Annotated in this window: 57 protein-coding genes, 2 tRNA genes and 1 pseudogene (3 of these 60 running past the window's edge); 17 read left to right on the top strand and 43 right to left on the bottom strand. The window is 63.2% G+C overall.

Annotated features, from left to right (window positions below; translation table 11 throughout):
* The 4 genes in view from ccoP to ccoN are tightly spaced (at most 11 nt apart) and all read right to left on the bottom strand, a layout consistent with a single transcriptional unit that may run on beyond the window.
* Positions 1 to 263: the 5' portion of a cytochrome-c oxidase, cbb3-type subunit III gene (ccoP, locus tag E5222_RS06020; RefSeq protein ID WP_136692771.1), read on the bottom strand. 667 nt of this gene lie to the left of the window's left edge; 263 of the gene's 930 nt are visible here — the first part of the coding sequence; it begins with the start codon at positions 261 to 263; its stop codon lies beyond the left edge, outside the window.
* Complete coding sequence (locus E5222_RS06015; protein WP_136692770.1) at positions 253 to 426, bottom strand: cbb3-type cytochrome c oxidase subunit 3; 174 nt, start codon at positions 424 to 426, stop codon at positions 253 to 255. Before E5222_RS06015 ends, ccoP begins: the two co-directional genes overlap by 11 nt.
* Positions 423 to 1,187 carry a cytochrome-c oxidase, cbb3-type subunit II gene (gene ccoO / locus E5222_RS06010; protein ID WP_136692769.1) on the bottom strand — a complete coding sequence of 255 codons (765 nt, stop codon included), beginning with the start codon at positions 1,185 to 1,187 and terminating at the stop codon, positions 423 to 425. Before ccoO ends, E5222_RS06015 begins: the two co-directional genes overlap by 4 nt.
* 11 nt (positions 1,188 to 1,198) lie before the next feature.
* Positions 1,199 to 2,851, bottom strand: coding sequence for a cytochrome-c oxidase, cbb3-type subunit I (gene ccoN, locus E5222_RS06005; protein WP_136692768.1), 1,653 nt, complete (start codon positions 2,849 to 2,851; stop codon positions 1,199 to 1,201).
* A 218-nt stretch (positions 2,852 to 3,069) separates the two neighbouring features.
* Between ccoN and E5222_RS06000 the strand changes: the two genes are divergently transcribed.
* Positions 3,070 to 3,756 (top strand): OmpW/AlkL family protein, encoded by a 687-nt coding sequence (locus E5222_RS06000; RefSeq protein ID WP_136692767.1) that lies wholly within the window; start codon positions 3,070 to 3,072, stop codon positions 3,754 to 3,756.
* 106 nt (positions 3,757 to 3,862) lie between these two features.
* Here the strand turns inward: E5222_RS06000 and E5222_RS05995 are convergent, their stop codons facing one another.
* From E5222_RS05995 to aspS, 9 genes are all read right to left on the bottom strand, one after another.
* Positions 3,863 to 4,561, bottom strand: coding sequence for a Crp/Fnr family transcriptional regulator (locus E5222_RS05995; RefSeq protein WP_136692766.1), 699 nt, complete (start codon positions 4,559 to 4,561; stop codon positions 3,863 to 3,865).
* A gap of 70 nt (positions 4,562 to 4,631) precedes the next feature.
* Positions 4,632 to 4,708 (bottom strand) — tRNA-Met (locus tag E5222_RS05990).
* A gap of 84 nt (positions 4,709 to 4,792) precedes the next feature.
* Entirely contained in the window at positions 4,793 to 5,467 is a 675-nt protein-coding gene (locus tag E5222_RS05985; protein ID WP_136692765.1) for a cyclic nucleotide-binding domain-containing protein, read from the bottom strand.
* A gap of 27 nt (positions 5,468 to 5,494) precedes the next feature.
* Entirely contained in the window at positions 5,495 to 6,010 is a 516-nt protein-coding gene (locus E5222_RS05980; protein WP_342773169.1) for a 2'-5' RNA ligase family protein, read from the bottom strand.
* Positions 6,007 to 6,978, bottom strand: coding sequence for an endolytic transglycosylase MltG (gene mltG / locus E5222_RS05975; protein WP_136692764.1), 972 nt, complete (start codon positions 6,976 to 6,978; stop codon positions 6,007 to 6,009). The genes E5222_RS05980 and mltG overlap by 4 nt, the downstream gene beginning before the upstream one ends.
* A gap of 14 nt (positions 6,979 to 6,992) precedes the next feature.
* Complete coding sequence (gene fabF / locus E5222_RS05970) at positions 6,993 to 8,252, bottom strand: beta-ketoacyl-ACP synthase II (protein WP_136692763.1); 1,260 nt, start codon at positions 8,250 to 8,252, stop codon at positions 6,993 to 6,995.
* Between the two features lie 102 nt (positions 8,253 to 8,354).
* Positions 8,355 to 8,591, bottom strand: a complete 237-nt coding sequence (locus E5222_RS05965; protein WP_136692762.1) for an acyl carrier protein — start codon at positions 8,589 to 8,591, stop codon at positions 8,355 to 8,357.
* Between the two features lie 107 nt (positions 8,592 to 8,698).
* On the bottom strand, positions 8,699 to 9,631 hold the full coding sequence (locus E5222_RS05960; RefSeq protein WP_136692761.1) for a tetratricopeptide repeat protein: 933 nt from the start codon (positions 9,629 to 9,631) through the stop codon (positions 8,699 to 8,701).
* 79 nt (positions 9,632 to 9,710) lie between these two features.
* Positions 9,711 to 11,501 (bottom strand): aspartate--tRNA ligase, encoded by a 1,791-nt coding sequence (gene aspS / locus E5222_RS05955; RefSeq protein ID WP_136692760.1) that lies wholly within the window; start codon positions 11,499 to 11,501, stop codon positions 9,711 to 9,713.
* Positions 11,502 to 11,644: 143 nt separating this feature from the next.
* Between aspS and E5222_RS05950 the strand changes: the two genes are divergently transcribed.
* The 3 genes from E5222_RS05950 to E5222_RS05940 all read left to right on the top strand — a co-directional run bounded on the left by E5222_RS05950 (position 11,645) and on the right by E5222_RS05940 (position 14,919).
* Complete coding sequence (locus E5222_RS05950; RefSeq protein ID WP_136692759.1) at positions 11,645 to 12,604, top strand: hypothetical protein; 960 nt, start codon at positions 11,645 to 11,647, stop codon at positions 12,602 to 12,604.
* Between the two features lie 204 nt (positions 12,605 to 12,808).
* Positions 12,809 to 14,026, top strand: a complete 1,218-nt coding sequence (gene rnd, locus E5222_RS05945) for a ribonuclease D (RefSeq protein ID WP_136692953.1) — start codon at positions 12,809 to 12,811, stop codon at positions 14,024 to 14,026.
* A complete protein-coding gene (locus tag E5222_RS05940) occupies positions 14,023 to 14,919 on the top strand; it encodes a hydrogen peroxide-inducible genes activator (protein WP_136692758.1) in 897 nt (298 codons plus the stop codon). The genes rnd and E5222_RS05940 overlap by 4 nt, the downstream gene beginning before the upstream one ends.
* Before the next feature lie 26 nt (positions 14,920 to 14,945).
* Here the strand turns inward: E5222_RS05940 and E5222_RS05935 are convergent, their stop codons facing one another.
* From E5222_RS05935 to E5222_RS05920, 4 genes are all read right to left on the bottom strand, one after another.
* Positions 14,946 to 15,860, bottom strand: coding sequence for a DUF8021 domain-containing protein (locus tag E5222_RS05935; RefSeq protein WP_136692757.1), 915 nt, complete (start codon positions 15,858 to 15,860; stop codon positions 14,946 to 14,948).
* A 265-nt stretch (positions 15,861 to 16,125) separates the two neighbouring features.
* Positions 16,126 to 19,374, bottom strand: a complete 3,249-nt coding sequence (locus tag E5222_RS05930; RefSeq protein WP_169053501.1) for a TonB-dependent receptor domain-containing protein — start codon at positions 19,372 to 19,374, stop codon at positions 16,126 to 16,128.
* Positions 19,375 to 19,414: 40 nt separating this feature from the next.
* Positions 19,415 to 19,924, bottom strand: a complete 510-nt coding sequence (locus E5222_RS05925; protein ID WP_136692755.1) for a hypothetical protein — start codon at positions 19,922 to 19,924, stop codon at positions 19,415 to 19,417.
* Entirely contained in the window at positions 19,921 to 20,868 is a 948-nt protein-coding gene (locus E5222_RS05920) for a DUF8021 domain-containing protein (protein WP_136692754.1), read from the bottom strand. Before E5222_RS05920 ends, E5222_RS05925 begins: the two co-directional genes overlap by 4 nt.
* Before the next feature lie 353 nt (positions 20,869 to 21,221).
* Between E5222_RS05920 and E5222_RS05915 the strand changes: the two genes are divergently transcribed.
* Positions 21,222 to 22,703, top strand: a complete 1,482-nt coding sequence (locus E5222_RS05915; RefSeq protein ID WP_169053500.1) for a sensor histidine kinase — start codon at positions 21,222 to 21,224, stop codon at positions 22,701 to 22,703.
* On the top strand, positions 22,700 to 23,392 hold the full coding sequence (locus tag E5222_RS05910; RefSeq protein WP_211196095.1) for a response regulator transcription factor: 693 nt from the start codon (positions 22,700 to 22,702) through the stop codon (positions 23,390 to 23,392). Before E5222_RS05915 ends, E5222_RS05910 begins: the two co-directional genes overlap by 4 nt.
* A gap of 13 nt (positions 23,393 to 23,405) precedes the next feature.
* On the opposite strand, the gene pgsA is transcribed toward E5222_RS05910, so the two are convergent.
* A complete protein-coding gene (pgsA, locus tag E5222_RS05905) occupies positions 23,406 to 23,999 on the bottom strand; it encodes a CDP-diacylglycerol--glycerol-3-phosphate 3-phosphatidyltransferase (protein WP_136692752.1) in 594 nt (197 codons plus the stop codon).
* A gap of 119 nt (positions 24,000 to 24,118) precedes the next feature.
* Between pgsA and E5222_RS05900 the strand changes: the two genes are divergently transcribed.
* Positions 24,119 to 25,438: an MFS transporter gene (locus E5222_RS05900; protein ID WP_136692751.1), complete on the top strand. Its 1,320-nt coding sequence runs from the start codon at positions 24,119 to 24,121 to the stop codon at positions 25,436 to 25,438.
* On the opposite strand, the gene E5222_RS05895 is transcribed toward E5222_RS05900, so the two are convergent.
* The gene (locus E5222_RS05895; RefSeq protein ID WP_136692750.1) at positions 25,439 to 25,639 is read right to left on the bottom strand and encodes a hypothetical protein; all 201 of its coding nucleotides are present in this window, start codon (positions 25,637 to 25,639) and stop codon (positions 25,439 to 25,441) included.
* 126 nt (positions 25,640 to 25,765) lie between these two features.
* Between E5222_RS05895 and E5222_RS05890 the strand changes: the two genes are divergently transcribed.
* Positions 25,766 to 27,418, top strand: a complete 1,653-nt coding sequence (locus E5222_RS05890; RefSeq protein WP_136692749.1) for a thiamine pyrophosphate-binding protein — start codon at positions 25,766 to 25,768, stop codon at positions 27,416 to 27,418.
* Here E5222_RS05890 and E5222_RS05885 read toward each other — a convergent pair.
* Positions 27,415 to 27,813, bottom strand: coding sequence for an EVE domain-containing protein (locus E5222_RS05885; RefSeq protein WP_246021552.1), 399 nt, complete (start codon positions 27,811 to 27,813; stop codon positions 27,415 to 27,417). The genes E5222_RS05890 and E5222_RS05885 overlap by 4 nt on opposite strands.
* Positions 27,814 to 27,943: 130 nt before the next feature.
* Between E5222_RS05885 and E5222_RS05880 the strand changes: the two genes are divergently transcribed.
* The 6 genes from E5222_RS05880 to E5222_RS05855 all read left to right on the top strand — a co-directional run bounded on the left by E5222_RS05880 (position 27,944) and on the right by E5222_RS05855 (position 33,792).
* Complete coding sequence (locus tag E5222_RS05880; RefSeq protein ID WP_246021551.1) at positions 27,944 to 29,623, top strand: putative bifunctional diguanylate cyclase/phosphodiesterase; 1,680 nt, start codon at positions 27,944 to 27,946, stop codon at positions 29,621 to 29,623.
* A gap of 59 nt (positions 29,624 to 29,682) precedes the next feature.
* Entirely contained in the window at positions 29,683 to 30,495 is an 813-nt protein-coding gene (dapF, locus tag E5222_RS05875) for a diaminopimelate epimerase (protein ID WP_136692747.1), read from the top strand.
* On the top strand, positions 30,492 to 31,664 hold the full coding sequence (locus tag E5222_RS05870; RefSeq protein ID WP_136692746.1) for a MiaB/RimO family radical SAM methylthiotransferase: 1,173 nt from the start codon (positions 30,492 to 30,494) through the stop codon (positions 31,662 to 31,664). Before dapF ends, E5222_RS05870 begins: the two co-directional genes overlap by 4 nt.
* Positions 31,661 to 32,587 carry a signal recognition particle-docking protein FtsY gene (gene ftsY, locus E5222_RS05865; protein WP_136692745.1) on the top strand — a complete coding sequence of 309 codons (927 nt, stop codon included), beginning with the start codon at positions 31,661 to 31,663 and terminating at the stop codon, positions 32,585 to 32,587. Before E5222_RS05870 ends, ftsY begins: the two co-directional genes overlap by 4 nt.
* A gap of 130 nt (positions 32,588 to 32,717) precedes the next feature.
* A complete protein-coding gene (locus E5222_RS05860; RefSeq protein ID WP_136692744.1) occupies positions 32,718 to 33,368 on the top strand; it encodes an inner membrane-spanning protein YciB in 651 nt (216 codons plus the stop codon).
* On the top strand, positions 33,361 to 33,792 hold the full coding sequence (locus E5222_RS05855; protein ID WP_136692743.1) for a hypothetical protein: 432 nt from the start codon (positions 33,361 to 33,363) through the stop codon (positions 33,790 to 33,792). Before E5222_RS05860 ends, E5222_RS05855 begins: the two co-directional genes overlap by 8 nt.
* Positions 33,793 to 33,801: 9 nt before the next feature.
* Here the strand turns inward: E5222_RS05855 and E5222_RS05850 are convergent.
* The 10 genes and pseudogenes from E5222_RS05850 to E5222_RS05805 form a co-directional block, all read right to left on the bottom strand.
* Positions 33,802 to 35,699, bottom strand: a pseudogene (locus E5222_RS05850) (potassium transporter Kup).
* A gap of 92 nt (positions 35,700 to 35,791) precedes the next feature.
* Positions 35,792 to 36,475 carry a cytochrome C biosynthesis protein gene (locus tag E5222_RS05845; RefSeq protein WP_136692742.1) on the bottom strand — a complete coding sequence of 228 codons (684 nt, stop codon included), beginning with the start codon at positions 36,473 to 36,475 and terminating at the stop codon, positions 35,792 to 35,794.
* Positions 36,472 to 36,891 (bottom strand): cytochrome c-type biogenesis protein, encoded by a 420-nt coding sequence (locus E5222_RS05840; protein WP_136692741.1) that lies wholly within the window; start codon positions 36,889 to 36,891, stop codon positions 36,472 to 36,474. The genes E5222_RS05845 and E5222_RS05840 overlap by 4 nt, the downstream gene beginning before the upstream one ends.
* On the bottom strand, positions 36,888 to 37,424 hold the full coding sequence (locus tag E5222_RS05835; RefSeq protein WP_136692740.1) for a DsbE family thiol:disulfide interchange protein: 537 nt from the start codon (positions 37,422 to 37,424) through the stop codon (positions 36,888 to 36,890). The genes E5222_RS05840 and E5222_RS05835 overlap by 4 nt, the downstream gene beginning before the upstream one ends.
* Positions 37,421 to 39,388 (bottom strand): heme lyase CcmF/NrfE family subunit, encoded by a 1,968-nt coding sequence (locus E5222_RS05830; protein ID WP_136692739.1) that lies wholly within the window; start codon positions 39,386 to 39,388, stop codon positions 37,421 to 37,423. Before E5222_RS05830 ends, E5222_RS05835 begins: the two co-directional genes overlap by 4 nt.
* A gap of 130 nt (positions 39,389 to 39,518) precedes the next feature.
* Positions 39,519 to 39,992 (bottom strand): cytochrome c maturation protein CcmE, encoded by a 474-nt coding sequence (gene ccmE / locus E5222_RS05825; RefSeq protein ID WP_136692738.1) that lies wholly within the window; start codon positions 39,990 to 39,992, stop codon positions 39,519 to 39,521.
* Complete coding sequence (gene ccmD, locus E5222_RS05820; protein WP_136692737.1) at positions 39,989 to 40,129, bottom strand: heme exporter protein CcmD; 141 nt, start codon at positions 40,127 to 40,129, stop codon at positions 39,989 to 39,991. Before ccmD ends, ccmE begins: the two co-directional genes overlap by 4 nt.
* On the bottom strand, positions 40,129 to 40,860 hold the full coding sequence (ccmC, locus tag E5222_RS05815; RefSeq protein ID WP_136692736.1) for a heme ABC transporter permease CcmC: 732 nt from the start codon (positions 40,858 to 40,860) through the stop codon (positions 40,129 to 40,131). The genes ccmD and ccmC overlap by 1 nt, the downstream gene beginning before the upstream one ends.
* A gap of 79 nt (positions 40,861 to 40,939) precedes the next feature.
* Positions 40,940 to 42,022 carry a Glu/Leu/Phe/Val family dehydrogenase gene (locus E5222_RS05810; protein WP_246021550.1) on the bottom strand — a complete coding sequence of 361 codons (1,083 nt, stop codon included), beginning with the start codon at positions 42,020 to 42,022 and terminating at the stop codon, positions 40,940 to 40,942.
* A gap of 44 nt (positions 42,023 to 42,066) precedes the next feature.
* Positions 42,067 to 42,143: transfer RNA gene (locus E5222_RS05805), tRNA-His, on the bottom strand.
* 203 nt (positions 42,144 to 42,346) lie between these two features.
* On the opposite strand from E5222_RS05805, the gene E5222_RS05800 reads away from it, so the two are divergent.
* Together E5222_RS05800 and E5222_RS05795 are read left to right on the top strand one after the other, a co-directional pair.
* The gene (locus E5222_RS05800; RefSeq protein WP_136692735.1) at positions 42,347 to 42,979 is read left to right on the top strand and encodes a prolyl hydroxylase family protein; all 633 of its coding nucleotides are present in this window, start codon (positions 42,347 to 42,349) and stop codon (positions 42,977 to 42,979) included.
* The gene (locus E5222_RS05795) at positions 42,970 to 43,428 is read left to right on the top strand and encodes a GFA family protein (protein ID WP_136692734.1); all 459 of its coding nucleotides are present in this window, start codon (positions 42,970 to 42,972) and stop codon (positions 43,426 to 43,428) included. The genes E5222_RS05800 and E5222_RS05795 overlap by 10 nt, the downstream gene beginning before the upstream one ends.
* A 63-nt stretch (positions 43,429 to 43,491) precedes the next feature.
* Here the strand turns inward: E5222_RS05795 and rpmE are convergent, their stop codons facing one another.
* The 12 genes from rpmE to rpsB form a co-directional block, all read right to left on the bottom strand.
* The gene (gene rpmE / locus E5222_RS05790) at positions 43,492 to 43,719 is read right to left on the bottom strand and encodes a 50S ribosomal protein L31 (RefSeq protein ID WP_136692733.1); all 228 of its coding nucleotides are present in this window, start codon (positions 43,717 to 43,719) and stop codon (positions 43,492 to 43,494) included.
* Positions 43,720 to 43,908: 189 nt separating this feature from the next.
* Positions 43,909 to 44,367 (bottom strand): 3-hydroxyacyl-ACP dehydratase FabZ, encoded by a 459-nt coding sequence (fabZ, locus tag E5222_RS05785; RefSeq protein WP_136692732.1) that lies wholly within the window; start codon positions 44,365 to 44,367, stop codon positions 43,909 to 43,911.
* Between the two features lie 24 nt (positions 44,368 to 44,391).
* The gene (locus E5222_RS05780; RefSeq protein WP_136692731.1) at positions 44,392 to 45,081 is read right to left on the bottom strand and encodes an OmpH family outer membrane protein; all 690 of its coding nucleotides are present in this window, start codon (positions 45,079 to 45,081) and stop codon (positions 44,392 to 44,394) included.
* Positions 45,081 to 47,786 carry an outer membrane protein assembly factor BamA gene (gene bamA, locus E5222_RS05775; protein ID WP_136692730.1) on the bottom strand — a complete coding sequence of 902 codons (2,706 nt, stop codon included), beginning with the start codon at positions 47,784 to 47,786 and terminating at the stop codon, positions 45,081 to 45,083. The genes E5222_RS05780 and bamA overlap by 1 nt, the downstream gene beginning before the upstream one ends.
* 169 nt (positions 47,787 to 47,955) lie before the next feature.
* A complete protein-coding gene (gene rseP, locus E5222_RS05770; protein WP_246021549.1) occupies positions 47,956 to 49,080 on the bottom strand; it encodes an RIP metalloprotease RseP in 1,125 nt (374 codons plus the stop codon).
* Positions 49,081 to 49,084: 4 nt separating this feature from the next.
* Positions 49,085 to 50,239, bottom strand: a complete 1,155-nt coding sequence (locus E5222_RS05765) for a 1-deoxy-D-xylulose-5-phosphate reductoisomerase (RefSeq protein WP_136692729.1) — start codon at positions 50,237 to 50,239, stop codon at positions 49,085 to 49,087.
* The gene (locus E5222_RS05760; RefSeq protein WP_136692728.1) at positions 50,236 to 51,003 is read right to left on the bottom strand and encodes a phosphatidate cytidylyltransferase; all 768 of its coding nucleotides are present in this window, start codon (positions 51,001 to 51,003) and stop codon (positions 50,236 to 50,238) included. The genes E5222_RS05765 and E5222_RS05760 overlap by 4 nt, the downstream gene beginning before the upstream one ends.
* Positions 50,990 to 51,670 (bottom strand): polyprenyl diphosphate synthase, encoded by a 681-nt coding sequence (gene uppS, locus E5222_RS05755; RefSeq protein WP_136692727.1) that lies wholly within the window; start codon positions 51,668 to 51,670, stop codon positions 50,990 to 50,992. The genes E5222_RS05760 and uppS overlap by 14 nt, the downstream gene beginning before the upstream one ends.
* Positions 51,671 to 51,701: 31 nt before the next feature.
* Positions 51,702 to 52,259, bottom strand: coding sequence for a ribosome recycling factor (frr, locus tag E5222_RS05750; protein ID WP_136692726.1), 558 nt, complete (start codon positions 52,257 to 52,259; stop codon positions 51,702 to 51,704).
* Position 52,260: 1 nt separating this feature from the next.
* Positions 52,261 to 52,983: a UMP kinase gene (gene pyrH / locus E5222_RS05745; RefSeq protein WP_136692725.1), complete on the bottom strand. Its 723-nt coding sequence runs from the start codon at positions 52,981 to 52,983 to the stop codon at positions 52,261 to 52,263.
* Between the two features lie 190 nt (positions 52,984 to 53,173).
* Complete coding sequence (gene tsf / locus E5222_RS05740; protein ID WP_136692724.1) at positions 53,174 to 54,100, bottom strand: translation elongation factor Ts; 927 nt, start codon at positions 54,098 to 54,100, stop codon at positions 53,174 to 53,176.
* 81 nt (positions 54,101 to 54,181) lie between these two features.
* A complete protein-coding gene (gene rpsB, locus E5222_RS05735; RefSeq protein WP_136692723.1) occupies positions 54,182 to 54,970 on the bottom strand; it encodes a 30S ribosomal protein S2 in 789 nt (262 codons plus the stop codon).
* A 342-nt stretch (positions 54,971 to 55,312) separates the two neighbouring features.
* On the opposite strand from rpsB, the gene E5222_RS05730 reads away from it, so the two are divergent.
* Positions 55,313 to 55,492, top strand: partial view of a hypothetical protein gene (locus E5222_RS05730; RefSeq protein ID WP_136692722.1) — the 5' portion only. 33 nt of this gene lie beyond the right edge of the window; the window shows 180 of its 213 coding nt (coding positions 1-180); it begins with the start codon at positions 55,313 to 55,315; the stop codon falls past the right edge of the window.
* On the bottom strand, positions 55,461 to 55,492 hold the end of the coding sequence (locus E5222_RS05725; RefSeq protein WP_136692948.1) for a CDP-alcohol phosphatidyltransferase family protein. The gene runs 730 nt beyond the window's last position; only the last 32 of its 762 coding nucleotides appear in the window; the start codon falls outside the window, past its right edge; it ends in the stop codon at positions 55,461 to 55,463. The two genes, E5222_RS05730 and E5222_RS05725, sit on opposite strands and share 65 nt — an antisense overlap.

Below are 55,492 nucleotides of genomic sequence, written 5' to 3'. Positions count from 1 at the left end.
GCGGCTTCGGCTGCCAGTTCCTCGGTCAGCTGGCCGCGACTGGTCCATCCGAGCGCGCCTTCCGTGCCCTTGTCGAGCAGCGGGATCGCGGGATAGAGGATCACGTAACCCAACGCCCAGACGCAGGTGGCATAGAAGGTCCACAGCCACCAGCGCGGCAGCGGGGTGTTCAGCTCCTCGATCCCGTCCCATTCATGGCCGACGGTCTCGGTTCCGGTGGCATCGTCGACACGTTTGCCGACCTGGGGGATTTCATTCGCCATCGTTCTGGTCCTCGAAAATCATGGTGGCTGCGCGCGTGTTGTGCTCGCGCGCTCCGGGGCGGAAGGGCCATGCGGCAAGGCCGATCCAGACCAGTGTCATCGCCAACAGGCCCCAGCTATCCGCGAAATGGCGGAGGAATTCGTAGGTTGAATGCCAGCTCATCGTCCGCTCTCCCCGGCCAGAACTTCCTGCGCGGCGGCGGCATTCACATCCACCATCGTGCCCAGCACCTGGAGATAGGCGACCAGCGCGTCCATTTCGGTGATGCGGTCGGGATCGCCGTCATAGTCACGCGACTGCGCGCCCGGATAGCGTTCGGCGAGATCGCCCGGCGCGACATCGGGATCGGCCTGGCCGATCACGTCCTGCCGCGCCTGCTCGATATCCGCCTCGGTATAGGGAACGCCTACGCGGCTGAGCGCCACGAGGTTGTCGGCGATATATTCGAACTCCAGCGGCTCGTCCGAGAGGAAGCCATATTGCGGCATCACGCTTTCGGGCACCACGCTCTGCGGGTTTGCCAGGTGCTGGACGTGCCATTCGTCAGAATAACGCCCGCCCACACGCGCCAGGTCCGGCCCGGTACGCTTGGAGCCCCACTGGAAGGGATGGTCGTACATGCTCTCCGCCGCCAGGCTGTAATGGCCATAGCGTTCCACCTCGTCCTTGAACGGGCGGATCATCTGGCTGTGGCAGGTATAGCAACCCTCGCGCACATAGATGTCGCGCCCGGCCTGCTCCAGCGGGGTGTAGGGACGCATGCCCTCCACCTGTTCGATCGTATTGTCGATCCAGAACAGCGGGGCAATTTCCACGATGCCGCCGATCGCCACCGTTACCAGCGCGGCTGCGCCCAGCAGGGTGACGTTTCGCTCCAGCTTCTTGTGGCCGCTCAGGGCTTCTTTCGTTGCGTTGTCGCTCATCGTTAGTCCCCTTACTCGGCGGGTTGGGCGACCAGCGGACGGTCGGCTTCAGCATTGTAGGATGCGGTGGTGAGGGGCTTTTCCTCGCGGAGCTTGCCCGCGATGGTCTGCCAGATGTTGTAGACCATGATCACGGCACCGGCGATGTAGAGCAGGCCGCCAAAGGCGCGAGCCACATACATCGGCCACATGGCGCTGACCGTTTCGGCAAAGCTGTTCACCAGATAACCGTCGGCCCCGTATTCACGCCACATGAAGCCCTGCAGGATACCTGCGACCCACATGCTGGCGGCATAGAAGACGATGCCCAGCGTGGCGCACCAGAAGTGCCAGTTCACCATGCGCAGGGAGTAGAGACGCTCACGACCCCACAGGCGCGGCACCAGGAAATAGACCGCGGCGAAGGTGATCATGCCGTTCCAGCCCAGCGCACCCGAATGCACGTGGCCGATGGTCCAGTCCGTATAGTGCGACATGCCGTTCACCGCCTTGATCGACAGCAGCGGGCCTTCGAACGTGCTCATGCCGTAGAAAGCGAGCGCCCAGACCATCATGCGGATGATCGGATCGGTGCGGATCTTGTCCCACGCGCCGTTCAGCGTCAGCAGGCCGTTGATCATGCCCCCCCAGCTGGGCATCCACAGCATGATCGAGAAGACCATGCCCAGCGTCTGCGCCCAGTCGGGCAGCGCGGTGTAATGGAGGTGGTGCGGACCCGCCCAGATATAGAGGAAGATCAGCGACCAGAAGTGCACGATCGACAGGCGATAGCTGTAGATCGGCCGCTCGGCCTGCTTGGGCACGAAGTAGTACATCATGGCGAGGAAGCCGGCGGTGAGGAAGAAGCCCACCGCATTGTGGCCGTACCACCATTGCACCAGCGCACCCTGAACTCCGCCGAAGACCGGGTAGGACCGGCTGCCCAGCAGGCTCACCGGCATGTCGAGGTTGTTGACGATGTGCAGCATCGCCACGGTCAGGATGAAGGCGAGGTAGAACCAGTTCGCCACATAGATATGCGGCTCCTTGCGCTTGATGATCGTGGCGACGAAGACCACCAGGTAGGCGACCCAGACGGCGGTCAGCCACCAGTCGACATACCATTCGGGCTCTGCATATTCCTTCGACTGGGTGACGCCGAGCAGATAGCCCGTCGCCGCCAGCACGATGAACAGCTGGTACCCCCAGAAGACGAAGCGCGCGAGGCCGGGAAAGGCGAGGCGCGCGCGGCAGGTACGCTGCACCACGTAGAAGCTCGTCGCGATCAGCGCATTGCCGCCAAAGGCGAAGATCACCGCACTGGTATGCAGCGGGCGAACGCGGCCGAAATTGAGGTAAGGCTCGAAATTCAGTACCGGAAAGGCCAGCTGCAACGCGATAAACAGCCCGGCAGCAAAGCCGGCAATGCCCCAGAACATTGTGGCGATTACGCCCCAGCGGATGGGATCGTCATCATATTTGCCCTCGTCATGGGCAGGTCGCAGCCAGTTGCCGAACCTGTCCACTTGCGAGCCCATCAGCGTCCACCACAGGGCGACGCCGATGGCGATGGCGACGATCACCATCTGCGCGGCAAAGGCGGCGTCATGCGCCAGCGCTGCCGCCATGAGTGCGAGAACCAGCATGGCGAACCACATGCCGGCGCGAGTTGTTAGAGCTTCCATTGACCATTTCCCCTGCGAGAATGGTCCGCCAATGGCCCCGGCAAGGGGCTCACTCATTGACCCTCATCAAATTGAAAATTTCAGCGATGCGAACGATTTGGTCGTGCTTTTTTGAGGCCGGTCAATTCTTTCTCAACCAGACGTGAGTAGCTGCCCTTACCGCCGCGTAAAGCATGACTCGCAGGGGGCAGTCATGGCGGCCTAACGGAGAACAAAAAATGCGAAAGCTCATCACCCCGATTTCCAGTGCGGTCGCGCTGGCTCTCGCCGCAGGGGTCGCAACGCCCGCAATGGCGCAAGACAGCGACACCCGCATCCAGGTCAAGATCATGGCAACCGCCGTCCTCCCCGACGGTGAGATCGACACGATCAATGCCGACAACCTCGGTGTACCCGCAGGCACGCAGACGGAGGCGAACAACAATGTCGTGCCGACCGTCGCCATCGAATATTTCTTCTCGCCCAACATCTCGCTGGAGACGATCTGCTGCGTCACCCAGCACGATGTGGACGTTTCCACCGGTCCGCTGGCCGGTGCCGAAGCCGTGTCGGATGCCCGGGTGATTCCCGCCACCTTCACGCTGAAGTACCACTTCAACCCCGGTGGCGTGTCGCCCTATATCGGCGCTGGCCCGACCTACTACATGTGGTTCAGCGAAGAACCCGGTGCCGGTCTCGCCGCGCTTGGTGCGACAGACCTCGACATGAGCGACGAACTCGGCGTTGCCCTGCAGGCCGGTATCGACGTGCCGGTCGGCGATTCGATGCTCGTCAGCCTCGACGCCAAGAAGTACTGGGTCGGCACCACTGCCGAATGGTACGACAGCACGGGCGCGCTGCTGCTTTCCACCGATCACAATGTCGATCCGTGGGTCCTGAGCGCGGGCGTCGGCCTTCGCTTCTGATCGGTCACACCGATTTGAAAAGACAAAGGGCGGTCCTGCGGGGCCGCCCTTTTTCATGTGAGCCTAGGAGCCCCCAAACCGGAGCCTAGTTGACCTCTAGCCGAACCTAGCCCGCCATATATTCGAGCGCAGGCCGGTCGAGGATCTTCACCGTTCGCCGCGTGGGCAGGTCAAGGATGCCCTCTCGCTTCAGCCGCGTCATCTGCCGGCTCACCGTCTCGATCGTCACGCCCAGGATATCGCCGATCTGCTGGCGCGAGAAAGGCAGGTCAAACTCCTCCAGCGTGCCATCACTCGGCGTTTCACAATTGGCATCGATAAGCCGCTCCGACATGTCGAGCAGGAAGGTCGCAACCTTCTCCTCCGCGCTTTTGCGCGCCAGCAGCAGCATCCAGCTGCGCGTGCGGTCCAGCTCGTCCAGCGTGCGCTTCAAAAGCTTGTGCTCCAGCGCCGGATGTTCGCCCGCAAAGCGATCGAAGTCCGACCGCGCGAAAACGCAGACGCGCGCATCGGTCAGCGCCGTCACCGAATGGCCGCTGGTGGCGCCGAACGGCCGGCCGATGAAGTCCGAAGGATAGACAACGCCAACGATCTGCTCGCGGCCGTCCTCGGTCGAATTGGTGAGTTTGAGAATGCCTTCGATCACATTGGCGACCAGGAGCGAATCATCGCCTTCCCAGATCAGCGGATCGCCCGCAGACAGCGTCTTTCGCCGCCCGATAGTGCTAAGCACCTCGATCTCGTCGCCATCCAGGGCCGCACAAATCGCCCTGTTGCGAACAACGCATGTGTCACATGATCCCATTGACGCTTTGCGTAACAGCCCGATAGCCGTGACGCAATCGCGCAAAATACGCGGTAACTTGTTGGGAAAATGGTAGCGGAGGAGGGACTCGAACCCCCGACACGCGGATTATGATTCCGCTGCTCTAACCACCTGAGCTACTCCGCCATCCGGCGTGCACGGGGGCGCCATGGCCTCCGGCAAGGCGCGCCATTTAGGGCGGGCATCCGCAGTGGTCAACCGCGAAATCGATCAGCTTGAAGATGCCGCGCGGTTCATCCGCAGCACTTTGGCCGCAAGGCCGCGATTGAGTGCGTGATCGAAGGCGCGCGAGAGCTCCGGCATGGCGGTGGAAAGCCGCATCAGGGTGTCGCGATCGAAGCTGGCGATGCGCATGCTATTGGTCACGGTGACGGTGGCCGAAGCCCCCTGCCCCGTGAGCAATCCCATCTCGCCCAGGAAGTCACCGGCGCCGCATACGCCCACCTGGCGCCCGTCATGCGTGATCGCGGCGGCTCCGCTGGCGATGTAGATTAGCGGTGGCTGCTTCTGCCCCTGCTCCATCAACACATCGCCCATCACCACGTCGCGCCATTTAAGCAGGTCGAGCAGGCGGCGCTGCTGCGCGGGTTCCTCAACCTTCAGGACATTCTCGATCAGCTCGCGCTCATGCGCGTCCATCAGCCCGCGGCGGGAGCGATAAAGCATCGCGCCGTAACGCAGGCCATTGGCAATGAGGAAGACGATCACCCAGCCAAGTCCGGACGAATCGGCGGCGAAGAACACGAAGTGTCCCAGCGCGGCAATCCCGCTCAGCAGGGCGAAGAGCCTCACGCTGCGCTCTCCCGGCACGATCATGGCGATGATGAGCAGAACCGCTGCGACTTGCAGCAGCATGGCGTCGGGACCGAAGAATGCCTGCATCATGCCCTCCACCTATCCCGTGGGACCAAGTCAGCCGCGAAACCTCCAGCGCTGGAGGAATTCCCACGGCCCACCCTTGTAAGCATGCAGCTCCAGCCCGCGAAAGGCAAAATCGCGCGGTTCGACACGCAGGGAGAGGTCCGCCTGCAACGCCTTCGCCTCCTCGATAGAGACCTTGTTCTGCACGGTGATATGCAGGCGCGGGCGATGTTCGTCCTGCGGGGTAAGCATGCCATGGAAGCGATCGGCCATCTCCTCCCACAAAGCGATCATTCCCGGGCTGGAAATCTGGAGGCCCGTGCCCTTCCCCAGCTTCATGACCCCTTCGAGCCGCGCAGGCACGGGCGGGTTTTCCGCCGCCAATCGCGCCAGGCAATCGCGTACCTCGCCCTCCGCGCTGGGCGGCAGGGCGTGGAACAGGGTGACATGGGCTTTGAGGACATTGCGCTCGGGCGGGAAATGCTCGGTCCTGAGCTGGTTCGCCCAGCTATAGAGGTCCTGCGGCAGTTCCGCGGTCACGATCAGCGGATCGTTACCGATGCTCACATCTCCCCGCGCTCGCGGCGGATAGCATACCACTTTTCGACATTGGCCTGATGCTCCGCCAGCGTGCGGCCAAAGGCGTGCCCTCCGCTGCCGTCGGCAACCATGAACAGCGCGTCGGTCTCGTCCGGATTGAGCACCGCGGCGAGGCTTTCGCGCCCCGGATTGGTGATCGGTCCGCGCGGCAGTCCCGCCATCGAATAGGTATTGTAGTCGTTCACCGCGTCGATCTCCGAACGGCGGATACGGCGGCCGAGCGGGCGGCCTTGCGTGATCGGATAGATGATCGTCGGGTCGGCCTGCAGGCGGATGCCTTCGCGCAACCGATTGGAATAGAGGCCGGCGACCATGCCGCGTTCGGACGGCACGCCGGTTTCCTTCTCGACGATCGAGGCGAGAACTACCGCCTCTTCCGGCGAATTCACCACGCTACGCGGTCCGCGTGTCGGCCACAGCTCGGCAATCGCCTGGTCCATCGCCGCCTGCATCCGCGCGAGCACTGCAGCGCGGCTCTCGCCCCGCTCGAAATCATAGGTGTTGGGGAGGACAGAGCCTTCCTCCGGCACGGAAATCTCACCCGTCAGCAGCGGTTCGGCCATCAGCGATTCGTGCACCAGCACGCTGGGCATGCCTTCGGGAATGGTCACGAAACGGCGGATCACCTCGCCATGCTGGAACGTGTCAAGAATGGTCGCCGGAGAAGCCCCTGCGGGCAGCAGGAATTCGCCTGCCTTGATCGGGTCCGAACTGCCGAAGAACTTCGCGCGCAGCAGGAAGCCGTCGGCGGAATGGATATGCCCCTCCTCCTCCAGCTTGCGCGCCGCCGAAGTCAGCGTGGAGCCGGAAGGGACGATGAAGGCAGTATCCTCCTTCACCGGGCCCGAGCCATACCAGCCCAGCCCCAGCCACGCCGCGCCGACCAGCGCGACGGCAACGACGATGGCTGCAAGCGCGAGGATGGCGCGCTTCATGGCAGATTTTCCCTTCAGTCGACCTTCTTCACGACCAGCGAGGCATTGGTGCCGCCGAAGCCGAAGCTGTTGTTGAGCGCCGCCTTCACTTCACGCTTCTTCGCGGTCAGCGGGACGAGGTCGACGCCATTGGTCCCGTCATCGGGCGTGTGCAGGTTGAGCGTGGGCGGCACGATCTGGTCGCGGATGGCGAGGATGCAGAAGATCGATTCGACCGCGCCCGCACCGCCCAGAAGGTGACCGATGGCGCTCTTGGTGGAGCTCATCGAGGCACCGCCAAGATCGTCACCCAGCACGCGCTTCACCGCAGCGAGCTCGATCGTATCGGCCATGGTCGAGGTGCCGTGGGCATTGACGTAATCGATATCCGTGGCTTCCAGCCCGGCCTTCTTCAGCGCCATGCGCATGGAAGCTTCTGCGCCCTTGCCTTCCGGATGCGGCGCGGTGACGTGATAGGCATCGCCCGACAGACCATAGCCGACCACTTCGGCATAAATTTTCGCGCCGCGCGCCTTGGCATGCTCATATTCCTCGAGCACGACGACGCCAGCGCCCTCACCCATTACGAAGCCGTCGCGGTCCTTGTCATAGGGGCGGCTCGCCTCGGTCGGGCGGTCGTTCATACTGCAATTGAGCGCGCGCGCCTGGGCGAAACCGGCAATGCCGATCGGGCAGATGGTCGCTTCCGCGCCGCCCGCCAGCATGATGTCGGCATCGTCGTCACGGATCATACGCGCGGCATCGCCGATCGAATGGGCACCAGTGGAACACGCGGTCACAACCGCGTGGTTCGGCCCCATCAGCCCGTATTTGATCGAGACCTGGCCGGAGATGAGGTTGATCAGGCGGCCATGGACGAAGTGCGGCGAGACGCGGCCGGGGCCACGTTCATGCAGGTTCACCGATTCCAGCTCGATACCCGGCAGGCCGCCGATACCCGAACCGATCGAGCAGCCGGCGCGCTCCTTCGTCGCGTCGTCCATTTCGGTGAGGCCGGCATCTTCCAGCGCCTGTCCGGCTGCATCGATACCATAGACGATGAAGGGATCGACCTGGCGCTGCACCTTGGTGTCCACGCGCTTGTTCGGATCGAAGCCCCATTCATGGTCGGCGGGCTTTACCTCGCCGGCGATCTGGCACTTCTGGTCCGATGCATCGAACCTGGTGATCGGGCCGATGCCGCTTTTCCCGGCGAGAAGGTTCGCCCAGGTGGTTTCCACATCCGCACCCAAGGGGGTGACAAGGCCAATTCCGGTTACGACCACTCGCCGCATGTCATTCTCTCTCCAAAATCACGAAAGGCCCAGCCGCGATGGCTGAGCCTTCCCTCCCCGTCCGCGTCCGGCGGGCCGTTTCGCGACCGGGGTGACGGGTACTTAGCCCGCGTTATCGTCGATGAACTTGATCGCGTCACCGACAGTGTTGATCTTCTCGGCTGCATCGTCGGGAATTTCGACGCCGAATTCCTCTTCGAAAGCCATCACCAGCTCGACGATGTCGAGGCTGTCTGCACCCAGATCGTCGATAAAGCTGGCATCGGGCGTGACCTTATCCTCTTCCACGCCGAGATGCTCGACAACGATCTTCTTAACGCGGTCGGCGGTATCGCTCATTTGGTTCCCTCTCGAAACACAGGTTGAATTTGATTTCGCCCTAGAGACTGGCGGGCGGGCTGGCAAGGGCCGTAAGGCCCAGATTTGCAGCCTTTACGACGTGGCGGTCAGTGACCGTGATGATTGGCCAGTTGCATGTCCGCCCGCATTCGCTCGTCCAGGCGGATAAGTCCGGCCTCGGCCTCATCGTCCGAATCCTCGAATTGCAACGCATGGCGATAAGCCGCTTGCGCTGCGTCGATGTCGTAGCGCTGCTCGGCACAAAGGCCGACATTGAAGCTGAGTGCCGGGTGATCAGGATTGGTCGCATGCAGTCTGGCGAATTCGTCGCAGGCCGCCGCTTCGTTACTGCCGGTCAGGCGAATGGCATCGCGAAAGGCGTTGCGATCATTGCCAGACAGGCCGCGACGGCGCTCCATGATGCGGATATCGTCGTCGCGATAGACCGGCGCCAGCGCATGGCGCGCCTCCAGCGCGAATTCCCCGATCATGGCACTGATATGCGGGTCGGCATCGGGCGCGTCGTCGAATTCGGGGCAGAACGACATCTGCCGCTGCTTCTCACTGTCCGACCGCCACAGCTCGTTGCCATTGGCCGCGATCAGCTGCATTTGCGGGCGCAGGTGGATGGTCACTCGCAGGCAATCGAGCTCGACCTCGCGCCGCTCGGTGCAGCGGCCGCGATCGTCCTCCGTCCAGCAGATTTCGCGTTCGGAGGTGTACTCGGTCTCAGAATAGCGCGGCTCGGCATGCCCTTTGAGCACGGCTTCCGCGTCCTCGGCAAAGGGCGGGACGAGGATGGCGAAATAGGATTCCCCATCGATCTGCGCCTCACGCAGGCGGGTGGCGACGGTGGAGGACAGCGCCGGACCGTCAATGCCGGTGAACTTGTCGACCATGATCGCGTTGAGTGCCGCCGCGCCATCGCTGTCTGCCGGGTAGACGCCTGTAATGCGCAACGTCTCCGCCGAGGCCGGTGTCGCCCACAGTGCCAGCGATGCCATGGCGTAAAAGGCCACGCCTCTTGCTTGCCCCAGCACGTGCAGTCTCCCCAGGATTGATCCTGAAGAAACCGTAGGAAAGGCGGCGCGGCACTGCAAGCCGCGCGCTGCCCGTTCCCTAGCCCTGCGCCTTCGGCGGTTCCACCGTGCGGATATGCACGTCGCGCAGCTGGCGCGCACTGACGGCGGAGGGAGCGCCCATCATCAGGTCCTGCGCCTTCTGGTTAAGCGGGAAGGCGATCACCTCGCGGATATTCGGCTCATCCGCCAGCAGCATCACAATGCGGTCGATGCCAGGGGCCGAGCCGCCGTGCGGCGGTGCGCCCAGCTTGAACGCCTCGATCATGCCGGAGAAGTCGCGGTCGACATCTTCCTTGGTGTAACCGGCGAGCTCGAAGGCCTTGTACATGATGTCCGGACGGTGGTTCCGGATCGCGCCCGAGCTCAACTCATAGCCGTTGCAGACGATGTCGTACTGCCACGCCTTGATCTCCAGCGGGTCCTGGCTTTCCAGCGCTTCCATCTCACCCTGCGGCATGGAGAAGGGGTTGTGGCTGAAATCGACCTTCTTGAGGTCCTCATCATACTCGAACATCGGGAAATCGACGATCCAGCAGAACTTGAAACAGCCCTGCTCGATCAGTTCGAGGATTTCGCCGGTACGGGTGCGCGCGGCGCCCGCCAGCTTGGCGGCTTCCTTTTCCTTGCCCGCGGCGAAGAACAGGCCGTCATTCTCGCCCAGCCCCAGCTCCTCATAGAGCTTGGCCATGTTCTCAGGCCCGTGGTTCTTGGCGATCGGGCCGCCGAATTCGCCGCCCTTGCGGGTGACATAGCCGAGGCCGGCAAAGCCTTCACGCTTCGACCAGTCATTCATCTCGTCGAAGAACTTGCGACTCTTCTCATGCGTGTTCGGCGCCGGGATCGCACGGACGACGCCGCCCGAACCAACGATCTTCTCGAAAATGCCGAAGCCCGACTTCTCGAAGTGATGCGAAACGTCGCTGATCACGATCGGGTTGCGCAGGTCGGGCTTGTCGGTGCCGTATTTCAGCATCGTCTCGGCATAGGGAATGCGCGGGAAGGTGCCCGCCGGGGTGACCGTCTTGCCGTTCGCGAATTCCTCAAACACGCCGGCCAGCACCGGCTCGATGGCGTTGAACACGTCTTCCTGCGTGACGAAGCTCATCTCGAAGTCGAGCTGGTAGAATTCGGGCGACCGGTCGGCGCGCAGGTCTTCGTCGCGGAAACAGGGTGCGATCTGGAAATAACGGTCGAAACCGGCGACCATCAGCAGCTGCTTGAACATCTGCGGTGCCTGCGGAAGCGCGTAGAATGTGCCCGGATGCAGGCGGCTCGGCACGATATAGTCGCGCGCGCCTTCGGGGCTGGAGGCGGCCAGGATCGGGGTCTGGAATTCGGTGAAGCCCTGGTCCTGCATGCGGCGGCGCAGTGACGAGATCACCTGCGAACGCAGCATGATATTGGCGTGCATCGTCTCGCGGCGCAGGTCCACGAAGCGGTACTTGAGGCGGATATCCTCCGGATAATCCTGCTCACCAGCGACGGGGAGCGGCAGTTCCTCTGCCTTGCTCTGCACGGTCACGTCGCGGGCGAAGACCTCGATCGCGCCGGTCGGCAGGTTCGGGTTCACCGCCTCGGCAGCGCGCGCCTTCACGTCGCCATCGATGGTGACCACACTTTCCAGCTTCAGCGCATCGAGCACCGGCAGAGCGGGCGAATCCTCGTCCGCCACGATCTGCGTGATGCCGTAGTGATCGCGAAGATCGACGAACAGAACGCCGCCATGATCGCGCTTGCGGTGGATCCAGCCAGACAGGCGAACGCTATCGCCGACATTGTCCTGGTTGAGGGCGGCGCATGTGTGGGTGCGGAAAGCGTGGGTGGTCATCGTGTCTTCAAATACCGTGAATTGGGAAAGGCGCGCCCTTAGAAGACCCGCGTCAGGAAATCCAGAGCGGGTGCCTTGTAGGCCAACCTCTTTTTAAGGCACTATGCATAACGGGTCCAAGACTTTGGCAAGGTAGGGGTGTGATGAACGCGGTGTTCGACGGTGCAGACGCGCGGGCGGATTTTCGCAAATCCGTGGAGCAGATGCTGCGCAATGGACGGCCCGATCCGGCACTGGTGCTGGTCCGGCGCAAACTGTCGCAGCTCTCCGGCGAAAGCGATCCCATGGTGGCGGCGGCACTGGAAACGCAGGCCGGCGATATCACGCTGGTGGGCTGGGACGATCTGGCCGAGCGGTTTGCATGGCTCGACAAGGCGGGAAAGCCGATCACCGCGTTGGGGATCGATTTCAGCTGGCCCGGTCATGTGGGCGCCGAACCTGACGCCGAGGGCCATCTCGCCCCCTATATCGAGACGAATTACTATGCCGACATTCCCGAAATGGCCTTTTCCTCGGCCGACAGGGAGACGCTGCTGAGGGGATATCTGGCCGGTGGATCGGAATGGCAGGGCTGTTTCGAGGACATCGACAACCTGATCGAAGTGGAAGGCATGTCGCCGCTCTATGGAGCGGTCACCGCCAATGCCAGCAACCGCAACAGGGACGGCGCGGAAGGCGACGCTTACCTGCTCTCCTCCTGCGCCTCGGCCGTCCTTCTGCACCTCGCAGTGCGCGATGCGATCAGGGCGAAAGGCCTGCCGCGCGCCATGGCGGTGCTGGTTGGCAGTAATGAAGACTTTCCCTTTTTCGATGCCCCCGTCGTCTCGGTTGACGAAAGCGCCGGCCATGTGGTCGAACCGCCGCCAATGGCAGAAGTAGAGGCACCGGCTCCCACTCCTGCCCCGCCCTCCGAGCCCGAAGCGGAGCCCGCCACTCCTGCCCAGAAACAGGCTCCGCAGGACGCCGGGGACAGCAAGGCCGCCGAGCCCGTGCCTACCGGGGCCGACTTGCGCCGCCGGATTGCCCAGCCTGAGCCCTCGCCCACACCATCGAAGGAAGAGAAACCGCGTCGCGGGGGCCTGCTCGGCTTCCTGTTTCGCTAGCTCCCTCAAGCGAGGCTTGGCAGCAACAGTCCCTCTGGATTGGGGAATTTTCGCCACCGGGTGATTGGCTCACGCCTCCTGGCGCGTTAAGGGCCTTGGCTAACCCCGGAAGGAGGCGGTGCCTGTGCAATGGCGCCGGAAGGGGAAAAACCCGGGCCTTTGAGCCGACGGGCGGTGCACCGCCCACCAGACATGACGAAGATGATGAACATACATCCCCTTATTACCAAGACCGAAGAACTGGCCGAGCTTTGCGAGCGGCTGGCGAAAAGCGAATTCGTGTGCGTCGACACCGAATTCATGCGCGAGAACACCTATTATCCCCTGCTCTGCCTGATCCAGATCGGCAATGAGGAGGAAGCCGCTGCGGTGGATCCGCTGGCAAACGGAATCGACCTTGCACCTCTGCTCGACCTTTTGTGCGAGAATGAGGAGGTCCTGAAAGTCTTCCATGCGGGCGGACAGGACGTGGAGATCGTCTACAACCTCACCGGCAAGACGCCCCACCCGATCTTCGACACGCAGATCGCGATGATGGCAATCAGCCAGAGCGAACAGATCGGCTATGCCAATCTCGTCGAAAGCTGGCTCAACAAGACGATCGACAAGGGCGCACGCTTTACCGACTGGAGCCGCCGCCCGCTGACCGACCGGCAGATCGAATATGCCATCGGCGACGTGACTTACCTCGCGAAGATATTCCCCAAGATCCTGAACAAGCTGATCAAGACCGATCGCGGCATGTGGCTGAATGCGGAGATGGAAAAGCTCGCCGATCCGTCCAATTACGCCAATGATATCAACCAGGCATGGCACCGCATCCGGGCACCGGGGCGCAATCCGCAAGTACTCGGGCGCATGAAGGCGCTGGCCGCCTGGCGCGAGACCGAGGCGCAGGACAAGGATATTCCGCGCGGCCGCATCATCCGCGACGAAACTCTGGCCGATATCGCCAGCCATCCGCCCAAGAAGCAGGCCGACCTCGCCAAGGTACGCGGCCTGTCACAGGCGTGGCGGGAAAACGATATCGGCAAGCGGTTGATGCGCGTGCTCAAGAATGCCGAACCGCTCGACCCGTCCGAAATGCCCGAAAAGCCCAAGCGCGGCGCGCCGCTGGGCAAGGAAGGCGCATTGGTGGCAGACCTGCTCAAGCTGCTGCTCAAGATCCGTAGCCGCGAGATCGACGTGGCATCGCGCCTGCTGACCAAGTCGGACGAGCTGGAAGCCCTCGCCGCCGGTGTGCGCGAGCTGCAGATCCTCGAAGGCTGGCGCTATGAGGTCTTCGGCAAGGACGCGCTCGAACTGGTAGAAGGCAAGCTCGCCTTCGCGGTCGAGAAGGGCCGGCTGAAGATGACCCATATCGACGATGTGGCGAATGGCGATGCGATGGTCCATGCCGAAGAGGCGGACGCGGCGGAGTGAGCACCTACCTCCCCACGATCAAGCAGCTGCAATATCTCGTCGCGCTGCATGAGCATGGGCATTTCGGGCGCGCGGCGGAAAGCTGCTTCGTTTCGCAATCAACATTGTCCGCCGGCATTCGCGAGCTCGAATCGCTGCTGGGCGTGACGCTGGTGGAGCGCAGCCGCCGCGTGGTGCGCTTCACGCCGCTGGGCAACCAGGTGGTGGACAAGGCGCATCGCCTGCTGCGCGAGGCGGAGGAATTGTCCGACCTCGTCCAGGCGGCGGGAAAACCGCTCTCGGGCGAATTGCGCATGAGCGTCATCCCGACCATCGCGCCCTTCCTTCTGCCCCGGATCCTGCCGCGCCTGAGGCAGGAACGGCCTCAGCTCAAACTCTTCCTGCGCGAGGAAACATCCGACCATGCGGTGGAATCGCTCCACCATGGCCGCGCCGATTGCGTGCTGCTCGCCCTGCCCTTCGCGACGGGAGAGGTGGAGAGCGAGACGATCGGAGAAGACAAACTATATGTCGCCTTCCCCAAGGACGACCCGCGCGATCCCCCGGCCGAGATCCCACCAGGCATGATCGACGAAGGGCGGCTGATGCTGCTGGAGGACGGGCATTGCCTGAAGGAACACGCGCTCGCTGCCTGCAACCGCCCGGAAATGCGCGCTTCGGCGACGATGATCGGCACCAGCCTGCACACGCTTGTACAGATGGTCGATAACGGCCTTGGCCTCACCATGCTGCCCGAAATGGCAATCGAGGCAGGGATCCTGCACGACACCAATGTCGTTGCGCGCCCGTTGAAGGGCAAGCACACCAGCCGCGAGATCGCGCTGATCTGGCGCACCAATTCACCGCGCGCTGAGGAATTCCGGCTGCTGGCGCAAGAGCTGCGCGCGGGCTGATCCGCACCCTGCCATGCCCGCAGGCGTCAGCGCACGCTCTGGATTTCCTCGCTCATGCCCTGCTCATGCGTGCTCCAGCCCGAATTCATCCCGAAGGGCGCGCGATGGAACACCGCTTCGATCCGGCGGATATCGCCATCTTCGATCTTGAAAAGCTCGGCCAATTGCCAGGTCCAGTTGATCTGGTGATGGTCGAAAAAGCCAAAAGCGAAGACGATGCCGCGCTCGCGATCCACCGCCACGAAGCGACGGTCACGGACCCGGCTGACGATACCGCGCAAATTGTTCTCGAACTGCCCCTTGCAGGTCAGCCGCTCCGTCCTCTCGCCACGCGGCCCGAGCACATCGACCCCGTTTTCGAAGCGGATGCAGTCGTCGGTGAAGTTGTAATAGCCCTGCCCGTCATTGCGCTGCAGGCCTTCGAAATAGTAATCCGCCTGGCGGATCAGCTCCTCTCGCGATGGGCGCTCGGCCTCGGGAATCACTTCGGCGAAGATCGGGTGCAGGCTGCCCATCGCCTCCACGCCTTCGCCGGTTGGCGGAAAATCGTTGTTGGAGCTGTTGGTGCTGCTGGGCCGGATCGCGAGCTGCTCGATCTCGATAATCCGCTCCCCCTCGATCTTCAGGCGCAGGGCAATGGCGACCACGTCCGGCTCGCCGGACGCCCCCGATCCACCCATCGTCTCTCTCACCGTCCCGATGAAAGCGACCTGCTGCGTTTCGATGTCGGGCACATAGAACTTGTAGCTGCCGATGCCGCTCATGCCGTACCAAAGCCCTTCACCGCCCAGCGGCAGCTCCACGCCATTTTCGGTGAAGCGAACATTGGCGGAGAATAGCGCCGGATCGACATTGCCGTCACGCATCGCCGCCAGATAGCGATCCACCCAGCCTTCCAGGCATTCGCGCTGGCAGGCCGGAACCTCCTGCGGCTGCGACAACGCCGGAGCTCCCGGAAGTGCAAACAACAAGGAGGCGGCGAGCGCGAGTCTGCGGTGGGTCATGCGGCAAGGTCTCCGAGGCGGTCGCCGGTAAAAGCGAACCCCGGGAATGCTGCGCGACCCCCGCATTCCCGGGGCCAAGATGGGCGTGACATTCTCGGCCCCTCAAGTGCCCGGTACGCCTTCGACACCGCAAGGGAGTTGCGGATCGCCGACGCACCGGACGGGGAGGCTCAGAGGCCTTCGGTCACGCCCGGGACAAGGCCTACATCCGGTAACGCACGCCCATGTAGTAGCGGCGGCCCAGCGTATCGTAGGTCTGGATCGTGGAACCGCGCGCCGCGTCGAGCGCGTCCGCCCCGACAATGCGCGGCTTGATGTCGAACAGGTTGTCGATGCCGGCCCGCACTTCCAGCGCCTCGTTGATGTTGTACCGGCCGAACAGGGCGAACTCGGCATAGGAATCGGTACCCAGCGTGCCCGGCCCGGCGAATGGCGAAGGATCGATCGAAGGCAGGTAGCGCCCGCGAATACCGATCGAACCGTTATCCCACATATAGCTGAGCGAACCGAACAGCTTGTAATCGTAGGACTGGTTCTCCAGCGTCCCGGTGTAGTCGACGAAGTCCGCCCCCTCGAAGGAGGACTCCTCGTAATTCAGCAGGAAGCTCGCCTGCAGGTTCATCGACAGCGAACCATCGGCGCCAATGCCCATATCGCGCAGGTCACCCATCCAGTTGAGCGCCACATCGATACCGGAGGTCTTGGTGCCGCCCTTGTTGATGAACTGCGCCCGATACGTCCGGTCCGTGCCGCTTTCCGGCGCGGCGCGATTGCCGAACAGGTCGAACGGGTAGCGGATGATAAGGTCGCAATAGGGATTGCCCGCCAGCAGCTCGGCACCGCTAAGCGATCCGGGCGCGGACGCCATCGCCGGGTTGAACTGCGGGTCGAAACACTGGCTGTAGATCTCGGTGCCCGTCGGCTGCGCGATCGTGCCGCTGAGGTCGATATTGTAGTAGTCGATCGAGAGTGAGAACCGATCGAGCAGCGGCGCATCGAAAGGCGAGTTGATCACCGCGCCGACCGTAATCGTATCCGCCACCTCGGAATCCAGGTCCGGATTGCCTTGCGTCAGCCCGATCGAGAACGGGAAGTTGATATTGTAGGCCAGCGAGGTGCGCAGGTTCGACAGGCGCGTCAGGTCGATATTCGGATAATCCGCCGGATCCTGAGCGATCGCGTTCGGATCCTCGGCCAAGGTTACGTAATCGAAGCCGCCATCGCGCAGGATCAGCTCCTCGCAGGCGACCTGGACATTGACCTGGTTGGGGTTGTCCGGACGGTTGCCGAAAGGCGAGGTAAAGCCCTCGATATTGAGGCAAGCATCGCGGCTTGCACCGATCGAGCCGGCAATCGGCGCGAACTGTTCGTAGAGGTTGGGCGCGCGGTTGGCGCGCTGGAAACCACCACGGATGCGGAACCAGTCGGTCACTTCCCAGTCACCCAGCACCTTGAAGGTCCAGACGCTGCCCGAATTCTTGTAGTCGGACACGCGGCCGCCCAACTCCAGGTTGAACTGGTTGACCAGCGGCACATCGCTCAGCACGGGAACGAGCAATTCGGCAAAGGCCTCCTTCACGTCCGTCTTGCCGAAGGTCTGCGCGGGCAGCACGATCTGGTTCACCACGTTGACGGTGACCTGCTCCGCGCTATTGCCAGTGTCCGGCTTGTAGTCGAGCGATGCGTCGCGATAGGTCGCGCCCAGCGCAAAGCGCACCTCGCCCGCCCACAGGTCAACGAGCCCGCCCTGCACGGTGGCTTCCACGATGTTCTGCTTCACCTGCGTGATATTGTTCAGTTCCAGCGTGATGTAGTTCAGGCAATCCTCTGAAATCGCCACGCCTTCCGCCTGGCCGGGGAGCGGCGCGGGAACGCTGCCATCGGCATTGAACAGGCCGATGCCGCTGGTGCAGGTCTGCGGGTTGAAGATCGCCCCGTTCGACCATCCGGCGCCATAGGGCCCGTCAATGGTGATCGAGGGAGCGCCGCCATCCACCGTCCCCTGCAGGATCTGCTGGATATTGTCGTGCGAGATCGCGCCTTGCGGCTGCTGCGCGAGGACAGAGGTGTTGCCGTGCGACCCGTAGATTTCCCAGGACCAGTCCTTGACCGGCAGGTCGCCGCGCAGGCCCGCGGTCAGCTGGAAGATATCGCTGGTAGTCTCGGTAAGCAGCCGCCCGGCGAAGTTCAGGCCGCGCACCGCGGTCCAGGATGTCTGCCCGGTGCCATTCAGCGCATCGGCCAGTTCCGGGCTGACGGGATGGAAAGCCTGCTGATTGGCCCCGAAAGTGGGCGAATCCGGATCGTCGTTGGCTGCATCATACGGGACGGTCAGCGCCCAGAAATTTTGCGCCGTACCGACGATCGACTGCGCCAGCGCTTCGGAATGGGTGAAGCGGCTTTCCACGAAGAAGGTCAGCGAATCGTTGAAGTCGTAGTGCGCCGAACCGAAGATGCTCCAGCGCGTGAGCGGTATGTTGATGAGCCCTTCCGGATCGATATAGCCCAGCGATCGCGTGCCGCTCGGCGATGCGGGATTGAGCTTGTAGCCGGCCCCGCCGGCAAGGTTCTGCAACGGCCCGTTATAGGGCGCCGCGGAATCGGCGGCGTTGTCCGGATTGAACAGCGAGCCATCGTAATTGATGCCGTAATTGGTGCCGCTGACATTGACGACGGTCAGCGGACGCCCGCCCGTACCCGCCTGCGTAGCCGGATCGGCCCAGGCATCGGTGTAGAAGTCGCGATTACGCTGCAATGCTTCCTCGCGCTTGGACCAGGTCGCGCCGATCATCGCATTGCCGTTGCCATCGGCGAAATTGCCGCCGACCAGCGCGCTGCCCTGATAGGTCTCGCCATCGCCCTGCTCGGTAATGCCCGCCTGCGCGCTGAGCTCGATCCCCTCGAAATCGTCGCGCAGGATGAAGTTCACCACGCCCGCGATCGCATCCGCGCCATAGACAGCGGCGGCGCCGCCGGTGATCACCTCGACATTCTCGATAGCGGCGGTGGGAATGGTGTTGAGGTCGACCAGCAGCGCGGCATTGACCGGCTGCGCACGGCGGCCATTGACCAGCACCAGCGTGCGGTTGGTGCCGATACCGCGCAGGTTTACCGTCGCCGCGCCGGGTGCCGCATTGGCGCCGGAAAAGGCGGTGCCGGCGGAGCTGGCAATCGCATCCGACCCTGCGGGCACGAATTGCGGCAGCTCGTTCAGAGTATCCTCGATCCCCACGGCGGAGCGGTTTTCGATCGTGCTCTGGTCCACCGTCACGATCGGGCTGTTCGCCTCGAAATCGCGGCGCAGGATGCGCGAGCCAGTGACGACGATGGTGTTCTCCTGCTCCACCACCTCGTCGAGATCGCTGTCCTGCGCGTAAGCGGGCTGCGATGCCAGCACCAGCGCGATTGCGCAGGTGGCGGTTCCGATGCCGAGACGAGCCTTGTTACCCATTGTCATTATACTTCCCTCCCCTCAAAAATCCGGCCTGCCCTCACCGCAGGCGCGAGACGACCATGCGGCGCCCCTCTTCCGGAAATTCCATGCGATATCCGCCAAAGCCGGAGCGGCTGATGGTCACGGCGGTGCGGCCGTCCCGTGCAAATCCGGTGGGCAGTCCAAGGTCCTCGTCCTGTCGCCAGATCTGGCCGTTATCGAGCTGCATCACGAGCAGGCCGCGGCGATCGAGACGGGTGTCGGTAATGACGGCGGAGACGGCCTCGGACTTGCGCTCTTCGCGCTCGCGGCGGGCGATTTCGGCTTGCGGTGCCTGTGACGGCAATTGCTCGGCGCCCAGTTCCTTGCGTTCCACAGGCGCGGGTTCAGGCTCGGGCGCCGGTGGCGCTTCGCCCTGCCCCTGCTCCGCCAGCAAGGCGCGCAGGCAGGCGATTTCGGCCGCCTCGCTCGCGAGCCCGGTGCACGGCATGTCCTGCGCGTGGAGCACCCCGGCAGGCGATCCTGCCGTCAGCAGCAGCGCAGCTGCAATCGCAAGGCCGCGCATCATTCCCACCCCGTCGGCGCGTCGAGCGGGGCGAGGAAGCCCATTGCCTCGATTTCGTGGATCTGCCCCTCGGGACCGACCTTGAAGATATGCGCTGCCGGCAGGTCGAAGGGTTCGAAGGGGAAGTTCTCCTCGGTGAAAGTCACCGTGGAGCCGTCCATGGCGGTAATGTCGTAGGAACCGAAATCCATCGGGTGGCGGAATTGCGAGAAGCCCATCACCAGGCCGGTCACCGGATCGGCGGCGAAGACCCGGCGGTTCTCGATCCGCTCGATATAGGTCATCACCTGGCTGTCTAGCTGGCCCTTGCAGTCGGCAGCGATCGGCGTGTCGCTGTAATCCTCGAAGCTGGGCGGCGCTTCGGGACCGGCGGCGACGAAGCCGTTCTCATGGCGCTGGCAATCCTCGGCAAAGGGGGCGAGCGAGCCGTCATTCTCGTCCAGCGCGTCGTAATAGCTGGCGCCGATGTCGATCAGCCGGCCATCGGGGAGGCGGCTGCCTTCGGGAATTTCCGCAAGCAGGCCCGGCCGCACCGTCTGCACCCGCGACAGGTTTTCCTCACCGATCGCCGCGATCAGGTGCTCGGCCTCGACGATCTCGCCGCCTTCGAGCCGCAGCCGGATCGCCACCATTGTCGGTTCGCCATTGGCTTCCAGCATGCCCAGCCAACCCACGGTCTGGCGGGCGGCATCGGGAACATGAATGGCAAAATCGGTCGGACCGCCCTGCGCATTGCGCCACAGGCCTTGCGTCAGGTCCGACCGCTGCAGGTTCTCGACGAAGATGAGATTGTCCGCGAGCGGCAGATCACTGGCATCATGGGTGACCAGCGCAGCGACATAGTCGTCGGTCAGCGCGATCAGGCATTCACGATCGCATGTCTCGGGCGCCGTTGAACAGGCGGCAAGTCCCATTGCTGATACCATCGCGGCCAGCCTTCGCGGCATCCCAGCCTCCTCCTCCGAACGGATGAACGCCCTTCGCGGGGCGTCGTTCACGTTCCTCATTTTCCCGGAAGGGAGGCTGCATCGACTTCGATGACGCGGGCGTGGCCTGACGATTAAGCGGCCAGTGACAGAACATTAACAACGCATGACAGCATTTGCTTTCTCTCTCGATATGCGCTTGGTTATCCACAGCCGCTGGCAAATTTGTGAAAAGCAAAAAACTCGGGCCGGGCTGGGAGAGACATATGCGTGGGAGGGGAATATTCCGCTTGCGCAGTCTGCGGACCAAGATCGCAATAGCGGCCGGTGCCGGACTGTTGACCGCGGTTGTACTGACAGCGCTCTTGCTGCTGGTGACCTGGAATTCACAGCACGTGATTGCAGTCGCCCAGGACACGCAGGACCGCGTCCACACCTACAACCACCTCCTGAAAGCCGTTCGCGAATATCACAATTTCAGCTACCGCTCGGTGCGGGAGGATACGCCCGAAGCGCATCAAGCGCTGGGTGAGGCAAAGCGCCGCTTCGAACTCGCGATAGAGGATGCATCGCGCCTGCCCGTATCGAACTTGCGAGAACGTGAAGTGCGCGCCAGCATAGCCACACAGAGCCGGGGAGTGCTGGACCACTTCCGCGATGCGAAATCGCATGTCGCCCAGGTCGACAGCGTCTGGCAGGAGCGCGGATCGCGCGCCGCTCTAAACGAAGTCAGCCGCATCATCGCGCCGATCTTGCGCCTGGAACGTGTGCTGGAACAGGAAATCCGCCGCGGCGACATCAAGCTTGCCAATGCCATGTCGGAAGCGCGCGAACTCAACCAGCTGGCCATCGCCGCATCGCTCGTCTGCCTGTTGCTCGGTGCCCTGTTCCTGGTCGCGGTCATCCACCTGGTGCATGCGCGCCTGCGACCCGGCCTCGCACGTCTTGAAGAAGGAGCGACGGCGATCGGCGCCGGCAGGCTGGATCACCGCATCCGCCTGGAAGGGGGCGACGAGCTGGCCGCACTCGGCTCCGCCTTCGACCTGATGGCGGATGAGATCGACAAGCAGCAGAAGCGGCTGCAGGAAATCCAGCGCGGGCTGGAAGCGGCCGTCGCAGACCGGACGAGCGCGCTCAAGGAAGCCAATGCCAAGCTGTCCACGGCGGACGAGCGGCGGCGCAACTTCCTCACCGATATCGGCCACGAACTGCGTACGCCGCTGACGATCATTCGCGGGGAAACGCAGGTGGCGCTGCGGATGATCGAGCATGACGATTTCGACCCGCATGAGACCTTCGACATGATCCTTTGCCAGACCGATCACCTGCGCCGAATGGTGGCCGACCTGTTCCTCATCGCGCGCGCCGAAGTCGGCGAACTGCCGCTGGACAAGCAGGAGCATGATCTGGCCGCCATGGTCCGGCAGACGGCAACCGATTTCGATACGCTGGTGCGCGAAAATGGCGGGACCATCACCGCCGAAACCGCGCCGGTGGTGACGGCCATGGTGGATGCCGAGCGACTGCACCGGGCCCTGACCGCGCTGATCGACAATGCTCTCCAGCATTGCCAGCCCGGTGTCGACATCGTGCTTGAAGCGAAGGCGGAAGGGGAGACCGTCGAGCTTTCGGTCAGCGACAACGGGCCGGGTATTCCGACAGAGCAATCGGCCATCCTGTTCGGCCGTTTCAGCCGCGGCGTTACGCGAGGAAAAGGCAGCGGCCTTGGCCTCAGCCTCGTCTCGGCGCTGGCCGAAGCGCATGGTGGCCATGCACGGATTGCCGACCGTGAAGGCGGCGGCACGCGCGTGACGATGCAATTGCCCTCGGGCGCCTTGGGGAGGATCGCAGCATGAGCATGAACCTGCTGGTAGTGGAGGATGACGAACGCGTGCGCCGCTTCGTAAGGCGCGGCCTGCAGGCTGAGGGGCATACGGTCACCCTCGCCCGCGACGGGCCGGACGGCTTCGAGCGCGCAAGGCATGAGGATTACGATGTCGTGATCCTCGACGTCATGCTCCCCGGCATTGACGGCAATCAGGTCTGCTCCCGCCTGCGCAGCGAGCGCCGGGCGATGCCGATCATGATGCTGACCGCGCTCGACCAGACCGACCAGAAGGTCAGCGCCCTGCGCGGCGGAGCAGACGACTACCTGACCAAGCCGTTCGATTTCGACGAGCTGCTCGCCCGTATAGAAGCGCTGGGACGCCGATCGAAGAAACTGGCGCGACAGGACAGCGAAATCATCCAGCTTGGCTCGTTGTCGATCGACAAGGCCTCCATGACCGTTCACTATGAGGGGCGCGATATCGAGCTGACGGCCAAGGAATTCGGCCTGCTGGAACTGTTCGCGGAATCGCGCGGGCGCGTGCTCAGCCGGACGCGCATCCTCAACAAGATCTGGGGCTACGATTCCGATCCGCTGACCAATATCGTCGACGTCTATGTCCGGCGCCTGCGCGGCAAGATGGACTGGGGGCCGCAGACGGGCTGGATCAGGACGGTGCGCAGCTACGGCTACAAGATGCAGCCCATGCTCGACTAGGCGGCCGGAGTCCTCAATCCATGTGCTTGAGGCCGACTCGCAAATAGTCCCAGCCGGTGATCAGCGTCAGGATCGCCGCCGCCCACAACGTAAAGAGGCCGACCGTGTGCGGCACGTTATGCGCAATGCCGCCGGCCATCACATTCCAGTCCGGCAGGCCCTGCCCCAGGATCAGCGATCCAAGCGCGACGAGCTGGAACGTCGTCTTCCACTTGGCGAGCTTGCTGACCGGAATCGATATCTGTAGGGGGCCGAGGAATTCGCGCAGGCCCGAAACGGCGATCTCGCGGATCACGATGATCAGGCCCGCGATCACATGCGCATCGCCCACATAGGGCCCGCGCAGAACGCCCATGGCGGTGAGCACGAGGACGACGCTGACCACCATGATCTTGTCCGCAATCGGATCGAGGAAAATGCCCAGCTTCGAAACCGTGCCGCTCTGCCGCGCCAGCATCCCGTCGAAATAGTCGGTAATGCCCATCACGCAGTAAAGTACGAAGGCGGCCAGATAGCCTGCCTCCCATCCCGGCCACCACAACAGGGCGGCGAGGAGCGGGATCATCGCTATACGGGTGAGCGTGAGGATATTGGGCAAGTTCAGCATGTGCAACGTCCCCTAGCCCCTTTGTCGCTCGCAAAAAAGTCTGGCATTGGCTTGCTTGTTCACATCCGCGCTATAAGGCGGTGGGCAATTGGTCCCGGCGACGCAATCACAAGGTTTGCATGCTCACCTCAACCCACCTGCTGAAGCAGCGCCGCTTCGCGCCCCTGTTCGCGACGCAGCTGCTCAACGCGTTCAATGACAATCTGTACAAGAACGCCATGGTGCTGTTCGTCGTGTACCAGGTGTACAATTCGGCGGCGGCGGAAACGGTGTTCTCGGGCGTCGCCTCGGCCATTTTCATCCTGCCCTTCTTCCTGCTCTCCGCGCTGGCGGGGCAATTGGCCGACATGCGCGACAAGGCAATGATCATCCGCACGGTCAAGGCAGCGGAAATCGCCATCATGACCGTGGGCGCGGCAGGACTGACGCTGGCCTGGTTTGGGATGCTGACCGAGGCACTGGCGATCCCGTTAATGATGATCGCGCTGTTCGCCATGGGCATACATTCGACCTTCTTCGGCCCGATCAAATACGCCATCCTGCCCCAACACCTGAAGCGTGAGGAGGTGCTGGCTGGCACGGGACTGGTGGAAGCGGGCACCTATCTTGCCATCATGGGCGGGACGATCCTGGCCGGGTTCATCGATGTGGAAGTGGCCGCCGTCCTGGTGATCGCGATCGCAGTGATCGGCTATCTCACCAGCCGTCAGGTTCCCGAGGCGCCGCCCTTCATCAAGGGCCAGCCCATCGACCGGCACATCATCCGCGCTTCCATCGCGCTTGTCAGGAACACCTGCCACAATCGCGAGGTCTTTTACGCGATCCTCGCCATCAGCTTCTTCTGGACCATCGGCGCGGTGCTGTTCATCCAGTTCCCGCCGCTCGCCAAGAACGTGCTGATGGCCAGCAAGGAAGTCGCCAGCCTGTTCCTCGTCACCTTCTCCATCGGGGTGGCGCTGGGATCGGTGGCGATCAATGCGCTGCTGAAGGGAGAAGTCTCGGCCCGCTACGGCCCCGCTTCGGTGATCGTGATGGGGCTATTTGTCGCCGCGTTCTACTGGGTGTGCCGCATCTGGTCGCAGCAAGTGACCACTACCGAGCTTCTCGGCATTGCGGAGTTCATCGCCCAACCGCTCGCGCCGCTGGTGCTCGCAACGCTGCTGCTGATCGCCGTCTTTGGGGGCATGTTCGTGGTCCCACTCTATGCCTTCCTCACCACCAAGGTCGATCCGTCGGAGGCCAGCCGCACGGTGGCGGCGAACAATATCGTCAATTCGGGGGCCATGGTCGGAGGATCGGTGCTCGCACTGGCCCTCAGCGCCGTCGGCGTGCCGCTGGTGGAGCAATTGCTGTTGAGCGCGGCCATGTGCCTGATCTCGGCCTGGCTCGGCCACCTGCTTTACAAAGCGGAAGGAATGGCTGCCAGCGCCGCCGAATAATCAGGCGATGAAGGTGCTGACTGCCACGAAGCTGGCGACATAGGTCGCGGCAAAGTGGCGCGCATCATTCACGTTCAGCCCGAAGTTCAAGCGCCACGAACGTCGGTTCTCCATCTCGCCGATAGCGAAGACGAACATGGGCAGCGACGCCCGGAAGGGATGCCGGGCCGCTTCGTTAGTGAGGACAAGTGCGCGTCTCATGGATACCCTCTTTAACCTTTCGGTAACCATTACCCAACGCGAGGGTTCCCGGTGTCCACAGTCGGGACAGGAGCAAAGTATGCTGGTGATTGCCGCGACCCCGCCGCCGCGCTAACGGGTGATTTCATGAGCAACCAAGCTGCCGCATTGCTGGTCGACTGCCTCGAAGCGCAAGGCTGTGACCGCGTCTTCACCGTTCCGGGAGAGAGCTTCCTGCCCGTGCTCGACGCCTTGCGGGACCGCACGGCGATCGAGACCATCACCTGCCGGCAGGAAGGCGGCGTTACCTTCATGGCCTGCGCCGATGGCACCATGACCGGGCGGCCGGGCGTCGCCTTCGTCACCCGCGGCCCCGGCGCAACCAATGCCAGTATCGGCGTCCACACCGCACACCAGGATTCACAACCGCTGATCCTCTTCGTCGGCGATGTGGGACGCGAGATGCGCGACCGCGAAGGGTTCCAGGAAGTGGACTTCCCCGCCTTCTTCGCCCCCATCTGCAAATGGGCGGCGCGGATCGACCGGGCGGAGCGGATCCCCGAATATATCGCCCGCGCCTATGCCACCGCGATCTCCGGCAGGCCCGGCCCGGTCGTGCTCGCCCTGCCCGAGGACATGCTGCATGAGGACGGGGTGGAGGCACAGGTTCGCCCCTTCGTCCACAAGCCCGCGCAGCCGCCCTGCCCCGATGCGCTCTCTGCCATGATGGCGATGATCGGCGATGCCGCCGCTCCGCTGGCGATCATCGGCGGTGCAGGCTGGCATGAGAAGGCACGGACATACTTCACCCAATTCGCGGAGCGGATCGGCCTGCCCGTCGCCACCGCCTTCCGCCGGCAGGATGCGATCCCACCCTCATCCTCCATCTATGCCGGCAATCTCGGCTATGGCCCCAATACCAAGCTGCTGGAGCGCGTGAGAGCCGCGGACCTCCTGCTCGTCGTCGGTGCAAGGCTGGGAGAGGCGACGACCGATGGCTACACGCTGATCACGCCCGACCATCCGGGGCAGCAGCTGATCCATGTCCATCCCGATCCCGAGGAGTTGAACCGCGTCTATGCCGCCGACCTCGCCCTCTGCGCCGATCCGGACGAATTCGCCGAAAGCGCGGTGATGTGGGACGATGGCTCGGTCATTTCCTTCGATGCCGGGGCCGAGGCGCACGCCGAATGGCTCGCATGGTCGACGCCGGGCAAAGCGGACTTCCCGCTCGACCTGACCCGCTCCATGGCTTCCTTGCGCGAGCAGCTGCCCGCCGACGCCATCATCTGCAACGGCGCGGGAAACTTCGCTGGATGGTGGCACCGCTATTGGCACTATGCTGGTTTCCCCAGCCAGTTGGCGCCGACCTGCGGAGCGATGGGCTATGGCATCCCCGCGGCGGTTGCCGCCGCGCTGCGCCACAAGGATCGCTGCGTGGTCGCGGCCGCCGGAGACGGCGACTTCATGATGAATGTGCAGGAGCTGGCGACAGCCGTCCAATACGAAGCGGACATGCTGGTGATTATCTTCGACAATTCCGCCTACGGCACGATCCGCATGCACCAGGAACGCGAATATCCCGGCCGCGTAGCCTCTACCGCGCTCGCCAATCCCGACTTCGCGGCGATGACGGAAAGCTTCGGTGGCTGGGGCAAGCGAGTGGAAACGACCGCCGATTTCGCAACCGCATTGACCGAGGCGCTGGCGCTCAAAGGCGTGCGCCTGCTGCACTGCATCTGCGATATCGAACAGCTGAGTGCTGGCGGCGCCACGGTCAGCGGCTTACGCTCCCGCTAGGCGGGTTTGGAAGCCAGCTTGCAGATATAGTCGAATTCCTTCTCTGTAAGCTCTGCCACCGAGAGACGGCCCAGGCGCACCAGCTCGATCCCTTCAAGCTTGGGATCGGCCTTGATCTCGGCCAGGGTGACCGGACGTTCCAGCTTGCGCACGGGCTTGACGTAGACGGTAGCCCATTTGCCATCGGGATCGGTCGGGTCAGTAATGCCGTTGCGGCTGATCTCCATGATGCCAACCACTTCCTTGCCCTTCACCGAATGGTAAAGGAATGCCTGCTCGGCAACCTGCATATCGCGCATATTGTTGCTGGCGCGATGATTGCGCACACCGTCCCACACGGTTTCGCCATCGCGGACCAGATCGTCCCAGCTGTACTTGTTGGGCTCCGATTTCATCAACCAGAAGCGCGCCATTACTTCTTCTCCAGATCATGGGGGAGCGGACGGAGCCGGCGGAATAGCCGCATTAACTGAATATTGAACATGCTTTTGCATAAGGCGGGGCCACTTTGAGGGACAACCCGGTTTGACAAAAGCTGTGGAAGACGATGCGACGCAAAAGGCAATCAAGCTTGGCAGTGCCGAGCGGGATGTGATCGCATTGGGAATCGCGGTCGCCGCGATTATCCTGTTCGTCGGCACCGGCGGATCCGTCATGCCCAAGATCATGCGCGCGTGGATGGGGACCGGCCAGGCCCCCGACACGATGCTGACCAATGCGGTCCTGCTGAACATTGCCCTGCTCATCTTCGGCTGGCGCCGCTACAGCGACCTCCGCCGCGAAGTACATGAGCGTCGCCGGGCGGAAGCAACCGCGCGCCAGCTGGCGGAAACCGATGCGCTGACCGGCTGCCTCAACCGCCGCAGCGGTGTGCCGGCCATCGATCAGTTGCTGCACCGGGCGCGGATCACCGAACGCGAAACCGCCGTGTTCATGATCGACCTCGACAATTTCAAGCAGATCAACGACCTCAACGGCCATCAGATGGGCGACCATGTCCTCGCCACCATCGCCACGCGCCTGCGCGAAACCCTGCCCGCGGGCAGCGTTCTGGCACGTATCGGCGGGGACGAGTTCATTTGCGCTTTCATCCACCAGCCCAAGGGGCCCGACGAGGTTGAACGCATTGCCACTTCGGCAATCGGCGCCGTTTCCTCCACAATCGAGGAAGACAGGGCACTGGTCGAGCCGACCTGTTCACTCGGCATCGCTTCGACCGAGCAGGACAAGGATGAAAACCGTCCACTCGATGCCGAGGCCCTGATCCACCGCGCCGATATCGCCATGTATCACGCCAAGAAGACCGGCCGAAACCGCCACTTCTGGTTCGAACCGCAGCTGGAAGACGAGCTGCGCCTGCGCAACGAGCTGGAAAGCGCGATCCGCCGCGGCATTCCTGCCGGCGAATTCGTGCCCTTCTATGAACAGCAGATCGATCTGGCCACCGGCGAGCTGGTCGGCTTCGAAATGCTCGCACGCTGGAAGTCGCCGCGTTACGGCCTGGTGAGCCCCGAAGTCTTCATTCCGATCGCCGAGGAAATCGACCTGATTTCCGACCTTTCCGAATGCCTCATCCGCCAGGCGCTGCGCGATGCCGGCGATTGGGATGCGAGCCTGACGCTGTCGGTCAATATTTCTCCGGTGCAGCTTCGCGATCCGTGGTTTGCGCAGAAGCTCCTGCACCTGCTGGTGGAAAGCGGTTTCCCCGCGGCGCGGCTGGAAATCGAGATCACCGAAAGCTGCCTGCATGAGAATATCGGCGCAGTGCGCACGATCGTCTCCAGCCTGAAGAATCAGGGCATCCGCATCAGCCTTGACGATTTCGGCACCGGCTATTCCAGCCTGTCGCAGCTGCGCTCACTGCCCTTCGACCGGCTCAAGATCGATCGCAGCTTCGTGTCCGACCTCGCGCGCGAGGGCAGCACGACCGAACTGATCGAGGCGATCATCTCGCTGGGCAAGAGCCTCTCCCTGCCGGTGACGGCCGAGGGGATCGAGAACCCGGACGTGCTGGAAACGCTGCGGGCGATGGGCCATCTGAAAGGCCAGGGATACCTCTACGGCCAGCCCGAGGATGCCTGTGCGACGCGCAAGCGCCTCGCCGAACTGCAATTGCTGCGCAGCCTGGCGCGTGGCGAGATCCTCGCCAAGCAAGCCATCACCGATACGGACGGCGCAGAACTTCCCCAGCGCAAGGCGGGTTGATCGCACTCGGCACGCGTTCCGGCGTTGCACCTTTGGCGCTGGCACCCTAACTGCGGCGCATGCGCGTCGAATTCATCAAGATGCACGGGCTTGGCAACGACTTCATCGTGCTCGATGCGCGAGAGAACGCCCTGCCCGCTGCCCTGACCAATGAAACCGCGCGTGCACTGGCCGACAGGCATACGGGCATCGGCTGCGACCAGCTGATCGTGCTGGAGCCGAGCGATAGCGCAACCTGCCGCATGCGCATCTACAACCACGATGGCGGCGAGGTAGAAGCCTGCGGCAATGCCACGCGCGCTGTGGGCCTGCTGCTGGGCGAACCGGCGCGGATCGCAACCAGCGGCGGCATGCTGGAGACCACACTTGGTGATGGAGTGGTGAGCGTAGAGCTGGAAACACCGCGTTGCGAATGGGAGCAGATCCCGCTCGCCTATGCGATGGACACGCTCGCCATGCCGCTTGGCTGGGGGGAGCTGGAACAGCCGGTGGCGGTGAATGTCGGCAATCCGCATGCCATCTTCTTCGTCGATGATTGCGATGCAGTGCCGCTGGACCAGCTCGGCCCCGAGATCGAACATGACGCGGTTTTTCCGGAGCGCGTGAACGTCAACGTCGCCACGGTGGTGGACCGCCAGACCATTCGCCTGCGCGTGTGGGAACGCGGCGTAGGCCAGACGCGCGCCTGCGGGACCGGCGCCTGCGCGACCGCGGTAGCGGCGATGCGTCGCAAGCTCGTCGATCGCGAGGTCACCGTGCACCTTCCCGGTGGCCCGCTCACCATCGCCTGGCGTGAGGATGGCGGCATCACCATGACCGGCGGCGCGACGGAAAGCTTTCGCGGTTCCTTCGAATGGGACGATTTCGCGTGAGCGCTGCGGAAGTCATTTCGCTCGGCTGCCGCCTCAATATAGCCGAGAGCGAGCGCATCCGTTCTCTTGTCGCGAGCGAGGATGTGGTGGTGATCAATAGCTGTGCGGTCACCTCCGAGGCCGTACGACAGACCCGCCAGGCGATCCGCAAGGCACGCCGTGCGCGGCCCGATGCGCGGTTGCTCGTCACCGGCTGCGCGGCGGATATCGAGCGCGATCAGCTCTCAGCCATGCCCGAAGTCGATGGACTGGTGGCCAATGAGACGAAGCTCGACGCGCGCGCCTGGAACGTACCGGAACCGGCCGAGACCGCGCTAGCCAAGCGCACGCGCGCCTTCATCGCGGTGCAGAATGGCTGCGATCACAGCTGCACCTTCTGCGTCATCCCGCAGGGGCGCGGACGCAGCCGTTCGCTGACGATCCCGCAAGTGCTGCGCCAGGTCGAACGGCACCTCGACCAGGGCGCGCCCGAAGTGGTGCTGACCGGCGTGGACGTCACCTCATGGGGCCATGACCTGCCCGATGCCTCGCCGCTGGGGGAACTGGTGCGCGCCGTGCTCGACACCTTCCCGCAATTGCAGCGCCTGCGCATGTCCTCGCTCGACGGGATCGAGATCGATCCGCTGCTGTTCGATCTCTTCGCCGGTGAAGAGCGTCTAATGCCGCATCTGCACCTGTCGCTGCAGCACGGGCATGACCTGATCCTCAAGCGCATGAAGCGCCGCCACCTGCGCGGCGATGCGCTGGAACTGGTCGCGCGGTTGAAAGAGCGCCGCCCGGAGCTCGCCATCGGCGCCGACCTGATCGCCGGTTTCCCGACCGAGAGCGAGGAGCACCACGAAGCCAACCGCTCGATCATCCGCGAGCTGGGCATCGTGCATGGCCACATCTTTCCCTATTCGCCCCGCCCGGGCACGCCCGCCGCGCGCATGCCGCAGCTCGACAAGCCGCTGATCAAGTCGCGCGCCGCAGACCTGCGCGCCGATGTCGCGAAGACGCGCGAAGCATGGCTGCAAAGCCTTGTGGGCAAGCCGCTTTCCATCCTTACCGAGACCAGCGGCACCGGCTATTCCCCGAACTTCGCCCGTGTCGCCGTGCCTGCGGGCACCCCCAAGGGCATGATCGTCACCGTCACGCCAACGGCGCTGGAGAAAGGCCTCCTCACATGAGCGAAGGAACAAGCTGGCGCGATCGGCTGTTCGGCGGTTTCCGCAAGACGTCGGACCGCCTGTCCGAGAACCTGACCGGTGTGGTGGGCACCGCCAAGCTCGACGATGCGACGCTGGACGATGTCGAGGATGCGCTGATCGTCTCCGACCTCGGCCCCGCCGCCGCGCGCCGCATTCGCGACAAGCTGGCGGAAAAGCGCTTCGGCCTCAGCATAACCGAGCAAGAGTTGAAGGAAGCGGTGGCGGAGGAAATCGCCGCGATCCTGCGCCCGGTCGCGAAACCCCTCGAAATCACCGCCTTCCCGCGCCCGCAAGTGATCCTGGTGATCGGCGTCAATGGCAGCGGCAAGACCACCACCATCGCCAAGCTCGCCCATTTGTTCCAGGAGGACGATTACGGCGTGCTGCTGGCCGCCGGCGACACTTTCCGTGCCGCCGCCATCGGCCAGCTGAAGGTTTGGGCAGACCGTATCGGGGTGGACGTGGTGTCCGGCCCCGAAGGCGGCGATCCGGCCAGCGTGGTATTCGATGCAGTCAAGCAGGCGACCGATACGGGCATCGACGCGCTCATCGTCGATACGGCCGGCCGCCTGCAGAACAAGCGCGAGCTGATGGACGAGCTGGCCAAGATCCGCAAAGTCCTCGGCCGCCTCAACCCTGAAGCGCCGCATGACGTGGTGCTCGTGCTCGATGCCACCAACGGGCAGAACGCACTCAACCAGATCGATGTGTTCAAGGAGGTCGCGAACGTGACCGGCCTTATCATGACCAAGCTGGACGGCACGGCGCGCGGCGGTGTGCTGGTGGCGGCGGCGGAGCAATATGGCCTGCCGATCCATGCCATCGGCGTGGGCGAGAAGATCGACGACTTGCGGCCCTTCGATCCGGACCTGGTCGCCAAGGTCATTGCGGGGATTGCGTGATCGCATCACGTCATTGCGAGGAGCGAAGCGACGCGGCAATCCAAGGCAGCGCTCGACACGCTCTGGATTGGGAGGCCATTGGCCAGTTACACTTCCGCTACGCTCGCAATGACGAACTGAAAGGTTGCATGTGACTTCAGACGTTCCCGAGAAGAAGAAGCCCAAATCCGGCTGGCTCAATGTCGCCATCGACTACGGCCCGCTGCTGGTCTTCTTCCTGACCTACAAATATTTCGCACCCGATGGCGAGGATGCGGCGGGCGAGATTTTCGCGGTCATTCGCGGCACCGGTGCCTTCATCGTCGCGGCGGTGATCGCGCTGGGCGTGTCGAAATGGCACCTCGGCAAGGTCTCGCCCATGTTGTGGCTCTCGACCGTGCTGATCGTGGGTTTCGGCGCGCTGACGATCTATTTCCAGGATGAGCGCTTCATCCAGTGGAAGCCGACGATCATCTATGTCGGGTTCGGCGTGCTGCTGCTGGGCGGGTGGCTGAAAGGCAAGCCGCTGCTGCGCTACCTGCTGGAAACCGCTTTCGAGGGGCTGAACGAGCAAGGTTGGCTGAAGCTCAGCCGCAATTGGGGCGTCTTCTTCCTCGCCCTCGCCGCGCTCAACACGGCGCTGATCTACACGATCAGCTTCGAAAGCTGGCTGGCGGCGAAGCTGTGGCTGTTCCTGCCGCTGACCTTCCTGTTCACCTTCACCCAGATCCCGATGCTGCTGAAGCACGGGCTGGCGCTGGAGGAAGAGGAAAAGGTGCTGCAGAACCCGCCGCATGAGTGATCGCTTCAGGTTGCCACTGCCGGAACGGCTTCCGGCCCATTTCAGCCCGGCAATTCTCGCGCTCGTCCTGATCATCATATCGTGGAGCGCATTCACCTCGGGCAGGGAGCCCGAAGGTTGTTATCGCATCAATGATGAGGCCTATCTTGCGGTGAGTAGCGATCGCATCCGCTTGCAGCAGGAAGGTCGCGCGCTCGAAACGACAAACATCCTGCAAACCGACAGGGTTCGCGGATACGTCCTCTATCTCGACCGGCAACTGGCCTTCGATCCGAACAAGAGGCTGTGGCGTTTCATGGAAAACGGTGATCGGCCAAGCCTGTTCATCAACGGACAGATTGGTCAGGCCTCACACATTCCGTTCCACCCAAAAAGCGGAGGCTCGCTGAAGTTCTTCGAGTTCGATTGCGACACAGCGTCTTAACGCCCCGCCCTAGATCTCCACTTGGCTGCCCAACTCAACCACGCGGTTGGTCGGTAGCCTGAAGAACTCCATCGGCGTTGCGGCATTGCGCATCATCCAGGCAAAGATCTTCTCTCGCCACACGGCCATGCCGGGCTTTTCCGCCGTCAGAAGCGTCTGGCGGCTGAGGAAGAAGCTGGTCTGCATCATCTCGAACTTGCCGCCGCACATGTCGATTTTCTCGAGCGCGGCGGGAACGTCCGTCTCTTCCATGAAGCCGTATCGCAGGATCACGCGGTAGAAGCCGTCGCTCAAATCCTGGATCTCCACCCGCTCGGCCGCGTCCACATAGGGCACGTCCTCGATCTGGACGGTCAGCACCACCACACGCTCATGCAGCACCTTGTTGTGCTTGATATTGTGCAGCAGCGCCGAGGGCGTTCCGGTGGAGCCGGAATTCATGAAGATCGCCGTGCCGGACACGCGCTTGGTGGAATTGTTGGCGGACTTGGCGAAGATATCGAGCGGCAGGCCGATCTCCGTCATCCGCTCGCGCATCAGCTTGCGGCCCTTCGACCRTGTGGTGAGCAGGGTGAAGGCGATGCCGCCCACCAGCAGCGGGAACCACCCGCCATCGGGCACCTTGGTGAGGTTCGCCGCGAAATAGGCGCCGTCCACGATCAGGAACACCAGCACCACCGGAATGGCGATCCACAGCCGCCATTCCACACACCCACGAACAGCACCGCCATCAGCAGCGTGTCGAGCGTAACCGCACCCGTCACCGCGATGCCGTATGCCGCCGCGAGGTTGGAGGAATTCTGGAAGGTCAGCACCAGGATGATAACCGCGCACAGCAGCGCCCAGTTGATGATCGGAATGTAGATCTGTCCGTGATGCTCGTCGCTCGTATGGCGGATCGACAGGCGCGGCACGAAGCCGAGCTGGATCGCCTGGTGCGTGATCGAGAAGGCGCCCGAAATCACTGCCTGGCTGGCGATGAAGGTCGCCGCCGTGGCCAGGAAGACCAGCGGCAGGCGCAAATATTCAGGGGCGAGGAAGAAGAACGGGTTCATGATCGCATCTTCAGCCGCCGCATCGGGCAAGCTCAGGATCATGGCACCCTGCCCGAAATAGTTGAGCAGCAGACACGGCATGACGAAGCCGAACCACGACAGGCGCATCGGACCGCGGCCGAAATGGCCCATATCGGAATAGAGCGCCTCCGCACCCGTCACTGCCAGCACGACCGAGCCGAGTGCGAGGAAGGCGTAGATCTTGTCGGTCAGGAAGAACTGCACTGCGTACCAGGGGTTCAGCGCCCAGAGGATTTCCGGCGTGCTGACAATCTGGATTGTGCCCAATGCGGCGATGACGGTGAAATAGATGATCATCACCGGCGCAAACAGCGCACCCACCTTGGCCGTGCCGCGCTTTTGCAGCGCGAACAGGCAGACGAGCAAGCCCAGCGCGATAGGGATGACGAAGCGGCTGAGGCCCGGATCGACGACCGTAAGGCCCTCCACCGCCGATAAGACGGAGATGGCGGGCGTGATCATGCTGTCGCCGTAGAACAGGGCCGTGGCGAAGACGCCCAGCAGGACGACGAGCCAGCTGTAATTGGTGTTGCCGACGCTGCGGGAAAGCAGTGCGACAAGGGCAAGGCTGCCGCCCTGCCCCTTATTGTCCGCCCGCATCAGGATGGAGACATACTGGATCGAGACGACCAGCGTCATCGACCAGAAGATCAGGCTGACAACGCCCAGGATGTGGAGATCGTCGATCGGCAGCGTATGCGCGCCACGAAAGGTCTCACGGAAAGCATAGAGCGGGCTGGTGCCGATATCGCCGAAGACGATACCGATGGCCCCTGCCGCCAGTTTGACCTTGGCGGATTGCGACTCGTTGCCGTTGCTGGTTGCACTCATCGGGATTTACGCCCCTTATCGCGCCCGAAAGCGCGGGAAGGCGGCGCCATTAGCAGCGCCGCTCGCCTTGCGCAACATGCTGCAACGCAACATCACTGTGGCTCGTTTGCTTCAGGTTCCGGCGCCGGGATGGCGCCTGCTTGTGCAAGCATGGTTTCGAGCCGCTCGACCCGTTGAGAAAGGAAGGCCCGCGCGGCTTGCGCATCCTCGCTGTCTTCCTGCGGCATGGCCTCCAGCGCGCCGCGCCAGACCTGCCGCGCTTCCATCATCCGGCCCTGCCGAATCAGCGAAAGGCCGATGAAATAGGCGGGTGCGGGGTTCTCGGGAGCGATCCGCGCCGCCTCGCGAAAAGCGTAGAGGCCCGCTTGGGTCAGTGCGCCATCGGCCTGTTCGGTCAGCGCGTTGCCCAGTGCTACCCAGGCATCGAAATCGCGCGGATTCTCTGCGACCACATGACCATAGAAGCCGGCGGCATTCTCGAAACTGCCGCGCCGGGCGAAGCCATCTGCGACAAGGACCGTATCGCTGGAGGATGCGAGCGGGCCGTAAATCAGCGTCTTGCGCGAATCGATGATCTGCCAGTCGTCGGAATAGGCTTCCTGCGCGGCGGATTTGGGCGCGGCGGAAATGTCGGGGCTCGCCTGAAGCGTGTAGCCCGTAAGGCCGAACACCAGCGCGGCGGCAAGGCTGGTCCAGCTCGTGCGCGGCAGGCGGAAGGCGATCACGCCCACAGCAAACGCGGCGACGGCGAGGACAAGGGCGATAATCCAGGTCACTCCCCCGCCCCCTTGCTACGCCGCGCGAACCGTCCGCGCAGGATGAAGAACACGATCACCAGCAGCGCCAGCGGTATGGCGAAAAGCGGCCAGGTGGCAGCGGTAACGCGCGGCTGGTAGCTGACATAATCGCCATAGCGCTGGATCAGCCAGGCGCGAATGTCCTCTGGGTCTTCGCCCGCGGCAATGCGCGTGCGGACCTGGTGGCGCATATCGCCCGCCATCGGCGCATCGCTGTCGGCGATCGACTGGCTCTGGCACTTGAGGCAGCGCAGCGTGTGCATAAGCTCGGTCGCCTGCGCCTCCAGCTCCGGGTCTTCCAGCTGCTGGTAGGCATAGGGCGCCGGCGGCAGGCTGTCCTGCGCGGCCAGTGGCGCGGCGAGCGCCAGGGCGATCAAGGCGAGAAGCACCCTCATGCCCCCGCCTCGCGCAGTCTCGCAAGGATTCCAGGCACATGCTCGGGCCTTATATCGCCGATATGCTGGTAGGTGATCACGCCATTGCCATCGACCACGAAAGTCTCCGGCACGCCCGAACTGCCGAGCGAGAGTTGCACTTCGCTGATGTCGTCAGCTCCGACGCGGGTGAAGGGATTGCCATAGACCTGCAGGAAAGCGGCGACGTCTTCCGGCCGGTCGCGAATAGCGATGCCGACGATCTCCGCCCCGCTATCCCGCAAGGTCTCCAGCTGCGGCGCCTCCGCGCGGCAGGGAACGCACCAGCTGGCGAAGATATTGACCAGCTTGGGCTGGCCGTCGGCAAGATCGGCGGAGGACAGGCCCGGCTGGCTTTCCAGCGCCGGGCGCAGGTCGAAGGCCGGGATCGGCTGTCCGATCATTGCACTCTCGACGAATTCGTCTTTCGGTTGTGTCAGCTGGTAGGCGAACAGGCCGAACAGCCCGGCAGCCAGCGCGACAAGGCCCCAAAGGAAATAGCGCAGACCCTTCATGCCCCTGCTCCAGCGGCCAGAGCCTCTTCATCGGCCTTGCGGTCGGCAATCTTTCGCGCGGCGACGCGGCGGCGCAGGTCGCCGGAGACACGTCCGATGATCGACAGCACGCCGCCCAGCGCGATCAACAATCCGCCATACCAGATCCAGGTCACGAAGGGTTTCCACCACAGCCGCAATTGCCAGCGCCCATCCTCCGCCTGATTGCCCAGCGCGGCATAGAGCTGCCCATTCCAGCGGGTGACAAGCGCCACTTCGCTCGTCTCGGTCGGCGGCGACCAGAAGGAGCGTGCCTGCGGTTTCGCCTCGCCTGCGGGTGCGCCCTTGTAGGTGAGGCCAAGGTCAGCCTCGATCGCGGTCCAGTTGGGACCAGCAACGGGCTTAACCGATCGCAATTCAACCTGCCACGGCCCATCCTCGATCACATCGCCGACGCTCGCAGCCACCAGCCGCTCCTGCTGAAAGGCGGTGTCGGCAGCCATGCCGAACAGCGCGACGGCCACGCCCAGATGCGCGATCACCATGCCCCATACGGCGATCGGCAAGCGGCGCAGCGAACGGCCCCTCAGCGGCAGGACGCTGCCCACCGCGACCATGGCGGCAAGCGCCAGCCCGAGCAGCGGCAACAGGTCGATATCAGCGAGCAGCCACACGGCCAGCAACGTCACCACCGCGATCGCTGCAAGAATAATCACCGGAATGCGGATGCGCGCGAAGCTGTCTCCCCGCCAGCGCAGCAGCGGCCCGATGGCGAGCACGACGAGCATCGGCAGGAAGAAGATCGCAGCCACCGGGTTGAAATAGGGCGGCCCGACGGAGACGCGCACATCGAAGGCCTCGGTCAGCAGTGGGTAGAGCGTACCAAGCAGGACAATTCCGAGGATCGCGGAGAGTGCGACATTGTTCACCACCAGCGCGCCTTCGCGGCTGAGGATCGAGAAGCGCTCACCCTCCGCCACCGTGCCGGCGCGCGTGGCGAACAATACCAGCGCGCCGCCGATATAGAGCGCCAGCAGCATCAGGATGAAACTGCCGCGCTCCGGATCGACCGCAAAGGCATGGACCGAGGTGAGGATGCCCGACCGGACGAGGAACGTGCCGACCATGCTCATCGAGAACGCGACGACGCCGAGCATGACCGTCCATGCCCGCAAGGCGTCGCGTGCTGCCAGCACGCTCACCGAATGGAGCAAGGCCGTTGCGGCCAGCCACGGCATCAGCGCGGCATTTTCCACCGGGTCCCAGAACCACCAGCCACCCCAGCCAAGCTCGTAATAGGCCCAGTAGGAACCGGCGGTGATACCGATCGTCAGGAACACCCATGCCCCCAGCACCCAGGGGCGCATCACGCGGGCAAATTCGGGCGTCACCTGCCGCGTCAGCAGCGCGCCGACCACGAAGCTGAAAGCCACCGACAGGCCGACATAGCCCACATAGAGGTTGGGCGGATGGAAAGCTTGCCCGATATCCTGCAGCAGCGGGTTGAGGCCGTTGCCCTCCACCGGCGGAAGGGGCAGCCGTTCGAACGGGTTAGAAGTAAACAGGATGAAGGCGTAGAAGCCCAGCGCAAGGAAGCCCTGCGCGCCGAGCGTCGCCAGCATGGTCCGCTCCGGCAGGCGCCGCTCCAGCGCCGCGATCAGCCCGCCTGCCAGCGCCATTACCGTAATCCACAGCAGCATCGAGCCTTCATGGTTGCCCCATGTACCGGCGAGCTTGAAGATCATCGGCTTGGCCGAATGCGAATTGGCGGCGACCAGCTTCACCGAAAGGTCGGTGGTCGCAAACAGATAGATCAGCGCGAGGAAGGAAAGGCCGCAGAGCAACGCCTGCACCAAAGCCGCCGGTCGTGCGAGCGCAGCCACCTGCTCCCCACCCTCGCGCATGCCGAAAAAGCCCGCAACAAGCTGCAGGCCCGCCAGCGCGGCGGCCAGCCACAACGCGACGAGGCCGAATTCTGCGATCACGCCGCCGTCCCCGCCGAGGCGTCATTGCGAGGAGCGAAGCGACGCGGCAATCCAGGATTGCTTGAAGCCGCCTCTGGATTGCCGCGCGACCTGCGGTCGCTCGCAATGACGAACAATCGATCGGGCGCCATCATTCCAGCGTCGCCTCGACCTGCGCGCGCACTTCCTCGGTGCTCATGCCTTCCAGCTCGCGCGGCATGTAGTTTTCGTCATGCTTGGCGAGGAGGTTGTCGGCGACGAATGTGCCGTCCGCTCCCATACGCCCTTCGGCCACCACGCCCGACCCTTCGACGAACAGCGCGGGGACGATACCGGTAAAACTGACGGGCACGCGTGCCTCGCCATCGCCGACGATGAAATTGACCGTAATGCCGTCCTCGGCGGTCTGGATGGAGCCTGCCTCCACCATGCCGCCCAGCCGCACGCCCTGGTCGGGAGCGGGGGCTTCGGCGACGATCTCGCTCGGCAAGTAGAAATAGCTCGCCTGGCTGCGCAGCGCCCATGCGGCGAGCAGGCCTGCCCCCACCAGCGCGACGAGCGCGATGACCAGCAGCACCAGCCGCTGGTGCTTGGGTTTGATGCCAGAATTACCCTGCCCGGTCATTTCCCGCGCGTCTCCTCTCGCTTGGCTTCGGCCCGGCGCATGGCGAGCCAGCTCCAGCCGAGCAGCGCGACCGTGCTGACGATCGTCACCGCATAGGCGGCCCAGACGAAGTCCATCATGTCGAATGTTTCGCGCATCAGATACCTTCCGCCGCCTGCATCGCCTTGCGCCTCAGCCGCGCTTCCGCCTGCATGTCGGCCAGGATCGTCCGCATGCGCATCAGCACCACCGCGCCGAACAGCAGGCTGAAACCCAGCACCGCCGTTAGCAAGGGATAGAGATAGACCGGATCGATCGCGGAATTGCCCATGGTCAGGCTGGGCGGCTGGTGCAACGAGTTCCACCACACGACCGATCGGTTGATGATCGGGATATTGATCGCCCCCACCAGCCCGAAGATCGCGGCAATGCGGCTGGAGGAGCCTTCGCGTGCCAATGCCGAGGACAGCGCGATATAGCCGAGATAGAGGAACAGCAGCACCAGCATGCTGGTCAGCCGCCCGTCCCACACCCACCAGGTGCCCCATGTCGGACGCCCCCAGATGGAGCCGGTCGCAAGGCAGAGGAAAGCGAAGACCGCGCCCGGAACCGCAGCGGCACGTGCGGCGATGCTCGCCAGCGGGTGCCGCCAGACAAGCTCCACCAGGCTGGCAATGGCGATGGCGGTCCAGCCGCCCATGCCCAGCCATGCGACGGGCAAATGGATGAAGAGGATCTTGACCGAATCCCCCATCAGCCGGTCCGGCGGGGCACTGGTAAAGCCCCAGAGCAGCGCGCCAACGGTCACAACAATGCCCGACACCAGCAGGAGCGGGGTCAGCCAGTTGGCGAGCCTCAGAAAGCGGGCGGGATTGGCGAAACCGTGCATGGGATAGATCGCGAAATTGCGTTTGTCCCTTTGGCAGGTGCGACAAGCTATCTCAAGGGAAATGGCGCGATTTTGCCGGTCAGCCGCGTCCGATCAGTTTTTGTGCCATGCGGTCGGCCACGATATGCGCGCCCTCGCCCGAAGTGGCGCTTTCCTGCCAGATTTCGTGGAGGCGGCGCGGGATGTGGGAAATCAGCTCCTGCACCTGCCCCGCAGTGCATTCGCGCATCTCGCGGCGACAGAGATATTCCAGGCTTACATTGATAATGCCGCCGGCATTGATGACATAGTCCGGCGCATAAAGGATATCGCGCGCCGCCAGCGCCTCGCCATCGCCGTGCTTGGCGAGCTGGTTGTTGGCACCGCCCGCCACGATCGCGCAATCGAGCCCGGCAATTCCCTCTGCATTGAGAATCGCACCAAGCGCATTGGGACTGAAAACGTCGCAAGGCGTGGTCATGATCGCATCGGCGGCGACAGCCTTGCCCTCGACCTCGCTAGCCAGTGCCTCGGCCCGCTTTGGGTCGATGTCGGCCACGGTCAGCTTCGCGCCGTCGGCGGCGAGCAGGCGCGCGACGCCGCTGCCCACGCTGCCGCAGCCCTGCAGTGCGACATGCACGCCATTCACGCTACCCTTGCCCAGCTTGTGTTCGACAGCGGCGCAAATGCCGAGATAGATGCCCTGTGCGGTAAACGGCCCGGGATCGCCGCCGGCAGCGCCATCGGCGACCGGCAGGCCGCAGACATGCTGCGTTCGCTCGGAAATGGCGACCATGTCCGCCTCGCTCGCCCCGACATCTTCCGCCGTCACATATTTACCGCCCAAAGCTTCCACTGCATCGCCGAATGCGGCGAGCATTTCGGCGGTCTTGGAGCGATTCTTGTCGAGCAGCACCACCGCCTTGCCCCCGCCCATCGGCAGGCCGGCCATGGCGTTCTTGTAGCTCATCCCGCGGCTGAGGCGCAGCGCATCGGTCATCGCGGCGGCGGGATCGGCATAATGCCAGAAACGCGTGCCGCCCGCGCCGGGGCCGCAATGGGTGGAATGGAGGGCGATGATCGCGGTAAGGCCGCTGGCGCGGTCATGCACCAGCTCCACCCGTTCATGCTCGTCCCAATCGGGGGAAGTCCAGAAAGCCGCGCCGGAAGTCGCCATGTGCATGCCCTTGAAAAGCCGTTGTTGCGGGCAGCTATGCAAGGGGGAAATGGGGCGATCGAGGGGTCTCGAACCCCCGACCTCCGGTACCACAAACCGGCGCTCTAACCAACTGAGCTACGATCGCCATATCCCATGCACGCATGCCTGGATGCGTGGCTGTTAGGGGCCTGCGCCAGCCGGTCAAGCGGCTTATCGCGCAGGCGAGCGCCTCTTGCACAAGCGGGGCCGATTGCAAAGGAAAAATTGCGCGGAATGGCGCTTACGGCAAGATTCTTGCCCGGCCCTTTCCCGCTTGCCTGTCCGCAGCCGCACATTATCACCGTTTCCATGCCGAATCCCGGAGAGACATCCGCCGACATCCTGCAGGCCGATCCTGCCATCCGCCGCGTGCCGAGCGAGCGGCTGGAACTGTTCTTCCGCCGCGACTTCCTGTCGCCTGCACTGTGCGATCAACTGATCGCGCTGGTGGAAAAGGACCGCCGCCCTTCCACCATCGCCGATCCCAATGGCGACAACTACTTCCGCACAAGCGAAACCTGCGATCTATCGGCAGAAGAACCAGCTGTGCAGGAGCTGGAACAGCGCCTCGCCGCGCTCAACCATATCGAGCCCGCTCATGGCGAGCCGGTGCAGGGCCAGCGCTATGACGTGGGGCAGGAGTTCAAACCGCATACCGACTATTTCGAGCCGGGCGGTACGGATTTCGAGAAGTTCTGCTCGATCGCGGGCAATCGCACCTGGACTTTCATGATCTATCTGAACGATGTCTCCGCCGGCGGCGGCACGCGTTTCAAGGTGATCGGCAAGACCTTCCAGCCCGAAAAGGGCATGCTGGTGTGCTGGAACAACAAGCGCCTGGACGGGCGGCCCAATCCCAACACGCTCCATCACGGCATGAAGGTGCGCAAGGGCGTGAAATATGTGATCACCAAGTGGTATCGCGAAAGGGAATGGGGGTGAACGTGGAGACTATTCGCAAGGGATCATGCCACTGCGGCACGGTGCAATATGAAGCGCGGTTTCCCAGCGGGGAGCTGTCCGGTTCGCGGTGCAATTGCTCGATGTGTGCGATGAAGGGGGCGGTAATGGTCTATGTCCCGCTGGAGGCGGTGACGGTGACCGAAGGCACGGATTCGCTCTCCTGCTACAGCTTTAACACGGGCGTGGCGAAGCACCATTTCTGCAGCAAGTGCGGCATTCACTGCTTCCACCAGGCCCGCTCCGACCCGGACAAATACGCGATCAGCGCGGCAACGCTGGAAGGCGTGCGGGTCTATGAGGATTTCGTCGATGTGCCGGTGAATGACGGCCAGCACCACTCGCTCGACAATAATGGCGAGCGCCGCCTTTCGGGAACGCTGCATTTCACCCCTTCACCCGACGGGAAATGGCACAAGGAAGGCTGGTAGGCCGCAAACGAAAAGGGCGGCCCCGCAGGACCGCCCTTTGTTGTTCGCAGATAGCGCTGTCGCTTACTTCTTCTTCAGCGAGAGGCCACCGAAACGCTGGTTGAACTTGGCCACGCGGCCACCGTCCTGCAGGCGCTGCGGGCCACCGGTCCATGCCGGGTGGCTGGTCGGGTCGATTTCGAGGTTCATCGTATCGCCCTCGCTACCCCAGGTGGAGCGCGTCTGGAATTCGGTACCATCGGTCATCTTGACCGTGATCATGTGGTAATCGGGATGCGTATCGGCCTTCATGGCATATGTCCTTTGCGTCTGGCCGGTTCCGACCGGCCCTGCAGTTGGTAATCTCGGAAAGGCGCGCGCTTAGCGATGCACGTGCCTTTTTGCAACAGTAAACGGGCCAAAGGCCCTCCCGTAGCTGCCCCGAAGCGAAGCGGAGGGAACATCAGCGAGGATGCAGGCCCGGATGAGCCTGCACAAAGATCAATCAGGCGCGTCGGCGATCATGGCAGTGAACTGCACGTCGCAGGTTACCTTGCCATCGACGCTGGCCTTGCCCCAGAACTTGCAGACCTTCGCCCGCTGCTGGACGAAACCGACATTCAGCTCGAGCAGGCAGCCCGGCTCCACCGGGGCGCGGAACTTCGCGTTCTCGATCGCCATGAAATAGACGAGCTTTCCGCTGCCGGCGAGGCCCAGCGTCTCGACTGCGAGGATGCCTGCGGCCTGCGCCAGCGCTTCCACCTGCAGCACGCCCGGCATGATCGGGCGGCCGGGGAAATGACCCTGGAAGAAGTCTTCATTGAAGCTCACCGCCTTGATCGCGGTGATCTCCTCGCCCTTCTTCAGCTCGGCCACCCGGTCGACCAGCAGCATCGGGTAACGATGCGGCAGGGCCTTGAGGATGCGCGTGATGTCATATGGCGTCTCGACGTCGCTCACTGCCCTGCCCCTTCTCTCTTCAGATCAACGCGGCGGCGTTGCACCGTTGGCGGCCGGAGCGGCTGCCTGCTGCTGCTGCGCGGCAACGATCGCGCGGACCTGCTGCACCTGCTGCATCAGCTGGATGGTCGCCTGGTTGGGCTGCCAGCCCTGCGGCGGCGTGATCGACACGTTCGGCAGACGGGCATTGATTGCCTCGATCACAGCTGGGGTGACGTTGATGCCGTCCGCGGCGAAATCGATGGCTTCGGGCGCCAGCATGATCTGGATGTTGCGATCCGACATCACCTGCTGGGAAGCAGGCGCGTACTGCTGGCCGACCTGGTTCACAACATAGAGCTGAGCAAGCTGGATCGGTGCCTGAACCTGCGCGATCTGCTGGTCGATCGTGTTGATCTGCTGAACGGTAGGATTGCTGTCGTTGAGCGCGGCCTGTTCAGCCTCGTCAAGCTGGCCATTGCCATTTGTGTCGAGTTGCTGGATCAGGCCTTGGCGCTGCTGGACCAGTTGTTCGGCCTGGGTGATCTGCGCCTGGTAGGTGGTGCGGATCTGTTCGTAGCCACTCTGCAGCGGCTGGGAGCCGGCAACGGCCACGCCGATATCGGCGGAAGCCATGCCGTTGATCTGGGCCTGTGCGGGCGCAGCGGAAAGGGCCAGCGACACACCGGCAAGGGCAGTCGCGGCCAGGGCGGACTTGGAAGTCTTGCTAAACATCAGAATGCTGTTCCTACGTTGAATGAGAGGATCTTGGTTTCATCGCCTTCCTGCTTGAGCAGCGTATGGGCGAGGTCGATCCGGAACGGACCGAAGGGCGAGTTCCAGTTCACGCCGATGCCGACAGACAGGCGCGGCTTCGGCGAATCGCCGAAGAAATCTTCCTGGAACGGATCGAAGCGACGGCCGATCGGCGTGTTGACCGAACCATCGGGAGCAATCGGATTGGTGACCACCTCCACGCCGGTAACATCGCCGGCATCGTTGCGGACAAATTGCTGGAAGGTGGCGAGACCATCTTCGTTCAGGCGCGGGATGAACAGGCCATCGGGCGGCGGGCTCTGAACCAAGGTGGGCGTTTCGATCCCGAAGACCGAGCCGATATCGACGAAGATCGACGGGCGCAGGCCCAGTTCGCGGGCGCCGGTGCCCAGCGGAATTTCCAGCTCGGCGCGGCCAAAGTAGTAATACTTGCCGCCCAGCGCATCGTCCTGGTTTGCCTTGTCGTCCAGGTCACGAAGCACCAACTCGCCTTCGTCGTTCTGGATATAGGGGCGGCGCACCACGCGCGGGCCAATGCCGCGAATGTCGAAGCCACGCATGTCCGGTTCGCCGAGGAAGAAGCGGTCGGTCAGGCGGACATCCTGGCCCAGGCCGTGGATTGCACCAGCCTCAGCCCGGACCGAGAAGATGAACTGGCTGCCCAGGTTCCAGTACTTGGCTGCATTGGCCGACGCACGCAGGTAGCGCGTGCTGCCGCCAAGACCTGCAAACTGCACGTCGATACCTGCCACTTCGCCGCGCGTGGGGCGCAGGCGGCTGTCGAGCGTGTTGTAGACCATCGACAGGCCGAGGATCGACTGCGTGCGCTTGCCGATCGCTTCGCACAGGTAACGGCCGGCGAGAATCGGTTCGCACTGCGACACGCCATCACCGTCGAAATCGTCGAAGAACAGGCTCTCGTCGATCGTGACATTCTCAAAATTGAGCGTGTAACGCCCGATCACCGAGAGATATTCGGTGAGGGGCACACCGGCCCTGAAGCTGATGCCCGTGGTCGACTGGTCGTAGGTCGCGCTTTCGCGGTTGAAATAGCCGTTATTGTAATCCTGCCGGTAGATGTCCACGCCGGCGAAGATGTTGCGATCGAACAGGTAGGGTTCGGTAAAACTGACCGATCCCGAGCGCGAATAGCGCGAATAGTTTAGCGACAGGCCCACCGTCTGGCCACGGCCGCGAAAGTTGTTCTGCCGGATCGAGCCCTGGAAGATGAAGCTTTCCAGCGAGGAGAAACCGGCCGAGAGCGAGAGTTCGCCGGTCGGCTCTTCCTGCAGGTTGGCCTGCAGGATGATGCGGTCGGGCGCGCTGCCCTCGACCTGCTCGATCTCGAAGTTTTCCTGGAAGTAGCCCAGCGAGTTGATGCGTGCGGTGGAACGCTGCACCTGCAGCGAGCTGAAGGCATCACCTTCCACGATGCGGAATTCGCGGCGGATCACCTTGTCCTGGGTGATCGTATTGCCGTTGATGTCGATTTCCTCGACATAGACACGCGGCGCGTCCGTCAGCGTGAAGCGCACATCCATGGTGCGTGTTTCGCGATCGGGGAAGAATTCGGGCCGCACCTGCGCAAAGGCATAGCCATAGGTGCCGGCGGTCTCGGTCAGCCGCTCGATCGTGTCGTCGACCAGCGTCGCGTTATACCAGTCGCCTTCCTTGATCCCCAGCGATGCGGTCAGCAGATCGCTATCGAAATCGCGCAGCTGGCTGATCACCTCGACATTGCCGAACTGGTAGCGCTCGCCCTCTTCCAGCACATAGGTGATGATGAAGTCACGCTTGTCGGGCGTCAGCTCGGCCACGGCGGAGACGACGCGGAAGTCGGCATAGCCTTCGGTCAGGTAGTACTGGCGCAGCAGCTGCTGGTCATATTGCAGCCGGTCCGGGTCATAGCTGGTGTTGGAGCTGAAGATCTTGAAGAAGCCGGCTTCCTTGGTGACCATTTCCCCGCGCAGGTCGCCGTCGGAGAAGGCCTCGTTGCCGATGATGTTGATCTGGCGGACCTTGGACTTGGGGCCCTCGGTGATCTCGTAGATCACATCCACGCGGTTCTGGTCCAGCATCACCATCTGCGGTTCGACCACGGCGGCATAGCGGCCCTGGCGCTTGTACAGCTCGATGATGCGCGCCACGTCCGCGCGAACGCGGCTCCGGGTGAAGATCTGGCGCGGGAAGAGATTGATCTCTTCGACGATCTCGTCATCGTCGAGGCGGCGATTGCCTTCGAAGATGATGCGATTGATGATCGGGTTTTCCTCGACCGTGATCAGGATATTGCCATCGTTGTTCTCGATCCCGAAGTCGGCGAACAACTCGGTCGCGGCGAGATCGACCAGCGCCTGGTCGGCGCGCTCTGCCGTATAAACCTGGCCGACGCGCAGCTGGATATAGCTGATGATCGTATCGGGCTCGAGCCGCTGGGCGCCGGCGACAGTGATCGTGCGGATCACATCGCCCTGTTCCTGCGTCGCTGCAGGAGCGGGCGAAGACTCGGATTGTGCATCGGCAGGCGCGATCGCCTCAGCCTCCGCCTGAACCTCCGCATCCTGAGCCATGGCGCTTGCCGGCATACCGGCCAGAATCGTGCATCCCAGAAGGGCTGCGGCAAAATGCGAAGCTTTTGTGCTGTTCGCGCTGGAACTCATCATCCCATCCATTTCCAACGGCATTACGCCAGTGACCTTGCGGCTGTGCGGCCCGACCCCACGGGCCCAGATACATTCAACCGCACGGTAAAGAGCGCCCCTTGCCCGATGCTCACCTTGCGATCAAGCGATCAGGGCGGGAATACGCCGTCAGTGTGATCCTTTTCCCCGCCTAGCTTCCGAATATCGGCAACGAGGCAATGTCGATAATCGTGACGAACAACATCAGCGCGAGCACGAATGCCATGCCGGTGCGGAACGCCAGTTCCTGACTGCGGGGACTTGCTGGCTTGCGGCGGATTGCTTCTGCCGCATAAAATGCCAGGTGCCCGCCGTCGAGGACGGGGATTGGCAGCAGGTTGATGAATGCCAAATTAAGCGAGATGAAGGCGACGAAATTGATGAAGGCAAGCCAGCCGAGGCTCAGCTGTTCGCCCGAAAACTTGGCAATCTTTATCGGTCCGCCAAGTTCTTCGACCGAGCGTTCGCCAGTGATGATCTGCCAGATTCCGGTGACCATCATCTTGGTCGCAGTCCAGCATTCCTGAAAACCGAATCCGATGGAGGCGACCGGACCGACCGGGACCAACTCGCCCGCGCCTGACGAAATGCCCACACGCCCGAGTTGCGACTTGTTGCCAAAGCGGTCCACCATGTCGACCGCAGCGATCGTGATAGGCACGGTAGCCGTCTGGCCGTCGCGCTCATAGGTCAGCGAAATGGTGTGACCGGGAAAGGCGATCACATGTTCGCGCACCTGCTGGAAATCGTCGATCGGATCGCCGTCGATGGCGACAATGCGGTCGCCTTCTTCCAGCCCGGCAGCAAGCGCCGGCGAATCCTCCGAAAATCCGTCAATGACCGGCGGCGTGGTGGGCATGCCAAAGGCCATGGCGAAGCCGGCAAAGATAGCTACGGCGATCAGCAAGTTGGTCACCGGACCGGCCGCCACGATCAGTGCCTTCTGCCACAGCGGCTTGGCCTGGAAATACTTGGCGCGCTCCTCCTCAGGCAGGGCGAGATATTCCTCGCTCGGCTGGCTGGCCGGACTCATGTCGCCCGCAAACTGCACGTAGCCGCCCAATGGCAGCGCCGAGATGCGCCAGCGCGTTCCGCGCCTGTCTGTCCAGCCGGTCAATTCCTTGCCGAAACCGATCGAGAACACATCCGCCTTCACGCCGAACCAGCGTCCGACGAGGTAATGGCCAAGCTCGTGCAGCGTCACCAGAGGTCCCAGCACAAGCAGGAAACCGACAATCATCATCCACGGGGATACGGATTCAAGCGCTTCGGGCATTAGGTCAGGCAGGCTCCAGCATGGTCATGGCAAGCTGGCGCGCTTCGGCATCGACGGCAAGCACTTCATCGAGGCTTGTCGGTGCGCGCGGCAGCTCTTTGTCGAGGGTTCTGGCGACAATTGCCGAAATTTGGGTGAACGTAGCATTACCCTTGAGGAAAGCCTCCACCGCTACCTCGTTCGCGGCATTTAGGACGGCAGGCGCCGCCCCGCCCGCCACGGCCGCCTCGCGCGCCAGTTTCGTGGCAGGAAAACGGTCCTCGTCAGGGGCGAAGAAGCTGAGTTCGCCGATAGTCGGGAGGTCGAGCGGCCTGCAGGCCGTATCCATACGCTCCGGATAAGCGAGGCAGGAGGCGATCGGCACACGCATGTCGCTGGGCCCGAGCTGCGCAAGCGTCGATCCGTCGCGATATTCGACCATCGAATGGATCACGCTCTGCGGGTGGACGACGATGCGCAGGCGGTCGAGGCCGACGGGGAAGAGATGCCAGGCCTCGATGAACTCCAGCCCCTTGTTCATCATCGTCGCGCTGTCGATGGTGATCTTGGCGCCCATATCCCAGTTCGGATGCTTCAGTGCCTGTTCGCGCTTCGCCTCGGCGAGTTGCTCGTGGCTCCAGGTGCGGAATGGCCCGCCGCTGGCAGTGAGTGTAATCCAGCGCACATCGGCAAGGTCATTGCCCTCAAGGCACTGGAAGATCGCATTATGCTCGCTGTCGGTTGGGAGCAGCGTAGCGCTGTGGCGCTTCACCGCGTCCATCAGGATATCGCCGGCGGAGACCAGCGCCTCCTTGTTGGCGAGCGCGATGGTTTTGCCCTGCTCCACGGCGGCCATTACCGGCGCGAGGCCAGCGCAGCCGACAATCGCCGCAACGGTGACGTCCGCGCCCAGCGCCGCTGCTTCGCACAGCGCCTGCGAGCCACCGGCGGACTGGATCGAGGTGCCGGACAACCCCTCGCGCAGGTCAGGCAGGCAGGTTTCGTCGCCCACAACCGCCAATTCCGCGTCGAATTCGATGGCCAGCGCCGCCAGTTCCTTCGCCGAGCAATTGGCGGTGAGCGCCTTTACGTCCCATTTGTCCCGCTCCCAGCGGATCAGGTCGAGCGTGGAGGCGCCAATGGAGCCCGTGGCGCCGAGGATGGTGATGGAGCGGGTCATACGTACCAGCCGCCCAGCGGAAACGGCGCGATCAGGCTGGCAATGGTCACGGGCAGCAGTCCGTCCACACGGTCGAACACGCCGCCATGGCCGGGAATGAGATTGGAACTATCCTTCACCCCCGCCTTGCGCTTGAGCCAGCTCTCGAAGAAGTCCCCCGTCTGCGCCACGACGGCCAGCAAGGCCCCACTTGCGGCGAGCAGCAGGACATGTTGCGTGGGCAGCTCGATCGCATAGTCCCACAGGCTGTTTTCGAGATACAACATCGCCACCGCCCACAAGGACGCCGCCGTCATGCCCCCGATCAGCCCCGCCCAGGTCTTGGACGGGCTGATGCGCGGCGCGATCTTCGGTCCGCCGATGGACCGCCCGGCGAAATAGGCGCCGACATCGGTGCAGATCACCGTACCGACCAGTGCCAGCACCGGCAGCATCGTCAACAGGGCAGGCGGATTGTCGAGCGGCTGGGAAATCTGCCCCATCCAGTCACGCCGGCTGGCAAGGATGGCCCCTGCGCCGCCGATATAGGCCGCGCCAAGGATTAGCGCCGGATAGCGAAACAGGCTCTTGTCCGTCGCCGCCCAAACCAGCCGGGCGAACTCCCCGAAGCAGGCCGCACAGACGACGAGGACGAACAGCGCCCAGAAGGGGTTGCCCAGCCACAGCGCCGTTCCCGCCACCAGCAGCATGACAATGGCCGACAGCGTCCGAACACCGAGATCGGACTTCTTCGCCGTAGCCGGTGCCGCTTCACCGTCCGCCATAACGCCGCTCCCTCCGTGCGAATTCGTCCAGTGCGGCCTTCAAGTGGTCCTCGCCAAAATCGGGCCAGAGCACGTCCAGGAAGAGCATTTCGGCATAGGCCGATTGCCACAAGAGGAAGTTCGACAACCGCACTTCGCCGCTGGTCCGGATCAGCAGGTCGAGCGGCGGCAGGTTGGCCGTATCGAGGTTCGCCTCGATGCTCTCCACGCTCACTTCGCCTTCCGCCGCAGCCTTTGCCGCAGCGCGGGCGATTTCCTGCTGTGAGCCGTAATTGAGCGCCACCGCCAGCGTGCGCGTCCCGCCGCTGGTCTTCGCCAGCGCATGTTCAAGCTTTTCGACAATATCCGGCTGGAAAGCCTTGTAATCGCCGATGATCTTCAGACAAACGCCCTGTTCCACCATGTCATCGAGATTGGCCTCGATGAAGCGGCGCATCAGCGACATGAGGTCGGAAATCTCCTCCTCATCGCGCTTCCAGTTCTCGCTGGAGAAAGCATAGAGCGTCAGGCACTCGATCCCCAGCGTCTCGCACGCCTTCACCGTGCGGCGCACCGCCTCCCCGCCCTCGCGATGGCCTATCGCGCGCGGCAAGTGGCGTTTCTTCGCCCAGCGGCCATTGCCATCCATGATGATGGCGACATGGCGAGGGATGGATACGTCCGTCATTTCAGGGACCCGTGCGCCACCAGGGTCACGATCACTGGGTCATGATTTCCTTCTCCTTGTTCGCAGCGGCAGTGTCAGTCTCCGCGACATATTTGTCGGTGAGCTTCTGTACTTCCTCTTCCATCCGCTTGCGATCGTCCTCGGAAATTTCCTTCTTCTTCTCGTCTTCCTTCAGCGCCTCGTTCGCATCGCGACGGACGTTGCGGATGGCGATCTTGGCTTTTTCCGCATAATTGCCGGCCAGCTTGGCCAGCTCCTTGCGCCGCTCCTCGGTCAGGTCGGGCATAGGCAGGCGGATCGTCTGGCCGTCGGTCATCGGGTTAAGGCCGAGATTCGCGTGAGCGATGCCCTTCTCCACCGCGATCACATTGCCTTTGTCCCACACCTGCACGCTCAGCATGCGCGGTTCGGGGGCGGAAACGGTCGCCACCTGACCGATCGGCATCATCGCGCCATAGACTTCGCACATCACCGGATCGAGCAGGGCCACATTGGCGCGCCCGGTGCGCAGGCCGCCCAGGTCGCCTTTCAGGCTCTCGACCGCGCCAGCCATGCGGCGTTCGATATCGGCCTTGTCGTATTTCGCCATGTCACTTGTTCCCTTGCACTATCGTCTGCACGCCTTCGCCCGCCAGCACACGTGCGAGATTGCCCTTTTCGCGGATCGAAAACACCACGATGGGGATCTCGTTATCGCGGCACAGGGCCACGGCGGAAGCGTCCATTACCTTCAGATTGTCTGCCAGTACCTTGTCGTAGGTGACTGTATCGAAACGTTTTGCATCGGGGTTCTTCTTGGGATCTGAGTCATAGACCCCATCCACGCTGGTCCCCTTGAGCAGCGCGCCGCACTGCATTTCCGCCGCGCGCAAAGCCGCCCCGCTATCGGTGGTGAAATAGGGCGCGCCGACGCCGGCGGCAAAGATCACGATGCGCCCCTTTTCCATGTGCCGTTCCGCCCGGCGGCGGATCACCGGCTCGCACACCGCATCCATCTGAATGGCGCTCTGCACACGGGTGTGGACGCCAAGGTTCTCCAGCGCATTTTGCATGGCGAGTGCGTTCATCACGGTCGCCAGCATGCCCATGTAATCGGCCTGCGCGCGGTCCATCCCCTTGGCCGCGCCCGCCATGCCGCGGAAGATATTGCCGCCGCCGATGACGAGGCAGATTTCCAGCCCCGTATCCTTGGCCGCCTTCACCTCTCGTGCCAGCTCCGCCACGGTTTCCTGGTTGATGCCGAACTGCTGCTCGCCCATCAGCACCTCGCCCGAAAGCTTGAGCAGGATACGCTTGGAATTGGGGAGCAGCATGGCGTGGCGTGACCTCTGTGCGCGAAACGGGATGCGCCCTTATAGAGTGGTGCGGACAGGTGCCAAGAGAGTTGCCGTGCAACTTCCCGGGAATGCGCCAGATTTGCACGGTGCTCTACAAAGCAAAACGGCCGGAGTGACGCTGTCACCCCGGCCGCCTTGATTGCGATTCGCCTGGAAAGGCGAAGGATCAGCCGCCGACGGCAGCTGCGACTTCTGCGGCGAAGTCGCTTTCTTCCTTCTCGATGCCTTCGCCGAGCTGGAAGCGGACATAGTCCTTCAGCACGATGGACGTGCCGGCTTCCTTGCCGGCCTTCGCCACGACGTCGGCGATCGGGGTCTTGTTGTCCATCACGAAGAGCTGGCTGAGGAGAGCGTTCTCCTTGGCGAACTTCTTGATGGCGCCATCGACCATCTTTTCCTGCACTTCGGCAGGCTTGCCGCTTTCGGCAGCCTTTTCCGCGGCGATCTTGCGCTCACGCTCGATCACTTCGGCGTCGAGGCCGTCGGCGTCCAGCGCCTGCGGGAAGGCAGCGGCGATGTGCATCGCCAGCTGCTTGCCCAGCGCTTCAAGCACGTCGGCACCGGCTTCGGATTCGAGCGCAACGAGCACGCCGATCTTGCCGAGGTTCGGCGCAGCGGCATTGTGCATGTAGGGCACGATGACGCCGTTGGAGACCTCAACGGTCTTCATGCGACGAACCTGCTGGTTCTCACCGATGGTGGCGACATTGTTGGTCAGCTTGTCCGACACGGTGCCGCCATCGGGATAGGCAGCGCCCTTCAGCGCCTCGACATCGTCGCCGTCCACACCCAGGGCAACCTCGGTGGTCTTGCGAACGAAGTCCTGGAACTGGTCGTTCTTGGCAACGAAGTCGGTTTCCGAGTTCACCTCGACCGCGACACCGCGGGTGCCGGTCACGGCAACACCGACCAGGCCCTCTGCCGCGGTGCGGCTGGACTTCTTCTGGACGGCGGCAAGGCCCTTGGCGCGCAGAGCGTCAACTGCGGCCTCGATGTCGCCATTGGCTTCTTCAAGAGCCTTCTTGGCGTCCATCATGCCCGCGCCCGAAATCTCGCGCAGCTTCTTTACGTCAGCGATGGTATAAGCAGCCATCTGCCTGCTCCTTTGTATTCTATACGGGCACCGGACCCGCGAAGGGATCCGGCGCGCTAACTTGCGATTGTGACGCGCGCCTTACTCGGCAGCAGCGGCTTCGGCAGCAGGAGCTTCCTCGGCCACGGCCGCTTCTTCGGGCGGCGTGTCCATGGCGCCGATATCGGCACCCGAATCCGCCACATTGTCGGCACCGCCCTTGGTCGCGGCCTGTGCGATCGCATCGCAATACAGGCGCACGGCGCGGCTGGCGTCGTCATTGCCGGGAACGGGGAAGGCGATACCGGTCGGGTCGACGTTGGTATCAAGAACGGCGATAACAGGAATGCCAAGCACATTGGCTTCCTTGATCGCCAGTTCCTCCTTGTTGGCATCGATCACGAACATCACGTCCGGAATGCCGCCCATGTCGCGGATACCGCCCAGCGACAGTTCCAGCTTGTCCTTCTTGCGGGTCAGCTGAAGGATTTCCTTCTTGGTCAGGCCGTGCATGTCGCCCGAGAGCTTCTCTTCGAGGCTCTTGAGTTCCTTGATCGACTGCGAAATCGTCTTCCAGTTGGTGAGCATGCCGCCCAGCCAGCGGTGGTTGACGAAGTGCTGGCCGCTGGCACGCGCGGCCTGTGCGATCGGCTCCTGCGCCTGGCGCTTGGTGCCGACGAACAGCACCTTGCCGCCTGCGCGGACGGTCTGGGCGACGAAGTCGAGCGCGCGCGCCATCAGCGGCACGGTCTGCGACAGGTCGATAATGTGAACACCGTTGCGGGCGCCGAAGATATACGGCTTCATCCGCGGGTTCCAGCGGTGGGTCTGGTGGCCGAAATGTGCGCCGGCCTCGATCAATTGCTGCATGGTGACGGTGGGTACCGCCATAGGGAATTCCTTTCCGGTTAGTCCTCTGGAAGGCGGGGAACCGGCCGCGAAGTCAATCTCCGCAGGCGGCACCGGTATGTGTGCCTTCCATGTGAATTTGCCGCTCTGACCATGGACCGGAATGGCCCAAGGGGAAACGACGCCGCGGCGCATAGCGGCAAGTGCCCCGGATTACCAGCCCCAAAAGGCGAAATGCGATGCTTGCGCGAAAAGCGGCTTGACAGGCCGGAACGAAATGTGAACAAGAAGGAACAGATTGGGAACACGGGAACGAAAGCCCGCATTTCTCCTTGCCACCATGATCGGTACGCCCCGCGGCCGAGAGCTTGAGGATAGACGACCATGACCGCTATTGCCATCTCGCTGCTGTTCGGTTTCGCCGCCTTCGTTGCGCTAGCTGCCGTGGCATGGGGTATCGCTCGCGGAATGACGCGTGGGCAGGAAATCATGGAAGAGCTGGTGCGGCTCGATGCCGCCACGGGCCGCAAGGTCAGCCGGTCGCGTCGAGCGGGTCGCGCTCCC

This window comes from Alteraurantiacibacter aquimixticola, assembly GCF_004965515.1.
In the GTDB taxonomy this organism is placed as follows: domain Bacteria; phylum Pseudomonadota; class Alphaproteobacteria; order Sphingomonadales; family Sphingomonadaceae; genus Alteraurantiacibacter; species Alteraurantiacibacter aquimixticola.
The sequence above is the reverse complement of the archived record's forward strand: the minus strand, read 5'-3'. Positions and strand labels throughout refer to the sequence as shown.

What these genes read in the sequence shown, in the direction of transcription:
- E5222_RS06015 (WP_136692770.1), bottom strand. Translation starts at nt 426, where the DNA reads ATGAGCTGGCATTCAACCTACGAATTCCTCCGCCATTTCGCGGATAGC.
- ccoO (WP_136692769.1), bottom strand. Translation starts at nt 1,187, where the DNA reads ATGAGCGACAACGCAACGAAAGAAGCCCTGAGCGGCCACAAGAAGCTG.
- ccoN (WP_136692768.1), bottom strand. Translation starts at nt 2,851, where the DNA reads ATGGAAGCTCTAACAACTCGCGCCGGCATGTGGTTCGCCATGCTGGTT.
- E5222_RS06000 (WP_136692767.1), top strand. Translation starts at nt 3,070, where the DNA reads ATGCGAAAGCTCATCACCCCGATTTCCAGTGCGGTCGCGCTGGCTCTC.
- E5222_RS05995 (WP_136692766.1), bottom strand. Translation starts at nt 4,561, where the DNA reads ATGGGATCATGTGACACATGCGTTGTTCGCAACAGGGCGATTTGTGCG.
- E5222_RS05985 (WP_136692765.1), bottom strand. Translation starts at nt 5,467, where the DNA reads ATGATGCAGGCATTCTTCGGTCCCGACGCCATGCTGCTGCAAGTCGCA.
- mltG (WP_136692764.1), bottom strand. Translation starts at nt 6,978, where the DNA reads ATGAAGCGCGCCATCCTCGCGCTTGCAGCCATCGTCGTTGCCGTCGCG.
- fabF (WP_136692763.1), bottom strand. Translation starts at nt 8,252, where the DNA reads ATGCGGCGAGTGGTCGTAACCGGAATTGGCCTTGTCACCCCCTTGGGT.
- E5222_RS05965 (WP_136692762.1), bottom strand. Translation starts at nt 8,591, where the DNA reads ATGAGCGATACCGCCGACCGCGTTAAGAAGATCGTTGTCGAGCATCTC.
- aspS (WP_136692760.1), bottom strand. Translation starts at nt 11,501, where the DNA reads ATGACCACCCACGCTTTCCGCACCCACACATGCGCCGCCCTCAACCAG.
- E5222_RS05950 (WP_136692759.1), top strand. Translation starts at nt 11,645, where the DNA reads ATGAACGCGGTGTTCGACGGTGCAGACGCGCGGGCGGATTTTCGCAAA.
- rnd (WP_136692953.1), top strand. Translation starts at nt 12,809, where the DNA reads ATGAACATACATCCCCTTATTACCAAGACCGAAGAACTGGCCGAGCTT.
- E5222_RS05930 (WP_169053501.1), bottom strand. Translation starts at nt 19,374, where the DNA reads ATGGGTAACAAGGCTCGTCTCGGCATCGGAACCGCCACCTGCGCAATC.
- E5222_RS05925 (WP_136692755.1), bottom strand. Translation starts at nt 19,924, where the DNA reads ATGATGCGCGGCCTTGCGATTGCAGCTGCGCTGCTGCTGACGGCAGGA.
- E5222_RS05920 (WP_136692754.1), bottom strand. Translation starts at nt 20,868, where the DNA reads ATGCCGCGAAGGCTGGCCGCGATGGTATCAGCAATGGGACTTGCCGCC.
- E5222_RS05910 (WP_211196095.1), top strand. Translation starts at nt 22,700, where the DNA reads ATGAGCATGAACCTGCTGGTAGTGGAGGATGACGAACGCGTGCGCCGC.
- pgsA (WP_136692752.1), bottom strand. Translation starts at nt 23,999, where the DNA reads ATGCTGAACTTGCCCAATATCCTCACGCTCACCCGTATAGCGATGATC.
- E5222_RS05900 (WP_136692751.1), top strand. Translation starts at nt 24,119, where the DNA reads ATGCTCACCTCAACCCACCTGCTGAAGCAGCGCCGCTTCGCGCCCCTG.
- E5222_RS05895 (WP_136692750.1), bottom strand. Translation starts at nt 25,639, where the DNA reads ATGAGACGCGCACTTGTCCTCACTAACGAAGCGGCCCGGCATCCCTTC.
- E5222_RS05890 (WP_136692749.1), top strand. Translation starts at nt 25,766, where the DNA reads ATGAGCAACCAAGCTGCCGCATTGCTGGTCGACTGCCTCGAAGCGCAA.
- E5222_RS05885 (WP_246021552.1), bottom strand. Translation starts at nt 27,813, where the DNA reads ATGAAATCGGAGCCCAACAAGTACAGCTGGGACGATCTGGTCCGCGAT.
- dapF (WP_136692747.1), top strand. Translation starts at nt 29,683, where the DNA reads ATGCGCGTCGAATTCATCAAGATGCACGGGCTTGGCAACGACTTCATC.
- ftsY (WP_136692745.1), top strand. Translation starts at nt 31,661, where the DNA reads ATGAGCGAAGGAACAAGCTGGCGCGATCGGCTGTTCGGCGGTTTCCGC.
- E5222_RS05855 (WP_136692743.1), top strand. Translation starts at nt 33,361, where the DNA reads ATGAGTGATCGCTTCAGGTTGCCACTGCCGGAACGGCTTCCGGCCCAT.
- E5222_RS05840 (WP_136692741.1), bottom strand. Translation starts at nt 36,891, where the DNA reads ATGAGGGTGCTTCTCGCCTTGATCGCCCTGGCGCTCGCCGCGCCACTG.
- E5222_RS05835 (WP_136692740.1), bottom strand. Translation starts at nt 37,424, where the DNA reads ATGAAGGGTCTGCGCTATTTCCTTTGGGGCCTTGTCGCGCTGGCTGCC.
- ccmE (WP_136692738.1), bottom strand. Translation starts at nt 39,992, where the DNA reads ATGACCGGGCAGGGTAATTCTGGCATCAAACCCAAGCACCAGCGGCTG.
- ccmD (WP_136692737.1), bottom strand. Translation starts at nt 40,129, where the DNA reads ATGCGCGAAACATTCGACATGATGGACTTCGTCTGGGCCGCCTATGCG.
- ccmC (WP_136692736.1), bottom strand. Translation starts at nt 40,860, where the DNA reads ATGCACGGTTTCGCCAATCCCGCCCGCTTTCTGAGGCTCGCCAACTGG.
- E5222_RS05810 (WP_246021550.1), bottom strand. Translation starts at nt 42,022, where the DNA reads ATGCACATGGCGACTTCCGGCGCGGCTTTCTGGACTTCCCCCGATTGG.
- E5222_RS05800 (WP_136692735.1), top strand. Translation starts at nt 42,347, where the DNA reads ATGCCGAATCCCGGAGAGACATCCGCCGACATCCTGCAGGCCGATCCT.
- E5222_RS05795 (WP_136692734.1), top strand. Translation starts at nt 42,970, where the DNA reads ATGGGGGTGAACGTGGAGACTATTCGCAAGGGATCATGCCACTGCGGC.
- rpmE (WP_136692733.1), bottom strand. Translation starts at nt 43,719, where the DNA reads ATGAAGGCCGATACGCATCCCGATTACCACATGATCACGGTCAAGATG.
- E5222_RS05780 (WP_136692731.1), bottom strand. Translation starts at nt 45,081, where the DNA reads ATGTTTAGCAAGACTTCCAAGTCCGCCCTGGCCGCGACTGCCCTTGCC.
- bamA (WP_136692730.1), bottom strand. Translation starts at nt 47,786, where the DNA reads ATGATGAGTTCCAGCGCGAACAGCACAAAAGCTTCGCATTTTGCCGCA.
- rseP (WP_246021549.1), bottom strand. Translation starts at nt 49,080, where the DNA reads ATGCCCGAAGCGCTTGAATCCGTATCCCCGTGGATGATGATTGTCGGT.
- E5222_RS05765 (WP_136692729.1), bottom strand. Translation starts at nt 50,239, where the DNA reads ATGACCCGCTCCATCACCATCCTCGGCGCCACGGGCTCCATTGGCGCC.
- E5222_RS05760 (WP_136692728.1), bottom strand. Translation starts at nt 51,003, where the DNA reads ATGGCGGACGGTGAAGCGGCACCGGCTACGGCGAAGAAGTCCGATCTC.
- uppS (WP_136692727.1), bottom strand. Translation starts at nt 51,670, where the DNA reads ATGACGGACGTATCCATCCCTCGCCATGTCGCCATCATCATGGATGGC.
- frr (WP_136692726.1), bottom strand. Translation starts at nt 52,259, where the DNA reads ATGGCGAAATACGACAAGGCCGATATCGAACGCCGCATGGCTGGCGCG.
- pyrH (WP_136692725.1), bottom strand. Translation starts at nt 52,983, where the DNA reads ATGCTGCTCCCCAATTCCAAGCGTATCCTGCTCAAGCTTTCGGGCGAG.
- tsf (WP_136692724.1), bottom strand. Translation starts at nt 54,100, where the DNA reads ATGGCTGCTTATACCATCGCTGACGTAAAGAAGCTGCGCGAGATTTCG.
- rpsB (WP_136692723.1), bottom strand. Translation starts at nt 54,970, where the DNA reads ATGGCGGTACCCACCGTCACCATGCAGCAATTGATCGAGGCCGGCGCA.